This window comes from Nitratireductor arenosus, from assembly GCF_009742725.1.
Taxonomy (GTDB): Bacteria; Pseudomonadota; Alphaproteobacteria; order Rhizobiales; family Rhizobiaceae; genus Mangrovimarina; species Mangrovimarina arenosa.
The window spans coordinates 1-57671 of record NZ_WPHG01000005.1 but is presented as its reverse complement, the minus strand read 5'-3'; the positions used below and the strand labels follow the sequence as shown (position 1 = coordinate 57671).

50 protein-coding genes (1 of these 50 running past the window's edge) are annotated in these 57671 nt (G+C 62.9%); 28 read left to right on the top strand and 22 right to left on the bottom strand.

The annotated features are described in order from the left end of the window. Together GN330_RS19015 and GN330_RS19010 are read left to right on the top strand one after the other, a co-directional pair. Nucleotides 1-856, top strand: the 3' portion of a protein-coding gene (locus tag GN330_RS19015; RefSeq protein ID WP_156714420.1) for a glycosyltransferase family 4 protein. The gene continues 284 nt to the left of window position 1, outside the view; 856 of the gene's 1140 nt are visible here — the last part of the coding sequence; the start codon falls outside the window, past its left edge; it ends in the stop codon at nt 854-856. Then, the gene (locus tag GN330_RS19010; protein WP_156714419.1) at nt 853-1614 is read left to right on the top strand and encodes a polysaccharide deacetylase family protein; all 762 of its coding nucleotides are present in this window, start codon (nt 853-855) and stop codon (nt 1612-1614) included. The genes GN330_RS19015 and GN330_RS19010 overlap by 4 nt, the downstream gene beginning before the upstream one ends. Here the strand turns inward: GN330_RS19010 and GN330_RS19005 are convergent. The 5 genes from GN330_RS19005 to GN330_RS18985 form a co-directional block, all read right to left on the bottom strand. Continuing rightward, nucleotides 1608-2783: an ABC transporter permease gene (locus GN330_RS19005; RefSeq protein ID WP_156714418.1), complete on the bottom strand. Its 1176-nt coding sequence runs from the start codon at nt 2781-2783 to the stop codon at nt 1608-1610. The genes GN330_RS19010 and GN330_RS19005 overlap by 7 nt on opposite strands. Then, nucleotides 2780-3778 carry an ABC transporter permease gene (locus GN330_RS19000; protein WP_156714417.1) on the bottom strand — a complete coding sequence of 333 codons (999 nt, stop codon included), beginning with the start codon at nt 3776-3778 and terminating at the stop codon, nt 2780-2782. Before GN330_RS19000 ends, GN330_RS19005 begins: the two co-directional genes overlap by 4 nt. A 5-nt stretch (nt 3779-3783) precedes the next feature. Further along, nucleotides 3784-5703, bottom strand: a complete 1920-nt coding sequence (locus GN330_RS18995; protein WP_156714415.1) for an ABC transporter substrate-binding protein — start codon at nt 5701-5703, stop codon at nt 3784-3786. Further along, nucleotides 5700-7592 (bottom strand): ABC transporter ATP-binding protein, encoded by a 1893-nt coding sequence (locus tag GN330_RS18990; protein ID WP_343040923.1) that lies wholly within the window; start codon nt 7590-7592, stop codon nt 5700-5702. Before GN330_RS18990 ends, GN330_RS18995 begins: the two co-directional genes overlap by 4 nt. A gap of 155 nt (nt 7593-7747) precedes the next feature. Next, nucleotides 7748-8350, bottom strand: a complete 603-nt coding sequence (locus tag GN330_RS18985; protein WP_156714412.1) for a histidine phosphatase family protein — start codon at nt 8348-8350, stop codon at nt 7748-7750. 70 nt (nt 8351-8420) lie between these two features. Here GN330_RS18985 and GN330_RS18980 point away from each other — a divergent pair, with 70 nt between their 5' ends. Beyond that, on the top strand, nt 8421-10898 hold the full coding sequence (locus GN330_RS18980; RefSeq protein ID WP_156714410.1) for a mechanosensitive ion channel family protein: 2478 nt from the start codon (nt 8421-8423) through the stop codon (nt 10896-10898). 19 nt (nt 10899-10917) lie between these two features. Further along, the gene (locus tag GN330_RS18975; RefSeq protein WP_197435241.1) at nt 10918-11757 is read left to right on the top strand and encodes an FkbM family methyltransferase; all 840 of its coding nucleotides are present in this window, start codon (nt 10918-10920) and stop codon (nt 11755-11757) included. Between the two features lie 23 nt (nt 11758-11780). Here the strand turns inward: GN330_RS18975 and GN330_RS18970 are convergent, their stop codons facing one another. The 5 genes from GN330_RS18970 to GN330_RS18950 all read right to left on the bottom strand — a co-directional run bounded on the left by GN330_RS18970 (nt 11781) and on the right by GN330_RS18950 (nt 20474). Beyond that, nucleotides 11781-13340 carry a carbamoyltransferase C-terminal domain-containing protein gene (locus GN330_RS18970; RefSeq protein WP_156714405.1) on the bottom strand — a complete coding sequence of 520 codons (1560 nt, stop codon included), beginning with the start codon at nt 13338-13340 and terminating at the stop codon, nt 11781-11783. A gap of 121 nt (nt 13341-13461) precedes the next feature. After that, nucleotides 13462-17244, bottom strand: coding sequence for a methionine synthase (gene metH / locus GN330_RS18965; protein ID WP_156714403.1), 3783 nt, complete (start codon nt 17242-17244; stop codon nt 13462-13464). A gap of 126 nt (nt 17245-17370) precedes the next feature. Next, entirely contained in the window at nt 17371-18975 is a 1605-nt protein-coding gene (locus GN330_RS18960; protein ID WP_156714400.1) for a copper resistance CopC/CopD family protein, read from the bottom strand. An 83-nt stretch (nt 18976-19058) separates the two neighbouring features. Beyond that, nucleotides 19059-19589 carry a YcnI family copper-binding membrane protein gene (locus GN330_RS18955; RefSeq protein WP_156714397.1) on the bottom strand — a complete coding sequence of 177 codons (531 nt, stop codon included), beginning with the start codon at nt 19587-19589 and terminating at the stop codon, nt 19059-19061. Nucleotides 19590-19904: 315 nt separating this feature from the next. Further along, nucleotides 19905-20474 (bottom strand): copper chaperone PCu(A)C, encoded by a 570-nt coding sequence (locus tag GN330_RS18950; RefSeq protein ID WP_156714395.1) that lies wholly within the window; start codon nt 20472-20474, stop codon nt 19905-19907. A gap of 146 nt (nt 20475-20620) precedes the next feature. Between GN330_RS18950 and GN330_RS18945 the strand changes: the two genes are divergently transcribed. The 4 genes from GN330_RS18945 (at nt 20621) to GN330_RS18930 (ending at nt 24204) form a co-directional block, all read left to right on the top strand. Then, a complete protein-coding gene (locus GN330_RS18945) occupies nt 20621-20962 on the top strand; it encodes a hypothetical protein (protein WP_156714393.1) in 342 nt (113 codons plus the stop codon). A 203-nt stretch (nt 20963-21165) separates the two neighbouring features. Next, nucleotides 21166-22578 carry an MATE family efflux transporter gene (locus GN330_RS18940; RefSeq protein ID WP_156714391.1) on the top strand — a complete coding sequence of 471 codons (1413 nt, stop codon included), beginning with the start codon at nt 21166-21168 and terminating at the stop codon, nt 22576-22578. Between the two features lie 171 nt (nt 22579-22749). Next, nucleotides 22750-23439 (top strand): helix-turn-helix transcriptional regulator, encoded by a 690-nt coding sequence (locus GN330_RS18935; protein ID WP_156714389.1) that lies wholly within the window; start codon nt 22750-22752, stop codon nt 23437-23439. A gap of 3 nt (nt 23440-23442) precedes the next feature. After that, nucleotides 23443-24204 carry a helix-turn-helix transcriptional regulator gene (locus GN330_RS18930; protein ID WP_156714387.1) on the top strand — a complete coding sequence of 254 codons (762 nt, stop codon included), beginning with the start codon at nt 23443-23445 and terminating at the stop codon, nt 24202-24204. Between the two features lie 18 nt (nt 24205-24222). Here GN330_RS18930 and GN330_RS18925 read toward each other — a convergent pair whose 3' ends face one another. The 6 genes from GN330_RS18925 to motA are packed head-to-tail and all read right to left on the bottom strand — an operon-like array spanning nt 24223 to nt 29174. Beyond that, entirely contained in the window at nt 24223-24657 is a 435-nt protein-coding gene (locus GN330_RS18925) for a hypothetical protein (protein WP_156714385.1), read from the bottom strand. Continuing rightward, nucleotides 24654-25745 carry a flagellar biosynthesis protein FlhB gene (flhB, locus tag GN330_RS18920; protein ID WP_156714383.1) on the bottom strand — a complete coding sequence of 364 codons (1092 nt, stop codon included), beginning with the start codon at nt 25743-25745 and terminating at the stop codon, nt 24654-24656. The genes GN330_RS18925 and flhB overlap by 4 nt, the downstream gene beginning before the upstream one ends. Nucleotides 25746-25803: 58 nt before the next feature. Next, a complete protein-coding gene (locus GN330_RS18915; protein ID WP_246188760.1) occupies nt 25804-26847 on the bottom strand; it encodes a flagellar motor switch protein FliG in 1044 nt (347 codons plus the stop codon). 7 nt (nt 26848-26854) lie between these two features. After that, complete coding sequence (gene fliN / locus GN330_RS18910; RefSeq protein ID WP_156714381.1) at nt 26855-27307, bottom strand: flagellar motor switch protein FliN; 453 nt, start codon at nt 27305-27307, stop codon at nt 26855-26857. 51 nt (nt 27308-27358) lie between these two features. Then, on the bottom strand, nt 27359-28294 hold the full coding sequence (locus GN330_RS18905; protein WP_156714379.1) for a FliM/FliN family flagellar motor switch protein: 936 nt from the start codon (nt 28292-28294) through the stop codon (nt 27359-27361). A gap of 1 nt (nt 28295) precedes the next feature. Next, on the bottom strand, nt 28296-29174 hold the full coding sequence (motA, locus tag GN330_RS18900) for a flagellar motor stator protein MotA (protein WP_156714377.1): 879 nt from the start codon (nt 29172-29174) through the stop codon (nt 28296-28298). A 147-nt stretch (nt 29175-29321) separates the two neighbouring features. Here motA and GN330_RS18895 point away from each other — a divergent pair, with 147 nt between their 5' ends. From GN330_RS18895 to fliP, 14 genes are all read left to right on the top strand, one after another. Then, nucleotides 29322-30098 carry a DUF1217 domain-containing protein gene (locus tag GN330_RS18895; RefSeq protein ID WP_156714375.1) on the top strand — a complete coding sequence of 259 codons (777 nt, stop codon included), beginning with the start codon at nt 29322-29324 and terminating at the stop codon, nt 30096-30098. A 10-nt stretch (nt 30099-30108) separates the two neighbouring features. Then, a complete protein-coding gene (gene flgF / locus GN330_RS18890) occupies nt 30109-30828 on the top strand; it encodes a flagellar basal-body rod protein FlgF (protein ID WP_343040917.1) in 720 nt (239 codons plus the stop codon). Between the two features lie 91 nt (nt 30829-30919). Next, nucleotides 30920-32251, top strand: coding sequence for a flagellar protein export ATPase FliI (fliI, locus tag GN330_RS18885; protein WP_246188766.1), 1332 nt, complete (start codon nt 30920-30922; stop codon nt 32249-32251). Next, complete coding sequence (locus tag GN330_RS18880) at nt 32244-32849, top strand: hypothetical protein (RefSeq protein WP_156714374.1); 606 nt, start codon at nt 32244-32246, stop codon at nt 32847-32849. The genes fliI and GN330_RS18880 overlap by 8 nt, the downstream gene beginning before the upstream one ends. Nucleotides 32850-33025: 176 nt before the next feature. After that, nucleotides 33026-33403: a flagellar basal body rod protein FlgB gene (gene flgB, locus GN330_RS18875; protein ID WP_156714373.1), complete on the top strand. Its 378-nt coding sequence runs from the start codon at nt 33026-33028 to the stop codon at nt 33401-33403. A 5-nt stretch (nt 33404-33408) separates the two neighbouring features. Beyond that, nucleotides 33409-33825: a flagellar basal body rod protein FlgC gene (gene flgC / locus GN330_RS18870; RefSeq protein ID WP_343040952.1), complete on the top strand. Its 417-nt coding sequence runs from the start codon at nt 33409-33411 to the stop codon at nt 33823-33825. Next, nucleotides 33825-34151, top strand: a complete 327-nt coding sequence (gene fliE, locus GN330_RS23860; RefSeq protein ID WP_156714368.1) for a flagellar hook-basal body complex protein FliE — start codon at nt 33825-33827, stop codon at nt 34149-34151. The genes flgC and fliE overlap by 1 nt, the downstream gene beginning before the upstream one ends. Nucleotides 34152-34160: 9 nt before the next feature. After that, entirely contained in the window at nt 34161-34949 is a 789-nt protein-coding gene (gene flgG / locus GN330_RS18860) for a flagellar basal-body rod protein FlgG (protein ID WP_156714366.1), read from the top strand. 4 nt (nt 34950-34953) lie between these two features. Continuing rightward, a complete protein-coding gene (gene flgA / locus GN330_RS18855) occupies nt 34954-35421 on the top strand; it encodes a flagellar basal body P-ring formation chaperone FlgA (protein ID WP_156714364.1) in 468 nt (155 codons plus the stop codon). After that, nucleotides 35418-36614, top strand: coding sequence for a flagellar basal body P-ring protein FlgI (locus tag GN330_RS18850; RefSeq protein ID WP_156714361.1), 1197 nt, complete (start codon nt 35418-35420; stop codon nt 36612-36614). The genes flgA and GN330_RS18850 overlap by 4 nt, the downstream gene beginning before the upstream one ends. A 23-nt stretch (nt 36615-36637) precedes the next feature. Then, on the top strand, nt 36638-37162 hold the full coding sequence (locus GN330_RS18845; protein ID WP_156714359.1) for a MotE family protein: 525 nt from the start codon (nt 36638-36640) through the stop codon (nt 37160-37162). Continuing rightward, nucleotides 37159-37863 (top strand): flagellar basal body L-ring protein FlgH, encoded by a 705-nt coding sequence (gene flgH, locus GN330_RS18840; protein ID WP_156714356.1) that lies wholly within the window; start codon nt 37159-37161, stop codon nt 37861-37863. The genes GN330_RS18845 and flgH overlap by 4 nt, the downstream gene beginning before the upstream one ends. Before the next feature lie 16 nt (nt 37864-37879). Continuing rightward, on the top strand, nt 37880-38422 hold the full coding sequence (locus tag GN330_RS18835) for a flagellar basal body-associated FliL family protein (protein WP_156714354.1): 543 nt from the start codon (nt 37880-37882) through the stop codon (nt 38420-38422). Beyond that, nucleotides 38419-39156, top strand: coding sequence for a flagellar type III secretion system pore protein FliP (gene fliP, locus GN330_RS18830; RefSeq protein ID WP_156714352.1), 738 nt, complete (start codon nt 38419-38421; stop codon nt 39154-39156). The genes GN330_RS18835 and fliP overlap by 4 nt, the downstream gene beginning before the upstream one ends. A 498-nt stretch (nt 39157-39654) precedes the next feature. Here the strand turns inward: fliP and GN330_RS18825 are convergent, their stop codons facing one another. Together GN330_RS18825 and GN330_RS18820 are read right to left on the bottom strand one after the other, a co-directional pair. Continuing rightward, nucleotides 39655-41610, bottom strand: a complete 1956-nt coding sequence (locus tag GN330_RS18825; protein ID WP_343040950.1) for a response regulator receiver domain — start codon at nt 41608-41610, stop codon at nt 39655-39657. After that, nucleotides 41600-44575, bottom strand: coding sequence for an ATP-binding protein (locus GN330_RS18820; protein ID WP_156714347.1), 2976 nt, complete (start codon nt 44573-44575; stop codon nt 41600-41602). Before GN330_RS18820 ends, GN330_RS18825 begins: the two co-directional genes overlap by 11 nt. A gap of 15 nt (nt 44576-44590) precedes the next feature. Here GN330_RS18820 and GN330_RS18815 point away from each other — a divergent pair, with 15 nt between their 5' ends. Continuing rightward, the gene (locus GN330_RS18815) at nt 44591-45016 is read left to right on the top strand and encodes a DNA mismatch endonuclease Vsr (RefSeq protein ID WP_156714345.1); all 426 of its coding nucleotides are present in this window, start codon (nt 44591-44593) and stop codon (nt 45014-45016) included. Here the strand turns inward: GN330_RS18815 and GN330_RS18810 are convergent. Together GN330_RS18810 and GN330_RS18805 are read right to left on the bottom strand one after the other, a co-directional pair. Then, nucleotides 44980-46218: a DNA cytosine methyltransferase gene (locus tag GN330_RS18810; protein WP_156714343.1), complete on the bottom strand. Its 1239-nt coding sequence runs from the start codon at nt 46216-46218 to the stop codon at nt 44980-44982. The two genes, GN330_RS18815 and GN330_RS18810, sit on opposite strands and share 37 nt — an antisense overlap. Further along, a complete protein-coding gene (locus tag GN330_RS18805; protein ID WP_156714341.1) occupies nt 46215-46418 on the bottom strand; it encodes a MerR family transcriptional regulator in 204 nt (67 codons plus the stop codon). Before GN330_RS18805 ends, GN330_RS18810 begins: the two co-directional genes overlap by 4 nt. Before the next feature lie 185 nt (nt 46419-46603). Between GN330_RS18805 and GN330_RS18800 the strand changes: the two genes are divergently transcribed. The 3 genes from GN330_RS18800 to GN330_RS18790 all read left to right on the top strand — a co-directional run bounded on the left by GN330_RS18800 (nt 46604) and on the right by GN330_RS18790 (nt 51578). Beyond that, the gene (locus GN330_RS18800) at nt 46604-50257 is read left to right on the top strand and encodes an ORC-CDC6 family AAA ATPase (RefSeq protein ID WP_156714339.1); all 3654 of its coding nucleotides are present in this window, start codon (nt 46604-46606) and stop codon (nt 50255-50257) included. A 57-nt stretch (nt 50258-50314) separates the two neighbouring features. Further along, nucleotides 50315-50920 carry a restriction endonuclease gene (locus tag GN330_RS18795; RefSeq protein ID WP_197435240.1) on the top strand — a complete coding sequence of 202 codons (606 nt, stop codon included), beginning with the start codon at nt 50315-50317 and terminating at the stop codon, nt 50918-50920. 469 nt (nt 50921-51389) lie between these two features. Beyond that, a complete protein-coding gene (locus GN330_RS18790; RefSeq protein ID WP_156714337.1) occupies nt 51390-51578 on the top strand; it encodes a helix-turn-helix transcriptional regulator in 189 nt (62 codons plus the stop codon). Nucleotides 51579-51816: 238 nt separating this feature from the next. Here the strand turns inward: GN330_RS18790 and GN330_RS18785 are convergent, their stop codons facing one another. Together GN330_RS18785 and GN330_RS18780 are read right to left on the bottom strand one after the other, a co-directional pair. Continuing rightward, entirely contained in the window at nt 51817-54009 is a 2193-nt protein-coding gene (locus GN330_RS18785) for a type IV secretory system conjugative DNA transfer family protein (RefSeq protein WP_156714335.1), read from the bottom strand. Next, nucleotides 54003-54587 (bottom strand): hypothetical protein, encoded by a 585-nt coding sequence (locus tag GN330_RS18780; protein ID WP_156714333.1) that lies wholly within the window; start codon nt 54585-54587, stop codon nt 54003-54005. Before GN330_RS18780 ends, GN330_RS18785 begins: the two co-directional genes overlap by 7 nt. An 83-nt stretch (nt 54588-54670) precedes the next feature. On the opposite strand from GN330_RS18780, the gene GN330_RS18775 reads away from it, so the two are divergent. Then, entirely contained in the window at nt 54671-56329 is a 1659-nt protein-coding gene (locus GN330_RS18775) for a hypothetical protein (protein ID WP_156714331.1), read from the top strand. Nucleotides 56330-56474: 145 nt separating this feature from the next. Further along, nucleotides 56475-57308, top strand: coding sequence for a replication-relaxation family protein (locus tag GN330_RS18770; RefSeq protein WP_156714328.1), 834 nt, complete (start codon nt 56475-56477; stop codon nt 57306-57308). Nucleotides 57309-57671: the final 363 nt, after the last annotated feature.

Sequence of the window (57671 nt, the reverse complement as noted above, 5' to 3'; positions counted from 1 at the left end):
GGCCCCGGACTGGATCGGGCCGGCCGTGTCCCAGGCGTTCGGCATTCCCTACGTGACGGCCGAAGCCTGCCGCACCCGCCAGGCGACCGACGCCGACTGGGCAGAGGCGCGCGCCGCCGTCCAGGCCGCCGTTGCGGGCGCAGCCGCGAATTTCTGCCTGAAACCCTCCGACCGGGCCTATCTGGAGAGTTTTCTCGACGATCCCGGCACGATCGTCCCCCTGGCCCCCTTCATCGACACGACCGCAACGACAACACGAGCCCCGCCGCCCGTCCCCTTCGGCGACGGCGCACCGCTGCTGCTGTCCGTCGGCATGATGCGGCCCGGCGCCAAGATGGCCTCCTACCAAGCTCTTGCCACGATCCTGTCGGGTCTCGCCGCGCGCCCGTGGAACCTCGTCGTCGTTGGCGACGGTCCCGGTCGCGCCGAGGTCGAGGCGATGTTTTCCACCCTGCCGCCCGGCCGCGTTTTTTTCGCCGGCGCGCTGCCCAAAGCCGACGTCTGCGCCTGGATGGGCGCGGCCGACATCTTCGTCTGGCCGGGGCTCGGCGAGGCGTTCGGCATGACCTATCTCGAGGCACAGGCGCTCGCTTTGCCGGTGGCGGCCTACGCCGTTGCCGGCGTCCCGGTCGTGGTGACGCCCACAAGCGGTCTGCTCGCCCCCGAAGACGACGTCGAAGCCTTTCGCGCCAATCTCGCCCGCCTGCTCGACTCGCGCCTGCTCAGGCTGAAAATCGGCGCCGCCGGACGCACGAACGTCGCCGAGCACCATTCGATCGCGGCGGCCGCGCGGCTGTTCAAACACACGCTCGACCCGCTTCTCGAGCGCGCGAAGCAAACGACGCGACAACGATGAACGCGTTCGCCGACCTCGACCGCGAACTGGCGCGCTGGGCCGACGAGGGGCTCGAGCCGCGCCTGTTCTTGCGCGACGACGACGCCACCAATCCCTCCCAGGAACTTGACCGGCTGATCGCGCTTGCCAGGCGCCACCTTGCGCCGGTCCTGCTGGCAATCATTCCGGCCGACGCGACGCCTGCACTCGCCGCGCGCATCGCCACGGAGCCGCTGGTGACGCCCTGCGTCCACGGTTATGCCCATCGCCGCCACACGCCCGACACCGAAAAGGCGGTCGAACTCGGCGGCGACCGCGACGTCGACGAGGTGCTGGCCGAGTTGCGCGCCGGGCGCGCCCGGCTGCAAGACCTGTTCGGTTCCCGGCTCTCCGGCATTCTGGTGCCGCCGTGGAACCGGATCGCGCCGGCGGTCGCCGCGCGGGTGCACGAGGCCGGTTTTTCTGCGCTTTCGACCCATTCCTGGCGCCCGACCGGCACGCGCTTGTCCGAACTCAATACCCATATCGACATCGTCGACTGGCATGGCGGTCGAAAGGGCCGCTCGCTCGACTGGACGATTGCCGAGACGCGCCGCCGGCTCGGCGAGGCGCGCGTGCGTGGCGGCCCGCCGGTCGGCATCCTGTCGCATCATCTCGTCCATGACGAGAGTGCCTGGGCGACGCTCGACGGCCTGCTGTCCTATCTCACCGGCGACAAAGGGCTGGTCCTTCGCCGCGCCGGCGACCTCCTCGCCGCGCAGGCTTCCGCCGGTCAGTGATAGGGGTCGGCGGCGTCGCGCAGGCCGTCGCCGAGGAAGTTGAAGGCCAGGATGACCAGGATCACCGGCACCACGGGCAGGATCAGCCACGGATAGAGCGCGACCACGTTGATGTTTTGCGCTTCGTTGAGCAGCACGCCCCAACTCGTCACCGGCGGACGCAGGCCGAGGCCGAGAAAACTCAGCGCCGTCTCGCCCAAAATCATGGTCGGGATGGTGATGGTGGCCGAGGCGATCAGATGGCTCATGAAGCCGGGAATCAGATGACGGAAAATGACCCGTACGGGGCTCGCTCCCATCAGCTCCGCCGCCACTACGTATTCCTCCTCGCGCAGCGACAGGAGCTTGGAGCGCACGGCGCGCGCCAGCCCGGTCCAGTCGATCAGCCCGAGAATGATGGTGATGCCGAAATAGACCAGGATTGGGCTCCAGGTCACCGGCATGATCGCGGCCAGCGCCAGCCACAGCGGAATGCTCGGCAGGCTCTGCAGCACCTCGATGATGCGCTGCACGATATGGTCGACCCAGCCGCCGTAATAGCCGGCGGCGCCACCGATCGAGATGCCGAGAATGAAACTGACCGTGATGCCGATCAGGCCGATGGTCAGCGAGATGCGTGTGCCGTAGATGATGCGCGAAAGCACGTCGCGTCCGAGCCTGTCGGTGCCGAGCAGGAAGACATTGCCGCCTTCGGCCGGACAGAACAGGTGCGCGTTACTTTCCCAAAGGCCCCAGAAGCGGTAGCGGTCGCCGCGGCAGAAGAAGCGCAATTTCTGAACCTGGGACGTGTCGGCGGTGTATTCGCGCTTCAGCGTCTCCATATTGAGCTCGAACTTGGTCCCGTAGACGAACGGACCGATGAATGCGCCCTCGTGGAACAGATGCACGCTCTGCGGCGGCATGTAGATCGCGTTGACGTTGCGGCTTTCCAGATTATAGGGCGCCAAAAACTCGCTGATCAGGATCGAGGCGTAAAGCAGCGCCAGGAAGATGCCCGATATCACCGCCGCGCGGTGGCGACGGAATTTCCACCACATCAGCCGCAGTTGCGAGGCTAGATAGATACGCTCCTGCGCCGGCGTCAGCTTCTCCACCACATCGGGATCGAAGGCCGTCTGCGAGACGAAATGGTCGAGCCGGGCGCCGTCCGGCGGTAGCGGGGACGTCATCGCCGGCGTCCTTCCTGCAGTCTGATACGTGGATCGAGGACGGCCAGCGCGATGTCGGAGATCAGCACGCCGATCACCGTCAATGTCGCCAGGAACATCAGGAACGAGCCGGCGAGGTACATGTCCTGGCTCTGCAGGGCGCGGATCAAGAGCGGGCCGGTCGTCTCCAGCGACAGCACGATCGCCACTACCTCAGCACCGGAGATCACCGCGGGTAGGATACTGCCGATATCGGCGATGAAGAAGTTGAGCGACATGCGCAGCGGATATTTCAACAGCGCCCGCAGCGGCGGCACGCCCTTGGCGCGGGCGGTGACCACATATTGCTTCTGCAACTCGTCGAGGAGATTGGCGCGCAGCCGGCGGATCATGCCGGCCGTGCCCGCCGTGCCGATGACGATCACCGGGATCACCATGTGCTCGGCCATCGACCGGAATTTCGGCCAGCTCATCGGCTGGTCGATGAAGCGCGCATCCATAAGATGGCCGATCGAGGTGCCGAACCACACATTGGCGAGATAAAGCAGGATCAGCGCCAGCAGGAAATTCGGCGTCGCCAGGCCCAAGAGGCCGATGAAGGTCAGCCCGTAATCGCCCCAGGAATATTGGTGCGTCGCCGAGTAGATGCCGATCGGAAACGCAATCAGCCAGGTGAAGATAATCGTCACCATCGAAACCACGATGGTGAGGTAGAGCCGGTTTCCGACCACGTCGCTGACCGGAAGCTCATATTCGAATGAATAGCCGAAATCGCCCTGCAGCATGCCGCCGACCCAGGTGAGGTAGCGCTCCAGCAGCGGCTTGTCGAAACCGTATTGTTCCTTGAGATATTCGATCTTCTTCGGATCGACCGTCTCGCCCTGCGCCTGCAGCTCGGCGACATAGGTCTCGAAATAATCGCCCGGCGGCAGTTCTATGATCAGGAACACCAGCGCACTGATCAGGAACAGTGTCGGGATCGCGGCCAGCAGTCGGTAGACAATGTAACGCAGCAACCGGCCTAATCCCCTGCCGAAAACCAGAACGTATCGGGCATATAGACGCCGAAATAGGCGACCGGAGCGAAGGCGTAGATGCCCTTGTCGGGCACGTTCTGCAACGTGTTGCGCACCACCACCGGCTGCAATACTCCGTTCACCGTGCCGATCGTGTAGACTTGGTCAGTGTAGATCCCCAGCATCTCATGCCAGATCGCACGGCGCTCCTCGGTGGTCGACGACACCCGCCAGGACTGGAACAATTGGTGCAGGCGCAACGCATTCGGCTCGTCGACCATCTCGCCCGCCTTGCCGCCGGTCTCGACATATTGTCCCCATTGCGGCCAGTTGCCCTGGACGGATGAGACCGGCGCGAGTTCCTCCGGCGGCACGTCGGCGGTGGCCAGGCCGACATTCAGGCCGCTCCACACCGACATCTGCGTGTCGCCGGACAGGAACCGGCGACGCAGATTGTCGAGCTGCATGGCGCGCGGGAAAATCTTGATGCCGATCTTGCCCCAATATTCGCCGACGAGTTGGGTCACGTCGGATTCCTCGGTGCCGCCGGCCAGTTCGACGATCAGTTCGGCCCGGCGGCCGTCCGGCAGCCTACGGATGCCGTCGACACCGCGCTCCAGCCCGATTTCGTCGAGCAGCCGGTTGGCGAGATCGGGATCGTATTGCGCCCAGGCCTGATCGTATTCGGGCCGGAACAGCGGCGATGTGTCGAGCACGGTGTTGGCGGCCGGATGCGCCAGGCCGAAATAGAATTGCTGGTTGATCTCCTCGCGGTGGATCGCGACCGACAGGGCACGGCGAAACCGCACGTCGCGGAAAAGATCGCGCCAGACCGCGTCGTTGACGTTGAGATTGGGCAGATAAGCGACCTGCGAACCGTCGCCGTCGCGCCACAGCTTCACCTCGTAGCCATGTGTCTGGCTCGCCTGTTTGAGGAAGGTGTAGTTGTCGAAGCGCAGATAGCGGGCCTGCAGGTCGCTGTCGCCGCTCCCCGTTTTGGCCGGGATGATGTCGGCCGAGCTGATACCCATGAAGATCTCGTCGATATAGGGCAACTGCCGGCCGGATTTGTCGACCCGGTGATAGTAGGGGTTGCGCTTGAAGATGAAGCGTTCGGCCGGAGGCGGCGTGATGTTGACCCAGGGTTCCAGCGACGGCAGGTCCGGGTTCTCCGGGCGGTAGGCGCGCGCCCGGATCGTGTGCAGCGCCACCCAGTCGCGTACGCCGGCATCGGCGACCTTGGCATCGAGTTCGGCCTTGTCGACATATTTTTGGTGGAACTGCTTCAGATAATGCGCCGGTACGGCGATGTAGTTTGGACTGCCGCCGGCAAGCGAGGGCAGGAACTGCGGATTGGGCTTCGACCAGGTGTAGCGCACCGTGTGCTGGTCGATCACCTCGAACGCCGGCGGCTCCCCGTCGACCAGCATGACCTGCGAGGGTCCAGCCCGCGACAGGTCCTCATCGGTCTCGACATCTTGCCAGGCATAGCGGAAATCCTCGGCGGTAAACGGCGCGCCATCGGACCAGCGATGACCGGGCCGCAGCTTCAAGGTAAAGATGCGGCCCTCCTCGACCTCGAAGCTCTCCAGAATGTCGGGGACGAGCTCCAGCTTTTCATCGAAGCCGACCAGCCGCGCGTAGCCGTAGATCGTCATCATGCGGATGTCCTTGGACTGGGCCATCAGCATGGTCAGCGTGCCGCCGTAACGCCCCTCGCTGCGGCCGAGCGCGGCGAGGTCGATCACCCGCGGCGTCTCCGGCAGCCTTTCGGCCATCGGTGGCAGCGCACCGCTCTCCACCGCCTGCTTGAGTGAAGGCGGCTCCTGCGCCAGGGCAGGCGCACCGACGAGCGCAGACGCGACAAGCAGGCCGGCGAAACAGACCGAAAAGCGGGCGCGTCGGAAAAATCCTGAGGCGGTCATGCTGGTATCCTCTCCCGGAACGGCAGCGAACGGGCAAGCACCCAATGGCCCTCGTCGATCGGCATGAGTGCCAGCGGTTCGCTGTTCGCGCCCGGCTTGAATTCGTCCGGCCAGTCCTGCGCGGGGTCGTGGGTATCGCCGCCGTGATATGAGAAATCGAGCTTGCGATCGAGCCGAATGGTGGGCACGGCGGCAAGCAGGCTTTTTGTATAGGGGTGGACGGGCCGCGCAAACAGGGTCTCGACATCGGCGATCTCGACGATGCGGCCTCGTCGCATCACCGCGATCCGGTCGGCGATGTATTTGACCACCGCCAGATTGTGCGAGATGAAGATCATCGTCAGGCCGAGATCCTTTTGCAGATCCTTCAACAGATTGAGGATCTGCGCCTGCACGGAGACGTCCAGCGCCGAGACCGGTTCGTCGCAGATCAACAGATCGGGCGACAGCGCGAGCGCGCGCGCGATGCCGATGCGCTGGCGCTGGCCTCCGGAAAAGCTGTGCGGATAGCGGTTGAGCTGGCTGGTCTGCAGCCCGACCAGCGCCATCAGTTCCGCCGCGTTGCGGCTGTTCGCCCTGCCGCTCGCGACACCGTGGATTTCCAGCGGCTCACTCAGCGTGTTGAGGATCGTCGAGCGCGGGCTCAGCGAACCGAAAGGGTCCTGGAAGACGATCTGGATACGCCTGCGGAATTCCTTCAGCGCATGCCCTTCAAGGTCCAGTACCTCGCAGGCGTCGGTGCCGTTGTCGAACCGGATCGTGCCGCTGTCGGCGTCGATCGCCCGCATGATCAGCTTGCTGATGGTCGACTTGCCGCAGCCGCTTTCGCCCACGATGCCGAAACACTCGCCCGGCATCACGTCGAAGCTGACATCGTCGACGGCGAGCGTGCGTGTCTTCGTGCCGCCGAACCAGCGTCCCGCCTTGCCGACATAACTCTTCGACAGGTTATGCACGCTCAATAACGGCCCGTCGATGCGGGAAAAGTCGCGGGTCTGGCCTTTCATCGAGCTCGGGATCACCGGCGTGCTGTCGCGCAGGGCGACAAGCTTCTGGTTGCGATCCATCTCCAGGTCCGGCACCGCCTTCATCAGGGCGCGCGTATAGGCGTGGCCCGGCGCGCTGAAGATCGCCTCCAGCGGCCCGGCCTCCACGATCTCGCCGTGATAGATCACCACGACCTCGTCGGCCATGTTGGCGACCACGCCCAGATCGTGGGTGATCAGAAGCAGCGACATGCCGAGCTTGGCCTGCAGCGACTTCAAAAGCCCGAGCACCTGGGCCTGCACCGTGACGTCGAGTGCGGTCGTCGGCTCGTCGGCGATCAGCAGGGCCGGCCGGCAGATCAGCGCCATCGCGATCATGGCGCGCTGGCGCAGCCCCCCCGAAAGCTCCATCGGATACATGTCATAGGCGCGCTCCGGATGCGGAAATCCGACCAGGCGCAACATCTCCTCGGTCGTCGCGCGCGCCTCCTTGCCGGCGATCTCGCGATGCAGGACAAGCGCCTCCTCGACCTGGTGGCCGACCTTGTGCAACGGCGACAGCGATGTCATCGGCTCCTGGAAGACGATGGCGATACGTCCGCCACGCAACGAGCGCATCTCGGCGCCGTTGGCGTCAAGCGCGGCTATGTCGAGTTCATCACCCGACATCAACGGGTCGCGAAACCGGATATGCCCGCCGGTGATGCGGGCCACGCGCGGCAGAATACCCAGAATGGACTGGGCGATGATCGACTTGCCCGACCCGGACTCACCGACGAGCGCAACTGTCTTGCCGGCGGGAATGCGGAAGCTCGCATTCTTCACCACATCCAGGCTGGTGTCCTGGATCGCGATCGAGATGCTGAGGTTCTCGACGCGCAGCAGGTCTTTGTTCGCGCTCACGCCCGATTCCCCCGATCGCGCTGTCTTCGCCGTAGTCGCGGCAGCGTAGACGCGCCCTCGATTTTTGCAATACGTCCCATCGCCGCAATCCTGGCACGACCTTATGACGACGGCATTTTATCCGGCCAGAGCCCGACCCGACAGGTTCGGCGCCGTCACACCACCCGCATCCCACGCCCGTCGAAAAAATGGACTACGCCATGGCCGACGGGATCGCGCAACGCCTCGGCCGGATCGCGGCCAGCGGCGCGCATCATCATGATACGCAGATTGCCGGCATGGGTGACCAAAAGCGACAAGGGCGCCCGATCGAGCTCGTCGATCAGGCCGCGCATGGCGCGATCGATATTGGCGTAGCTTTCGCCGCCGGGCGGGGCGTAGGACCAGCGGTCGGCCTTGCGCCGCCGGCGTTCCTCGGGAAAGCGCGCCTTCACCTCCAGCGTCGTCAAGCCTTCCCAGGCCCCGAAACCCGCCTCCCGCAGCCGCGCATCGGCATGCAGTGCTTCATCGGGCAGGCCGAGTGCGCAACGCACGATCTCGGCCGTCTCGCGGGCGCGGCCGAGCGGTGAGGTCAGGATGCGTTCGGGCGCTGGCAACTCGGGCGATTGCATCAGCTTCGCCGTCAGGCGCGAAGCGCCCGCCAATGCCTGCGCCCGGCCTTCGGCGGAAAGCGGGATGTCGCTATGCCCCTGGAAACGGCCTTGCGCATTCCAGGGCGTCTCGCCATGGCGCATTGCGTAAAACGCGGTTTTGACCATAGTTTACCCTGGTTAAATCCCGCTTTTTTGCATTGAAACTGAACAGATTGGCATTTTCGGCGCAGATTTCATGAAAAACCAATCCCCTTTCGGGCCGATCGTTCAGCAATTGCGGCTCTTGCGTCCGACCCTGTTTGTCCTGACCGTCCTCGTCTTGCAAGCCCTGCTTCATGCCGGCGCGGCGCTGGCACAGACGTCCCAGACGCAAACTGGCGACGGCGCCGCGCTGGAGGCGTTTCTGGAGGCGGCCCGCAAGGACGGCTCAACGGTCATCGTTGTCCAGCCCGGCAGCGACGAGAAGCAGGCCGCCGATCCGCCGATGACGATGGCGTTTTCGAGCAAAAGCCTGCTTGAGGCGCGCGCCAATATGCGCCGCATGATAGGCAATTCGCTGATTTTCCTGGACGATCTGCCGAAATCGCTGAAGGCGGCAAGCCCGGACGGAACCGCCTGGTGGCTCGTCGTCGCGGTGGCAACGACGATCGGTGGCCTGATCGCCGGGCATTATATGTTCCGTCTGGTGACGCGCTGGGGACGCGATCATTTCCGTGCGCTCTACGACGAAAACGAGCAAAAACGCTCCGGCAAGCTGGCCTATCTGCTGGCGCGGGCGGGATGGATGCTGTTGAGCGCCGGGGTGATGTTCGCCACCGCGATCCTGGTGGCGGTGATTTTCGATTCAGGCCATGAACCGACACGCGCGACGATTTTCATCATCGTGTCGACCTATATCGGCTACCGCGTGCTGCGCAGCGTCGTGTTCTGGAATTTCTTCGCGCCGACATCCCCGGCGCATCGCCTCGTCGACCTCACCGACGAGCAGGCGCGGCGCGTGTTCAGGCACTGGGCGATCGCGCTCGCGATCGGCGCGATCATCATCGGACTGTGCCGCTGGATCCAGATCCTGGCGCTGGACGACGGTCCGTCCGGCGCCGCGATGGACACCGTCAACGCCGACGCCCACAGCCTCGCCTTCATTTTCGGCCTGCTGGCCTGCGCGGCCATGCTGGCCCTTCTTGCAGTCGTCCACAGACGGGAATTGCGGACTATCATCCTCGGCAAGGGCGATCACGCTCAAAAACCGGCCTGGCTGAAAACCATGGCTTTTCTCGCCGTGCCGCTGCTGCTTCTATATCTGGCGCTGGCCTGGTTTGTCAGTTCGGTGCGCCTGACGCTCGGTCTGCCGGGCGGTTATGTTCCCGTCCTCGCCCCGATCATCGTCTTCGTGGCCGCGATCTTCGCCTACGCGGTCGCCTCCTATCTGATCGAAATCGTCTACGAGCGGCGGGCGGCCGCGCATCTCAGGCGCGAGGAGATGAAGCTGCAGGCCGAAAAGCAGGCCTGGGAACGCGCGCAGGCCGCCGACGAGATGATGTCGGACATGAGCGAGGACATGCGCGACATGATCGAAGAGGGTAGCGAGATGACCGTCATGCGCACCGCCCAGGAGCCCTCGACGGCCATTCGCCCCTATTTTCCCGCCTTCAAGCCGTTTTTCGAGAACGTCGTCCAGGCCACGATCCTGGTGGTCTCGGCCGGCGAGCTCGCCCGGCTGTGGGGCATCGACATCGGTCGCGAGGGCGGACATCCGCTCGCCGCCGCGCTCGACATCCTGCTCGCCGTCATCGTCGCGGCCTCCGCGTACCGGACCATCAACGGCTATATAGATCACCGGATCGTCGAGGAAGGCGGCACGCTCGACGACCAGCCGAGCAATCCCGGCGAAGGCGACAGCGAGGGCGGCAAGGGCCAGTCGCGGCTCGCCACCCTGTTGCCAATCTTCCGCAACGTGCTGATCTCCGCCATCGTCGCCATCGGCGCGATGGTGGTGCTGGCCAATCTCGGCGTCGACGTCGGCCCGCTCTTCGCCGGCGCCGGCGTCATCGGCATCGCCATCGGCTTCGGCGCGCAAACCCTGATCCGTGACATTTTTTCCGGCGCCTTCTTCCTGATCGACGACGCCTTCCGCAAGGGCGAATATATCGAGATCGACAATGTGAAGGGCGTGGTGGAAAAGATCTCCATGCGCTCGTTCCAATTGCGCCACCATCTCGGCGCCGTCCACACGGTGCCCTTCGGCGAGATCCACCAACTCACCAATTATTCGCGCGACTGGGTGATGATGAAGCTGCCGCTGCGGCTGACCTACGACACCGATGTCGAGAAGGTCCGCAAGCTGATCAAGAAGCTCGGCCAGCAATTGCTCGAGGACGAGGTGGTGGGCCCGCTTTTCCTGCAGCCGCTCAAATCGCAGGGCGTCTACAAGATGGAGGATTCGGCGATGATCGTTCGGGTCAAGTTCATGACCCGGCCCGGCGACCAGTTCGTCACCCGCAAGGTGGTCTATGCCGCGATCCGCGATCTGTTCGAGAAGGAAGGCGTGCGCTTCGCCCATCGCGAGGTTACCGTGCGGCTTGCCGACGGCGAAAAGGCGAGCGAATTGAGCCCGGAGCAGAAGGAGGCGATCGCCGGGTCGGTACGTTCGGCGATCGACGATGAAGAAACCGGTGACAAAAGTGCCGGCAAATCGACCACGCCCGCGCTCTGACCGGCAGGCGCACGACGACATGGCCACGCCCCGCCCGCCGCTCGACACGACGACGCCATTTGGCCGGCGCCGGCCCGGCATCGCGGCGACGGCGGCGTGGCGCCTCGCCACCGCCGGCCTGCTTTCGCCATCGGCGCGGCGTCTGGTGCGCAAGCGTCTTGCCGGCCGCTTTTCCGGCCCGTTCGATGTCCAGGTCGCGGGGCTGAAGCTACGCGCCTATCCGACCGAAAACCGCGACGACCGCGTCCTGCTCGGCCGCGCAACGATGCCGGAGCCGGCCGAACTGGCGCTGATCGCCCCCCGCTTCGGGCCGGGCATGGTGTTCGTCGACATCGGCGCCAATGTCGGCACCTACGCGCTGTTCGTGGCAAAAGCCGCCGGACCGAGCGGGCGTGTGCTTGCCTTCGAACCGCATCCGCGCACCTTCGCCAAGCTCGCCTTCAATGTCGCGGCCAACGACAACGGCGCCATCGTCGCCAGAAACCTCGCGATTGCCGAAACGGCCGGCACGATGACGCTCCATAGCGACGGCGGCGGCAATATCGGCCATGCCTCGCTTCTGGCCGAAGCCGCCGGCACGGTACGCGCCGGACACGAGGTCGCGGTCCGGCCGCTCGCCGCCGAAATCGCCGACCAGGGGCTTACACGGATCGATCTCCTGAAGATCGACGTCGAGGGTTTCGAGGACCGCGCCCTGTTGCCGTTTTTCGACCAGGCCGAACCGTCGCTGTGGCCGGCCGCCATCCTGATCGAGACCGTGCTGTCGAGATTGTGGCGCACGGATTGCCTCGCCGTCCTGGCGCACCGCGGTTATGTCGTGGCCGGCGAGACTGCGGAGAACGTGCTTCTTGCCCGGTAGCGCGCGAGCCGCGTCGCGCCTCGTCAGGCCTTCCGGTAAAACACGTCGCCGACGACAAAGCCGTCCAGCCCGGTGTCGCGGGCATACCGCACCAGATCGCTCATCCGGTTGATGAACCCCTTGCCGGAAAAATTGAGCGAGGTGTTGCACAACACCCCGTAGCCGGTCGCCGCCTTGAACGCCGTCAACAGCGCGTGGATCTGCGGGTTCTGGGCCTGCGTCACCGTCTGGGCGCGCGCCGAGCCGTCGACATGCGTCACCGCCTTCAAAGCGTCGGTGGTCACCGTCTGGAAGAACAGCATATGCGGGCTCGGCCCGTGATGGCCGAAATGGCGGTCGAGTTCCTCTTCCAGAAGGATCGGGGCGATCGGCCTGAACCCCTCGCGCTGCTTGATGGCGTTGAGCCGCGTGTGGGTCTCGGCCGAAAACGGCGCGGCGATCAGCGAGCGGTTGCCGAGCGCGCGTGGCCCGATCTCGTAGCGTCCCTGTACCCAGGCAAAGACCGCCCCCGCCTTCAGCCGCGCGGCGAGTTCACCATCGTCGCGGGCGACGGCCTCGAAACCGGACAGATCGGCCTCGTCATGCACGAAATCCTCGCCGGCATAGGCGTCCCAGGCGATCTTGGCGTTGCCGGTGTAGCGATACTGGGCGTCGGCCGCCGTGCCGATCGCGGAGCCGGAATCGTTGGTACAGGGCTGGACGAAGACGTCGGCAAACAGGCCGGAGCCGATCCAGGCGCTGTTCCAGTCGCAATTGAGCCCGCAGCCGCCCGACACCAGCAGCGGCAGGCCCTCGGTCATCTCGCGGCGCGCAAACGCGGCGAAGCGCTCGAAGACGGCGTTCTGGAACCGGAGGGCGAGATTGCGGAACTCCTGGCTGTCGAGGCCGATATTGAAGAACGGCGTGTCGGTGAAATCGGCCTTACGCAACGGCGCGGCGACCGCGTCCCAGGCGATCAGCCGTTCCATCAGCACGCGCTCCTGCGGCGTTTCCGGCGTGTCGTGTCCGTAACCGGCGATCGCCATCAGCTTGCCGGCGTCCTCGCGCCGCGATTTGCGCGCATCGACCGGCAGTTTCGGATCGGCGAGGCCGTAGAGAAAGCCGTATTTGTGGCCGGGTCCCGACATCGGCGTGCCGAGCCTTCTCACCCCGAGCTTTTCGTCGATCCGGTAAAAGCTGCCGATCACGCCTTCCCAGACCAGCGCATAGCACGGCTGGCCTTGCGCAAAGGGCGACATCGCATAGCTGCCGACAATGTGCGAGCGCTCGTGCGAGGAGGAGAAATAGCGAATATCGCGGCCCTGGAAACGCTGCGGCCGGTCGATGATGCCGGCCTCGGTTTCGCCGAAATAGCCCGCCCCGATCGGATCGGCCATCGGCCGGAAGGAGCGCAGCCAGCCGGATACGGCCAACACGTCGGGTACGTCGTCGGCCAGCGACAGTCCGTGCAGCATCAGTTCCGGCGTGATCGGCCCGTAGCGCGGGCCGGAATCCTTCTCCGCCTCGATCGAGAAGGCGAGCCGCCCGTCCTCCAACAGCGCGACATGGCCGTCATGGCCGGGCTTGTAGGCAAAGATTTTCATGAAGGCTCCGAACTGCGGGAGAACGAGACGGTTGCGGCGAACCAACCCCCTGTCCTTACCCGATCATCGTTCGGCATGAAACCGCTCCCGGCGCTCAAGAGCGCCGGGAGCGTCTGCGAGGCTACTCCGCCGCCTCGACGAACTTCTTGGGCGTATAGTTGAGCACCGGCCCGAGCCAACGCTCCACGGTCGCGACCTCCATGCCCTTGCGGGCGGCATAGTCCTCGACCTGGTCGCGCTCGACCTTGGCGACGCCGAAATAGTAGCTGTCGGGATGCGACAGATAAAGCCCGGACACGGACGAGCCCGGCCACATGGCGAAGCTTTCGGTGAGCTTCACCCCGATCTTCGCCTCGGCGTCGAGCAGCCGGAACAAGGTGGCCTTTTCGGTATGATCGGGCTGGGCCGGATAGCCGGGCGCCGGCCGGATGCCGTCATAGGGCTCGCCGATCAGCTCTTCCGGCGAAAATGTCTCGCCGGCGCCGTAACCCCAGAATTCCCTGCGCACGCGCTCGTGCATGCGCTCGGCGAAGGCCTCGGCGAAGCGATCGGCCAGCGCCTTGACCATGATCGAGGCATAGTCGTCATTGGCCCGCTCGAAACGCTCGGCAATCGCGATCTCCTCGATGCCGGCCGTCACGACGAAGCCGCCGACATAGTCCGGCTTGCCGCTTTCGACCGGTGCGACGAAATCGGCAAGCGCCAGGTTCGGCTTGCCGTCGCGGCGGGTCAGCTGCTGGCGCAGCGTGTAGAACGTCGCCAGTTCCTTGTCGCGGCTGTCGTCGGCAAACACGCGGATGTCGTCGCCGACCGCGTTGGCGGGCCAGAAACCGATCGTCGCCTTGGGCACGAACCATTTTTCGTCGATGATCTTTTTCAGCATTTGCTGGGCGTCGTCGAAGAGTTGGCGCGCGGCCTCGCCCTGCTTTTCGTCCTGCAGGATCTTGGGATAGCGCCCCTTCATCTCCCAGGTCTGGAAGAACGGCGTCCAGTCGATATAACGCGACAGCTCCTCCAGGTCCCAATTGTCGAAGACGCGCGTGCCGGTGAAGGACGGCGCCGGCGGCTCGTAGCCGGCCCAGTCGGGCTTGAACGTGTTGGCGCGCGCCGCCGCCAGCGGCAGCCGGCGCTTTTCAGCCTCGTTGCGCTCGTGCGCGGCCGCCACCTTCTTGTATTCGGCCTGCACGGTCTCGACATAGGAGGCGCGGGTTTCCGGCGACAACAGGCTCGATACCACGCCGACGGCGCGGCTGGCATCGGTGACGTAGACCGCCTGTCCGCGATCATATTGCGGATGGATCTTGACCGCCGTGTGCACGCGGCTGGTCGTGGCGCCGCCGATCAGCAGCGGAACGTCGAAACCTTCGCGCTCCATTTCCGCCGCCACATGCGCCATTTCGTCCAGCGAAGGCGTGATCAGGCCGGACAGGCCGATAATGTCGACCTTTTCCTCGCGCGCGGTCTGCAGGATCTTGGTTGCCGGCACCATGACGCCGAGATCGATGATCTCGTAATTGTTGCAGGCCAAAACGACGCCGACGATGTTCTTGCCGATATCGTGCACGTCGCCCTTGACCGTGGCCAAGAGCACCTTGCCGGCATTCCTACTCTCGTCGCCGCTCTCGCGTTTTTCGGCTTCCATGTAGGGCAACAGATGGGCGACCGCCTGTTTCATGACGCGGGCCGACTTGACCACCTGCGGCAGGAACATCTTGCCGGCGCCGAACAGGTCGCCGACCACGTTCATGCCGGCCATCAGCGGCCCCTCGATGACGTGCAGCGGCCGCTCCGCCTTGACCCTGGCTTCTTCGGTGTCCTCCACCACATATTCGGTGATGCCGTTGACGAGCGCGTGCTCGAGCCGCTTTTCGACCGGCCATTCGCGCCAGGACAGATCCTTTTCCCGCGCCGCCTTGCCGCCGGTACCGCGGAAGCGCTCGGCAAGGTCGAGCAGGCGCTCCGTCGCGCTCCCCTCGCCCTTCGGCGTCCGGTTCAGCACCACGTCTTCGCACGCCTCGCGCAGTTCGGCGTCGATCGTGTCGTAGACGGCGAGCTGGCCGGCATTGACGATGCCCATGTCCATGCCCGCCTGGATGGCGTGGTAGAGGAACACCGCGTGCATCGCCTCGCGCACCGGCTCGTTGCCGCGGAAGGAAAACGACAGGTTGGACACCCCGCCCGACACGTGGACATGCGGCAGCGTCCGGGTGATCTCGCGCGTCGCCTGGATGAAGTCGACGCCGTAATTATCGTGTTCCTCGATGCCGGTGGCGACCGCGAAAATATTCGGGTCGAAAATGATGTCCTGCGGCGGGAAGCCGACCTTTTCGGTCAAAATCTTGTAGGCGCGGGTGCAGATCTCGACCTTGCGCTCTTTGGTGTCAGCCTGACCGGTTTCGTCGAAGGCCATCACCACAACCGCCGCGCCATAGGCCCGGCACAAGCGCGCCTGCTTGAGAAAGGCCTCCTCGCCTTCCTTGAGCGAGATCGAATTGACCACCGCCTTACCCTGCACGCATTTCAGGCCGGCCTCGATCACCTCCCATTTGGAGGAATCGATCATCACCGGCACCCGGGCGATGTCGGGCTCGGAAGCAACCAGATTGAGATAGTCGACGATGACGGCCTTCGAATCGATCAGCCCCTCGTCCATGTTGATGTCGATCACCTGGGCGCCGTTTTCGACCTGGTCGCGGGCGACCTCGAGGGCGGCGGCGTAATCGCCGGCGGTGATCAGCTTGCGGAAGCGCGCCGAGCCGGTGACGTTGGTGCGCTCGCCGATATTGACGAACGGAATGTCGTCGGTCAGCACGAACGGCTCGAGCCCCGAAAGGCGCATGCGCGGTTCGATGTCCGGCAACGTGCGCGGCGCGTGTTTGGACACCGCCTCGGCGATGGCGCGGATATGTTCCGGCGTCGACCCACAGCAGCCGCCGACGACATTGACCAGCCCCTCGCGGGCGAACGCCTCGACCTGTTCGGCCATGAATTCCGGGCTTTCGTCATATTCGCCGAACGCGTTCGGCAGGCCGGCATTGGGATAGGCGCAGGTGAAGGTGTCGGCGACGCTCGAAATCTCGGCCAGATGCGGACGCATCTGCTCGGCGCCGAGCGCGCAGTTGAGCCCGACCGTGAACGGCCTGGCATGGCAGATCGAGTGCCAGAACGCCGTCGGCGTCTGGCCGGACAATGTGCGCCCGGAGAGATCGGTGATCGTGCCCGAAATCATGATCGGCAGCTCGATCTCCTTTTCGGCGAACACTTCCAGCGCGGCGAAGATCGCCGCCTTGGCGTTCAGCGTATCGAAGATCGTCTCGATCAGCACGATGTCGGCACCGCCGTCGATCAGGCCGCGCAGCTGATCGGCATAAGCGATCCGGAGATCGTCGAAGGTGACGGCGCGGAAACCGGGATTGTTGACATCGGGCGAGATCGAGGCCGTGCGGTTGGTCGGTCCGAGCGCGCCGGCGACGAAACGGCGACGACCGTCCTTCTGCTGGGCGCGGATCGCGGCGCGGCGCGCCAGCCGGGCGCCGTCGCGGTTGAGTTCGTAGACCATCGCCTCCATGCCGTAATCGGCCTGGGCGATCAAGGTGGAGGAAAACGTGTTGGTCTCCAGGATGTCGGCGCCGGCAAGCGCGTATTCGAGGTGAATCTCCTCGATCGCCTTGGGCTGCGACAGGATCAGGAGATCGTTGTTGCCCTGCTGGTGGCAGGCGCAGCCGGAGAACTTCTCGCCGCGATAGTCGTCCTCGCCGAAGCCGAGGGCCTGGATGCGCGTTCCCATCGCGCCGTCGAGAACGAGAATGCGTTCGCGCGCCGCCTGATCGAGCGCAGCGCGTATTTCCTTGCCGTCCGGTTTTTCCGCAACCGGGCCGAACAGCTCATCAAGGCTGGAAGCCATAAAATATACTCGCGTGATAGTGTTCCGGAACTCTCTCCATGGTCACATAAGGATATCTTTATGTCAACATGACGTCGCAATCGGATATGGCGTTTGTCGCATTCGTCCAATCAGGGAGCCGGAGCATTATCCGTCGATTTCGACTTCTCCTGAAAGTCTTGCCATCTCGAAATCGCTGATGAGAACGTCGATCCTGACGTTCCAGCGGCCGGCAAGCGGAAGCACGAGATCCTCCACAATCCAGACAGCACCCTCGCCCTCCCTCGCCCGGCGTCTGATCATGGCGATACCGGCCGCCTCATTGGCCATGAACAGAGTTACGTCCTTGACATTGAGTGCGCCCAGATCACCATCGAGCACCGTTATGTCGACGACGACCGGCCCCCGACGTGCCGGGCGAAAGACGACGTCGGCCGCCGCCGTCTCGCCGTGCAGATGAATATGGGCCGACCGGGCATCACCGGCGGCAAGGGCCCTCGGAGGCGGGGTGAAACGCCATGCCGCCACGGACGCAAGGATCGCGATCACGATCACCGTTTCGGCCACAATGGAGCGCACGAGCACACGCGTGGCAAGGCGATCGCCCGCGCTCACCATGGCAGTCAAACGATAGCGGTTGACGATCGCCAGGCCCAGGAGGGTCGCGAACAGCCCCAATTTCACGGCAAGGACATTGCCATAGTCCGTTTCCACCATTGCCGACACGTTTTCGACCTGGACGATGGCGAGAACACCGCCGGCAAGAACGAGACCCGCGAGCGCGAACGGAATGGTCCGCGAAAACCGCGACAACGCCTCACGTGCCTCCACGCGGCCGCGTCGCAATGAAAGGCCGAGGGGGACGAGCGAGCCGATCCAGAAACCGACAGCAACGGCGTGGGTGAAGATCGTGGGACGCATCAGCCATTCCGGTTTGGCCGAACCGGCATGTCCGCTTGCCGACAGCGCGACCCCCGCACCGAGCAGTGCGACGATCGACAGCGTCCGCGCTATTGCCCCGCTCGTGATCCATGCCAGAAGGGCGACCGCGATCGAAACGAGCCCGTAAATCGCGGTACGCCCGAACGAAGTGGATAGTCCAGCGCCCCAGGTCCGTACGTCCGCCAGGCGGACCATATGCTGGCCCAACGCGTCGAGCCCCTGGAACCCGACGCCGGACACCGCACCGGCAATGCCGAGCATCAGGCATATGACAACGAAGCGCCGTCCGTCACTACTCTGTGTCAGCCATCTGGCGGCGAAAACCCCGCCGCAGCCCAAGAGCAAGCCGCAATAGAGCGCTACCTTGCTGGCCCACAGCGCCGCCATCACCGTTGGATCCCCTTCAGCAGCAACTATCGGCTTGGCCGCGCTCGGCGCTCCGATCGAAAAGACGACGGCGCCACCGACCGGGTGCCCGTCTTCCGACACCACACGCCAGGACAATACATGCGTGCCGTCGGAGAGCCCGGCGGGTGCTGTTATCTCCAATGTGCGGTCCCGCAGCCGGGCACCTTCGAGTGCCCGGCGTTCACCCGATGGACCGACGAGTTCGAGCACGAGGGGCGCCACCGGTTCGCTGAAAATGAGGGCGAAACGGCTTGGCGCGCCGGCAAGCACGGCGCCGTCGGCAGGTTCCGTCGCCGTCAGCGAAGCATGGGCGAATGCCGCCTGCGCGAGACAGAGCCACAAGAGCGGGGCCGCCATCGTCACGATGAGCGCACGCAACGCAGCCGAGATGAACGGCCGCATGACTGCTGGTCCAGGCAACGAGAACATCGCGATTTCCGTTATTGGTGGGAACGGGCGGACGCTCTGCGCGCCCGCCCGGTTCTTCAGTGTCCGCCGGTTTTTTCCAGCAGCTTCAAGCCGGGCGCGGGCTTGTCCAGGTCGCGGCCTTCCTCGCCTTCGGCCGGTATCTCGATCCAGCGCTCCGCCGCGCCGTCGGGACATTCCTGCACGACCGGGAAATACAGCACCTCTCCGACCGGAAGATCGGTCGTCAGGAAGGCGCTGAAGACGAATTCGTCATACTCGTCGTCGGCCAGGCTGCCCCCGCTCCAGGTCACCTCGGTTATCCCTTCGCTGATCGGATGACCGTAAAACTCATAGGTTTTGGCATAGGAAGCCCGAACCTTTTCGAGCGTCCACCCCGGTTTGGGCATCGGTTTGGCCGACACCACACCTTCCGGGATTTTGACCCGCACGGTTGTTGTCGGCTTGCCGTCGCAGCCATGAGAAATACGGACCACCGCCTTGTAGCCGCCGCCGACGGCGGCCTCCTGACGTTCGAGCGTCGCGTGGGCGGAAGCACTGGCGACGCCAAAGGACGAGAGCATCGCCGTGGTGAGGATGAGCTTGTTCATCGAATAATCTCCTTTCGGGCCGGCGAACGGCCGACGCGCGGTTGACGCGGGCGATGACGACGCCGCGCCGATCAGGTGAGCGGCACATGCGATCGCAACACCGCGTGGCTTTGGATGAAACACCGGCCCGCAAGGTTCCCTACGGGCCGGATTTGTTTGCAAGAGAGCCCGATGCGCGGACGAGGCGGGCTATCCCGCGCAGCTTTCGTCCAGCACCACGCCCGCATCGGCGTAGCGATGAACCTCGCTCGCAGGCCGGCCCGATCGGGCGCGACAGGCCGTTTCTTCGCTTATCTGGCGAAACCGGCGCCGGCGTCAGTCATTCTTCTTCACGCCGTGGCCTTTATGGCCTTCATGACTGCCGCCCATACCGGTGACCTCGAACATCAGCTCGGCGGCGCCGGCCTTTTCGAAGATCAGCCGGGCAGGAAAGCTTTCGCCCTCGTCCGGCTGGGCGTTGAGCCCGATGAACATGATGTGGAAGGAGCCGGGCTTCAGTTCCACGGTCTCCCCGGCCGGGATCACCAGCCCGTCGGCCAGCGGACGCATGGTCATCACGCCCTTGTCGTCGACCGACATCTCGTGGATCTCGCCACGCTCGGCGATCCCGGTTTCCACCGCGATCAGCCGGTCGTCGGCGCTGCCCTGATTGTGGATGACGACGAACCCGCCCGCCACCTTGGCGCCGGCCGGCGTCGCCCGCGACCAGCCATGATCGACAACGATGTCGCCGATCTTGGCTTCGGACGCCATCAGCGAGAACGCGCTGGCCACGAGCAGCGCGAAAGTGAGAACGGCAAGGCCGAGCCTTTCCTCGACACTTGCGAGAAAGGAAGGTTGAGGACGGAATGAACGCGCGACAACCGCGCTGAAAATGGTCGACATGATGCTCTCCAAGAAAAATCGGGACCGGGGCCTGCCCGGCTGCAAATCCAAAACGGGACCGTAGAAAACGGTCTGGATCAACCCGAAAGCGGAGGCGCGCGCGGCCGGCCCGGTTCGCCGAGACCGCGTATCGTCGGAACGGCGCGGTGGTATGCAGGAACGGAAGTTGCATCGAAGAAAAGGAGGAATGGCGCGGTTTTGTCCGCGACGGCCGCCATGACCGGCACGAACATGGAACACGATGCCAGGCAGCAATTCGGCAGTTGATGACCGCTACCGCCGTTTTCGACCGGACCGCCGACATTGTTGCCGATGCACAGCGGATTGCCGAACGCGTCGAGCGCCAGCGGGGCGGCGTTGACACCGCCGGCAAAACCGGCCAGCGCGGACTGCAGGACAAGAAAGGCGGTCGCAACGACGGCGATCCACGATCGGGTCCGGTGTGGCCGTCCTTGCACGCTGTTTGCCTTTTTCCGTCTCGAACCTGATCATAACAGCACCGCGGATGTGCGGAAATCGCTAAAAGCCGGCCTGCGGCAATTCGGACATCGCCGCGAAACGACCCCGCTGTACCAATCGATTAAGGCGCGCAGTCGCTTGCCTTGCCGCGCCGCCTGTACCAAGAGCCGGATCGACGCACGACGTGGACGTCCGCGAGGACCCGAGCGCGGCTGCGTTTCATGAGGCCACAATGAGCAGATTGGCAGATTGCCCGGCCGCGCCCCCGGCGCCGGCGCGGATATCCGTTTGGCGGCGGGAAATCCGTGCCACGCTGGCGCTCGCCTGGCCGATGGTGATGACCAATCTCGGCCAGAACGCCATGACGGCCACCGATATCATCATGATGGGCCGCCTCGGTCCGATAACTCTGGGCGCCGGCACGCTCGGCTGGTCGCTCTACTTCGCGCCGATGATCTTCGGCCTCGGCCTGATCCTGGCCACCGCGCCGATGATCGCCAGCGAGCTCGGACGCCGCCGCCATTCGGTACGCGACGTGCGCCGCACGGTGCGCCAGGGCATCTGGATCGCGACGCTGGTCGCACTGCCGATCTGGGCATTTCTGTGGTTTGCCGAACCGCTGCTTTTACTTATGGGCCAGCAGAAGGAACTGGCGAGCGAGGCCGGCCGCTACATGATCTGGCTGCAATGGGCACTTTTACCGTTCTTTTGGTACATCGTGCTGCGCTGTTTCATGGCGGCGATGGAGCGGCCGGGCTGGGCGCTGGTGGTGACCTTTTGCGCCGTCGCCTTCAACGTGCTAGCCAATTGGTGCCTGATGTTCGGCAATCTCGGCTTTCCGGCGATGGGCATTGCCGGATCCGGACTGGCAACCACGCTGTCGAGCGTGTTGATGTTTGCCGGCGTAGCCCTGGTCGTGACCATCGACAAGCAATTCCGCCGCTACCGGCTGTTCGGCCGCTTCTGGCGCCCCGACTGGCCACGCTTCGCCGCGCTCGCCCGTATGGGCCTGCCAATCGGGGCAATCGTGCTTTTCGAGGTCTCTATCTTCAATGTAGCGGCCATGCTGATGGGGCTGATCGGCACGACCGCGCTCGCCGCTCATGCCATCGCCATGCAGGTCGCCTCGCTGTCCTTCATGGTGCCGATGGGCATCTCCCAGGCCGTCACGGTACGCGTCGGCCGCGCCTACGGCGCCGGTGACCCCGGCGGCATCGCGCGGGCCGGCTGGGCCTCGTTCGGACTCGGTGTCGGCTTTATGGCGCTGATGGCGCTGGTCATGATCGCCGTGCCCGACCTTCTGATCGGTATCTTCATCGACGCGTCCACGCCCGAAAGCCGGGCCGTCGCTCAACTGGCGGTCAGCTTTCTCGCGTTCGCCGCGCTGTTCCAGATCTTCGACGGCGCTCAGGCCGTGGCTGGCGGCATGCTGCGCGGACTGCACGACACACGCGTTCCCATGCTTTACGCGGCAATCGGCTATTGGGGCGTCGGACTGCCGATCGGCGGAGTGCTCGCCTTTCGCTACGGGTTCGGCGGCACCGGCATCTGGCTCGGGCTTTCGTCCGGCCTGGCCGTCGTGGGGGCGCTATTGCTGGCGCGGTGGCTGGCTCGCGAGCGGCTCGGCCTGATCGGACCGCGATAGCGGCACCGGACGGTGCGCGACCGCGCAGCTCCGCATCGTCTTTGCACAACGAGATTTCGCAGTTGACGCGATTCGCGCTGCGTGGAAATCGTTGGGCATGTCGACTGATTCGCCAACCCCCGCTGCCCGCCCACCCGGCGGGGACGCGCCACCCTACCCCTGCCGGCGGCCATGAACGGCGCGCGGCGAACGCTCTCGCGCGAGACGCTGGCCGCAATACCGGCGGTGACCACCCGCAGCGACCTTTCCGACTGTCTCGGCCGCATTTGCGCCGAAGCGGGCGCCGAGCGGTTTCTTTTGCTGGGTACCTTGCTCGACCACGGCGGCGAGCGCCCGCACATCATCGCGTCGAACTGGATCTACGATACCGTTCATATTCTCGGCCTGGAACCGCTTGCCCGACTGTCGGCCGGCCCGCGCACCTGCGCGATGGGCGAGCCGGCAAGCCCGGTCGGCGACGGCGAGAACGAGGCGCTGCGCCTGCTCGCGCGCCACGGTCACGCCGAAATCTACTGTGTCGGGCTCCACGCCACCGCGCAGCGCTGCAAGGCGCTGTTTTCCTCCGGACGGGTCGGGGCGATCGACCGCCAGATGCTGCCGCAGGCGCAGCTCGCCTGCTGTTACTTGCTGTCGCGGGTTCCGACCGAACTTTTGGGCACGCCGCCGCCGAATTCGCTTTCGGTGCGCGAGCGCGAATGCCTGCGCTGGGTTTCGGAGGGCAAGACCACCGGCGAGGTCGCGATGATCCTCGGCGTCACCGCCAACACCGTCAACAGCTATCTCGCCCATGCGATCCGCAAATACGGCGCCGCCAACCGCGCGATGGCGATCGCGACCGCGATCCGCAGCGGGACCATCTGAACGATGAAACAGCGCACGGCCCAGGACGGCCCGGCCAACCCCGCCAAGGCGAGAGCCGCGGCCGACGGCCTCGACGTCACCCAGGAGAACGTCGCGACCGTGCTCGAGACGGTGCGCAAGGCGCGGCGCCTGGCCGCCAGCGCCGCGGCGTCCTTTTACGGCCTATATGTCGAGACCCGCGACCGCCGCATTCCCGGGCTGGCCACTGCCTTCGACCGGGAGTTCCCGCGCACGTCCGATCTGTCTCGGGCGATATGCGGACCTGCCGGGATGGCCTGGATGGCCACACGCGCCGAAACGCTCGCGCCGGCCTGGTGGTATTGCGAAACCGGCGCGCAGCAATGCCCTGCCTTTCCCCTGGTTTCGCTCGGCCACAAGGTGCCGGCCCTGACGCCCGACCTGCCGGGCTTGGCCTTGCCGGTCTTCGCCGATGGCGGGATCGGGGGATTTTTCATCCTGGCCGGCCGCGACATGGCCGTTGACGACGGCATTGTGTGCGACCTGCACATTCGCGCCTTTTCGCTGTTCCGGTCGGTGGCCAGGCTGCGCCTGTCGCAACTCGACGGCACGCCGCCAATGTCGAAACGCGAGATCGAGTGCCTGACGATGACGGCCGAAGGCAAGACGAGCGAGGATATCGCGGCCGCGCTAGGCCTTTCGGTTCACACGGCCAACCAGTACCTCGCCACCACCACCCATAAGCTCAACGCAATGAGCCGCACCCATGCGGTGGCCAAGGCGCTGCGGCTCGGACTGATCGAATAGGCTTTCGGCCGCGACCGGTCAGATGTCGAGCGGGACCGTGCGTCGGATCTTGGATGCTTCCAGGGCGCTCGCCAGAAAACGCGTGTTTTCCATCGGATCGGGCGACGGATCGTCGAGCGCGACGTAGCCGATCTCCACGCCCGCCTTGAGCGCGGTCATGTTGAGCGTGAAATAGACCGTCGCGCCCTTCGGCCGCAATTGCAGGTCGAGATTGACGGTCGGCTCGCCCGACCAGCCGAGGTCGACGTCGCCACCATGGCCGAAGCGCAGCGTGTCGGGCATGAAATAGAGTTCGGCCGCCGAATCCACGATGTCCGACAGATTGGCGAAATACTCAAGCCGTATATAGGCCACATAGTCGGCGACATCGACCAGGCGCAGCTCCGACACGACCTCGCGGATCGCATCGGCTACGATGATTTCGCGTGCTGAGGTGTGCGGCTGGCGGTTCATGAATGCGACTTGCCTGTCTTCGCGCCGTTGCGGCTGCCGTGGATGATGCGGACCAGTTCCGCGACCGCCTCGTAGAAATGAGACGGGATCATGCTATCGACCGAAACTTGTTTGAAGATGGAACGGGCGAGCGCGACGTCCTCGAAAACCGGCACATTGTGCTCTTCGGCGATCTCGCGGATCTTGAGCGCGATCAGATCCTGGCCCTTGGCGACCACGACCGGCGCCGCGTTTTCCGCGCGCACATAGCGCAGCGCCACCGCGTAGTGGGTCGGGTTGGCGACCACCAAGGTGGCGCGCGGGACCGCCGCCATCATGCGCTGGCGCGCGCGGTCGCGGGCAAGCGAGCGCATCCGCGATTTCAGGATCGGATCGCCCTCGGCCTGCTTGACCTCGTCCTTGACCTCCTGCTTGGTCATGCGCAGTTCTTCCAGCCAGTGATAGCGTGACCACAAAAGGTCGGCCGCGGCGATCAGGACCATGGCGATGGTGACGGTCACCACCAGCTCGACGGCGAGATCCCGGATCACATGGCCGAAGCTCAGCGGATGGGTGACCATGCCCTGCAGCAGCCGCACGTCGACGTCGTGCATGACGAAATACAGGAACACGACCGCAAACAGCACCTTGCCGAGGGATTTCAGGAACTCAACGAAACCCTTGACCCCGAATACCCGTTTCCAGCCGCCGATCAGCGAGATGCGGGAGAATTTCGGCATCACGCGGTTACCGACGAAACGCGGCATGTTTTGAAAAACCGATGCCGCGATGCCGGCCGCCACGAGCAGGAACATCACCACCATGATGGCGCGCGCGATCTCGATGAAGACGGTCTGGTAGAGCGAGATCGCGTCGAGCTCGGTTTCCAGCCGCCATTCCTCCGGCCGCTCGAGAAACGTCGATAGGAAACCGGCCAGCCGGATACCGGTGTCATAGGCGAAGAACAGCAGGAAGATGGCAATAGCGGCGAAGGAGGCCAGGATCGGCAGCTCGCGCGAAAAGGGCTGGTTGCCCTTTTCGATACTGTCACGGATCTTCTTTTCCGTGGCGGGCTCGGTTTTGCTGTCCTTGTCCTGATCGTCGGCCATGGAGGAGCCGTCCTTTCATCGCCATGGCCGCCGCGTAGCGAGCGGCAACACGCCTCGGCTAAGCGGCGACCTGGGTGGATGGCAGCTCGATCTTCCCGTCCTTCGACAAACGGATGGCGGTCGTGGCGATGGCACGCCGGGCCTTCGCGATCTCGGCCGCCGGAAGGCCGTCGACTTCCATCGACAGCTCGGCCTCGATCATGCGACGCGAACGCACGCCGAGCGCCGACAACACCGTTTCCGTCAGTTCCTTGCCGGCGTTGCGCAGCGCCAGGGTGACGATTTCCGGCGACAGGCCGTCGAAAAGCGCAAGCCGCGCCTTCTGACTGAGCAGCGGCAGGTCCTCGAACGAGAACAGTTGCGCGCGGATGGCATGCACGTCCTGCGACCCCGCCGTTTCCATATCGGACAGAATTTCGTCGAGCTGCGCCTTCTCGAGCTCGTTGAGAACGGTAGCGACCCGCGCCTGGCCTTCGCTCGACGACTTCTTCGCGCTGTCGCCGAGAAGCGCTGTCCGCAACTGGTTTTCCACGATGCGCAACGCGCCGGGCTTGACCGTCCCCATCGTGACCATGCGCTTGGCGACTTCGCCGCGCTGTTGCTTGGGCATGGCCAAAAGAACGTTGGCCGTGGTCGTGGAGGACAGTTTCGTCAGCACCAGAGCCGCCGTCTGCGGATGCTCGCGCTCGAGAAAGGCACCGACGCGTTCAGGCTCGAGTTTCTCGATCTGCGGCCAGACCGGCAGCGGCGCCTCACCACCCGTCTCCGCGCCGTGGTTCATGATCGCGCTGACTTCTTCGGGCGAGAGCGACTCGCTCAGAATCTTGTCCATCGTCGCGGCCGAATCCATCAGACCGGCGCCCTCGGCGAACTCGTCCTCGAATTCGGCGATGATCTTTTCCAGTTCGCCCTGCGGGATCGTCTTGAGCATCCGCGCCGCCTCGATCAGCGATTTGAGTTCCTCGTGACTGAAGAACTTCAAAAGCCGGCCGGCAGCCGGCTTGCCCATCGCCACCAGGATCGCCGCCGCCTTTTGCGCCCGCGTCAGGCTCTCGGCCGTGATCCCCTGCGACATGGTCGATGTGTGCGCGTCGAAATCCATGAAACGGTCAGGATGCCTTCGAGTTGCTGATGATTTCCGTCAGCCGGATTCCGAACCGGGACGGGTCGCTCTCCAGAACGGTGATCTCCCCGCGCGCGATCTTGCGGCCGTTGACCACCACGTCGACCGGCTCGCCGATCCGGCGGTCGAGGGCGACCGTGGCGCCTTTGCGCAGCGACATCAGCTCCGAGACCTGCATCTCCGTGCTGCCCAGAACGATCTGCACGTCGACGGGGATCCCCATGATTACGCCGGAGCCGGCCGCTTCGGCAGCGTCGCCGTCCGCCTGACCCAAGGTGAAATCCGGCGCAGCACTTTCCCCGACCGGAAAGTCGGGTATGGCGGCCGGTTCATCCGCCGCTTCCTCGCCTTCATGCAGGACGCCGCGCAATTCGTCGATTGCCCGGTTCAGATCCTCTTCGTCGTCCCCGGTCCCGGCCGGGGCGTTGACCTGGTTCATCGTCCAGCTCCTGGTCCCGCGGCCATGACGGGCCGGGGCAGATCAGGGAAGTTAAAGCCCATCGATCAGTTCCTCTTCGGTGTTCCAGGGGCTTTTGATTCGAACGGTGTAGTTTTGTCCAAGCCGGCCGAACTCGCAAACGAACAGCGTCTTGTCCTTGCTCGCCAGCGTGGCCTGCGCGGTCGCGTTCGGCGCCAACGCGATAGTCTGACCCTGTTTCAGCCGCGCGATCGCGCCCAGGCTCATACGCCCGAGCGGCATTGTCGCCTGAAGCTTGACCTTTGAACGCATCACCTCCTCGCTGAAGCGCGCCGACCAGTCGTCGCCCCGCCCGCCCGGCTGCTCCGGCCCGTCCGCCCCCGGTTCCTCGCGCGGGCGCAACAGGATGCGCTGCGGCATGACCACCACGATGCGCCCGGCCTCAGGCTGGGCCTCGACGAGAAACTCGATCTTCACCGCCGGTCCGTCCCGCAGCGCGATCTTCTGCAACCCCTCGCCGGACTGCACCGGCGGCAGCGGAAAACTGACTTGCAGTGCGCGCTGGCCGAAACCGTTGAAGGCCGTGGCGACCTGCTGGACGACCAACCCCGCGACCTCCCGTTCAAGCGGCGACAGATCGCGATCGATCGCCTGCGGCTCGGCATCGGGCTCCGCGCCGAACAGCGCGTTGATGAACACCGCGATCGCTAGCGGATCGACGCGGATGACCAGGGCGTCGGGCGAATTGGCCGAAGCCGCCACGACCACCGCGTCGTGCGGCCCCGCGTCGCCGATCGCCTGCTTCATCCGCGCCATGTCGGCCTCGCCCAGATCGATCGAGATCGGGTGGCTCATGCCCTCGCCCATCGCCGCGCGCAGCGGCTTCAGCGTGCGTTCGCCCAGATTGCGTGCGCTCTCGATAATGAGGTCCGGCTCTCCGGTGTCGCCGAGCAGGCGTTCGAGGATGTCGTTTCCACCGCGGCCGGGGACGGGAGCGCCATCCGCCATGTCAGGCCGCCTTTTTCACGTCGCCGTGGCCGGAGTTCAGCGTGTGCTGCTCGACGGCGTCGATGGAAGGCCTGTCGTAGGAGGAGATCGTCTTGCGGCCGAACTCGAGCGCGACCTGCGGCAGGGCGCCGTTCATGTAGGCCAGCAATGTCTGCTTGACGATGACATAGAGCCGATTGCGCTTTTCGCGCACGACCTTGATCTTGGCCGCGATCGGCCCGACCACGCCGTAGGACAAGAAGATGCCGAGAAACGTTCCCACCAGCGCGGCGCCGATCAACGCGCCCAGCACTTCGGGCGACTGGTCGAGCGCCCCCATCGCCTTGATGACGCCGAGCACCGCGGCCACGATGCCGATCGCCGGCAGACCGTCGCCGATCGCGACGAGCGCGTGATAGGATTTCAGCTTGTCGTGGCGGATCGTATGGATTTCCTCGTCCATCAGCGCCTCGATCTCGTGCGAGCGGGCATTGCCGATGATGATGAGCCGGCAATAGTCGCAGATGAAATGGGTGAGATCCTGGTTTTTGAGCACCAGCGGATAGGACTGAAAAATCGGCGATTCGTCGGGGCTGTCGATATGGCCTTCCACCTCGCTGCGCGACTTGGTCTTGAGTTCGCGCATCAGGCTGTGCAGGACACCGAGCGTTTCCAGATAATCGTTTTCGTTGGGGACCGCATGCTTGAAGGCCTCGACGATCGCTCGGCCGGCATCCTTGACCGTCGACATCGGATTGCCGATCAGGAAAATGCCGAGTGCCGCGCCGGCGATGATGACAAATTCCCACGGCTGGATGAGCACGTCGATGTGCCCACCCATGGCCATGAAGCCGCCGAGAACGCAGCCAAACGTGACAACCAGACCGACGAGAATGCCCAACGCGGCGCCTCCGCAATTCGCTTGAAGGCCTGATCTAGCGCGGCTTGCTTGTGTGAGGCTTGATCGCGCGCCTTGCCGCGCCGGAAAGGTTCACGCAAGCAATGGCGCCTAGTGTGACACCGGTCGAACCCGCACCGGAGCACCGGCTTGGTCAGCACATTTGCCAGCTACAGCGCAATCACGCGCGACATCGCGCGATCCCTCGAGCGGGTCCAGACGCAGCCGATGGTCCAGCGCGAAAGCGAATATTACCTGGAAAACATCGAGAAGGTGAAGTCGGTCGAGGATTTCATCGGCAACGACCGCCTCTACCGTTACGCCATGAAGGCCTTCGGCCTGGAAGATATGGCCTATGCCAAGGCGTTCATGGTCAAAGTGCTGGAGGGCGGCGTCGACGACAGCGATAGTTTCGCCAATTCGCTCAACGATCTGCGCTATCGCGAATTCGCCGAAGCCTTCAACTTCGCCAGCTTCGGCGAAAACACGACGGTCTTCGATCGGACCCGCCAAGGCACCGTCGACCGTTATCTGCGCCAGACCCTGGAAGAAAACGCCGGCAACCAGAACGAGGGCGTCCGGCTTGCCCTTTATTTCGAGCGCAAAGCGCCCGATATCGAGAGTTTTTATTCCGTCCTTGCTGACAGCGCACTGGCCAAGGTGGTGCGCACCTCGCTCAGCCTGCCCGATTCCTTCGCCCTTCTCGACGTCGACAAGCAGGTCGAGATTTTCGAGCGCACGCTGGACATCGAAGATTTCAAGGATCCCGAGGCCCTGTCGGAATTCCTGACCCGCTTCACGAGCATGTGGGAGATTTCCAACCCGACCGCGGCCAACCTGCCCAACACGGCCATTCTGTTCGGCCAGCCGGCCGAACTGGGAATCTCTACCGACCTGCTTTTGACCATGCAGAAACTGAAATTCTGAGGACGCGCCTGTGCAGACCGGACTTTACGTCGCCCTTTCCTCCCAGGTCGCGCTCGAAAAGCGGCTGCGCACGATCGCCGACAACGTCGCCAATGCCAACACCGTCGGCTTCCGGGCGACGGAAGTGAAATTCGAGGACGTGGTGTCGCAATCCGGCTCGGATTCGGTCGCCTATGTCTCGCCGGGCTCGACGTTCCTGACGGCCACGTCCGGCCCGGTGAAGCAGACCGGCAACCCGCTCGACTTCGCCGTGCGCGGCGACGCCTGGTTCGCCATCGACACGCCTGCCGGCCCGGTGATGACGCGCGACGGCCGCTTCACCATGCTGGAAACCGGCGAACTGGTCTCGACAGAAGGACATCCGGTGCTCGACGCCGGCGGCGCGCCGATCCAGCTCGATCCGTTCGCGGGCGCTCCGACGGCCGGCAGCGACGGCATGCTGCGCCAGAACGGGCAGCCGCTCGGCGCGATCGGCCTGTTCACCTTCGCCCCCGGCGCGGAATTCGCGCGCTACGGCAATTCCGGCGTCATCCCGGCCAGCCCGCCGGAAGCCGTGGTCGACAGTCTCGAGGTCGGTGTGCTCCAGGGTTTCGTCGAGGAATCCAACGTCAATCCGGTCAAGGAAATGACCCGGCTGATCATGGTCCAGCGCGCCTTCGAGAACGCCGCGTCCGCCATCCGCGAGAGCGACAAATCGCTCGACGGCGCCGTCAAGGCGCTCGGCGGCTAAAGCCGTGGAACCGACCGGACCGTTGCAGGAATACGCCGCCGCGTCCGCGCCGGCGCCGTCCCCGGACGCCGGCGGCAGGGGGCTCGACGCGCTGGAAGCGTTGGGGCGCCTCCATCGCGGCCTGGTCGAGGATGACGGCCTCGTACGCCGCGGCGGGCATGTGCGTGAGGTCTCCGCCACCCATTACAGGGTCGGCGGGCTGTCGGCTGCCGCCAGGCTGGGCGACATCGTCGAGCATCGCGGCCGCCACGGGCCGCGAACCGGGGAAGTGGTGCAGATCAGCGCCGACAGCGTACTCGTCGCTCCGTTCGATACGACCTTCGATGCCGGCATCTCCGATCCGGTCTTCTTGCGCGGCCCGTTCCGAATCGGACCCGACACCTCATGGAAGGGGCGCGTCGTGGACGCGCTCGGACGCCCCGTCGACAGCGGCCCGCCGCTCGTGCCCGACACGACCAATCCCGCGGCATCCGTCACACCGCCTGCCCTTTCCCGGCAGCGCGTGGACGCGTCCTTCCGCACCGGGGTCAAGGTCATCGACATCTTCACGCCGCTCTGTTTCGGCCAGCGCATGGGCGTCTTCGCCGGCTCCGGTGTCGGCAAGTCGACGCTGCTCGCCATGCTGGCCGCCGCCGATGCCTTCGACACCGTCGTCATCGCGCTGGTCGGCGAGCGCGGGCGCGAGGTGCGCGAGTTCCTCGAGGACACGATCGGCGCCGAGAGCATGAAAAAGACCGTCTCCGTGGTGGCGACCAGCGACGAAAGCGCGATGATGCGCAAGCGCGCCTCCGGCACCGCCATGTCGGTGGCCGAATATTTCCGCGATCGCGGCGACAAGGTCCTGCTGATCCTGGATTCGGTGACCCGGTTCGCCCACGCCCTGCGCGAGGTCGCGATCGGCGCCGGCGAGCCTCCGGTCGCACGCGGCTACCCCGCCTCCGTCTTCACCGACCTGCCGAAACTGCTCGAGCGCGCCGGCCCGGGCGGCCAAGGCGCCGGCTCGATCACCGCGATCATCTCGGTGTTGGTCGACGGCGACGACCACAACGATCCTGTGGCCGATTCGGTTCGCGGCATCCTCGACGGCCACGCCGTGCTCGAGCGCGCGATCGCCGAACAGGGCCGCTATCCCGCCGTCGACCCGCTGGCCTCCGTGTCGCGCCTCGCCAATCGCGCCTGGAGCGACGGCGAACGCACGCTTGTGACGCGGCTCAAGGCGATGATTTCCCGCTTCGAGGAAACCCGCGACATCCGCATTCTCGGCGCCTACAAACCGGGCGGCGACCCCGACCTCGACAACGCGGTGCGCCAGGTTCCAACGATCTATCAGGCGCTGATGCAATCGCCGCGCGACGGCGCCATCGCGGATCCCTTCACCGAGTTGGCCCGGCATCTCAAGGCCCAGGAGGTAACCGATGGCTAGCTGGCGTATCTTTGGCCGAAAACGCGCAAGGACGGGCGAGCCCGCGCTCGCCGGAATGTCGCCGCCGGCCAAGCCGGCCGGGGCCCGCCCCCGGCGCAAGGGGCGCTACAGCCTGTCCGACGCCATCCTCGCCGGCATCGGCCTCGGCATCGGCGCGGCGAGCTTCACCTTCCCCTGGTACGTTTTCTTCAACCAGGATCAATTCGGGGTGCGCGTCGTCGATTTCGACGCAACCGAGATCGAATCCGACCTGTCCGGTCCGTTCTACACGCCGCGGGTCAACTGGGCGCCGCAGCGCCTCACACAAGAAGAGATCGCCGAACTGCCGCTGGACTTCGCCCCGACCGGCACGGTTATGCCGCACAGGACGGCGCCCGAAACCACCGGAAGCGTGCAGCCCTTCCCGGCCCGCAAACCCGCCTACGCCCTGGTCCACGTCGCCAAGGGGCGCGCGATGATCCAGGACGCGAACGGCTTTTGGGTGGTCGAGCGGGGGTCGATCCTGCCCGACAATTCGCGCGTCATGGCGATCGAGAAGCGTTCCGGGTCCTGGGTCCTGCGCACCAGCAACGACGCCGTCATCGAATTGACGCCATAAGGTCGGAGCCGTTCAGGTTTCGCTCCCCGTTGCAACGGCAGAGCGGATCGCAGCCGCCGCCATCTTCGCGCCGGCGGCGGCCAGCGGATCCATTTCAAGATGAACGGGGCCGCCGCGACCACGCAAGGTCCGCGCAAGACTGTGTTCCTAATCTGGCCCTGACCGAGGGAAAGATCATGCAACCGGTAAGTCTGTTCGATCTCGCCGCGCAGCAGGCGCGCTGGCTGTCCGTGCGCCAGTCGGCCGTGGCGGGCAACATCGCCAACATCAACACGCCCGGTTACCAGGCGATCGACGTCGTTCCGTTCGAGCAGGTCCTCGACAGCGCCAAGCTGGCTTTCGCGCCGACCCGGGTCGGGCACATGCCGCTCGGCGCCGGCCGCGAAACCTTCAACCTGCGCCAGGACGCGATCGAAACCACCTCGCCCTCCGGCAACTCGGTCACCGTCGAGCAGGAACTGGTGAAAGCCGGCGAAGTCCGCCACGCCTTTGAACTGAACACGGCGATCGTGAAATCCTTCCACCGCATGATGATGATGGCGACGAGGGGCTGATGGCGATCGATCCGCTTTCCGCCGCCCTCAAGATCGCCGCGTCGGGTCTCGGCGTGCAGTCCGAGCGCCTGCGCGTGGTGTCGGAGAACCTGGCCAATGCCCAGTCGACCGGCAACACGCCGGGCGCCGACCCCTATCAGCGCAAGACCGTGACTTTCGCCACCGCGCTCGATCGCGACAATGGCGGTTCCTTCGTGCGTGTCCAGTCGGTCGATCTCGACCGCAGCGAATTCCCGATCGAATACCTGCCGAGCCACCAGGCCGCCGACGATGGCGGCTTCGTGAAGATGCCCAACGTCAATCCGATCATCGAGATGGCCGACATGCGCGAGGCGAACCGCTCCTACGAAGCCAACCTCCAGGTGATCAAGCAGGCGCGCCAGCTGATCTCCATGACCATCGATCTTCTGAGGTCGCAGTGATGATCGCCGGGCTGGGACTGATCGACCGTCTCAACCAGACGTCCCTGGGCAACGGGCTGGCGGGCGTCGGACCGGCTGCCCCGCCGGTCGCGCCCTCGATCTTGCCGACCTCTTTCGAGGCGGCGCTGGAGGCGGCAGCGAGCCAGTCCGTCGCCACGCTGGAACGCGCCGAGAGCGTTTCCATGCATGCGTTAAAGGGCGGCGACATCCAGGCGCGCGACGTCGTCGACGCCGTGATGAGCGCCGAGCAGACCCTACAAGCCGCGATCGCGATCCGCGACAAGATCGTGACCGCCTATCTCGAAATCAGCCGCATGGCGATCTGAGGAACAGCGATGAAAGCCCTAGCCATTGCCGCCACCGGCATGAACGCCCAGCAGCTCAACCTGGAAGTGATCGCCAACAATATCGCCAACATCAACACGACCGGTTTCAAACGCGCACGCGCCGAGTTCTCCGACCTTCTCTACCAGGTCGAGCGACTGCAGGGCGTGCCCAACCGGGCCGACCAGAGCATCGTGCCGGAAGGCGCGAGCATCGGCCTCGGCGTCAAGGCGGCGGCGGTCAGGAACGTGCATATGCAGGGCTCGCTCGACAGCACCGGCAACAAGTTCGACCTGGCGCTGACCGGTCCGGGCTGGTTCCAGATCGAGGGCGCCGACGGCCAGACGCTCTACACCCGCGCCGGCGCCTTCAACACCAACGCCAATGGCGAACTGGTCACCGTGGACGGGTTCCGGGTCGTGCCCGACATCGTTTTCCCGGCCGAGACGGTCGAAGTCATCGTCAACAAATCGGGCCAGGTCTTCGCCCGCCTCGACGGCCAGGTCGACCTTCAGGATCTCGGCCAAATCACGCTCGCCACGTTCGCCAACGAGGCCGGCCTCGCGCCGCTCGGCGACAATCTCTTCCAGGAGACCGCCGCTTCCGGCGCCGCCAATGTCGGTGTGCCGGGCGATCCCGGCTTTGCCGCCATCGAACAGGGTTATCTCGAAAATTCCAACGTCGACCCGGTCAAGGAAATCACCGAGCTGATTTCGGCCCAGCGCGCTTACGAGATGAATTCCAAGGTCATCAAGGCGGCTGACGAGATGGCCTCCGTCGTCACCCAGAGCATCCGGTAGCCCGATGTCGCGGCTTCGCATCTCCACACTCGTTCTCTGCGCCGCGCTCACGCTCGCCGCCTTTGCCGAGGCGGCCGTCGCGCAGGAGATGGCGGTGGTGGCGAAGCGCGTCATCTATCCAGGCGAGACCGTCGATGCCGGCGCGCTGACCGAGGTAAAGCTCAGGCGCAGCAACCGTATCCTGACCTCGATCGCGCAATATACCGATCAAGTCACCGGCAAGGTCGCCAAGCGTACCCTGCTGCCGGGCAAGCTTATTCCGATCAATGCCCTGCGCGACGCCTATATGGTAGAGGCCGGCGCGCCGGTCGCGGTCAGCTATGTCCATGGCGGGCTCCAGATCTCCACCATCGGCATCCCGCTCCAACCGGGCGCGATCGGCGACATGGTCAAGGTCAGGAACGCCGATTCCGGCGCAGTGTTTACCGGCATCGTCATGGCGGACGGATCGATCCGGGTCGGCGCGATATGATCATTCGCCTCGCCCTGGCCGTGTGTCTCGGCCTCGTCGCGACGGCGCCGGCCAGTTCGGGCGGCGATCTCAATGACGGCTATGACGGCGCGCAGGCCATTACCGTCTCCGCCAACGGCCAGTCGTCCAACCTGCCGGTGCCGACCGGACCGGCATCGCGCATCAAGGATATCGCCACGCTGCAGACGGCGCGCGACAACCAACTGATCGGCTACGGCCTGGTGATCGGCCTGCAGGGCACCGGCGACGGCCTGCGCAATTCGCCGTTCACCGAGCAGTCGATCCGCGCCATGCTGCGCAATCTCGGCATCGCCATGGAAGACGGGCGCGCGCGGGCCAAAAACGTCGCCGCGGTGATCGTCACCGCCAACCTGCCGGCCTTCGTGCAATCCGGATCGCGCATCGACATCAGCGTATCGTCGCTCGGCGACGCGACCTCGCTCGCCGGCGGTACGCTCGTCATGACGCCGCTGCGCGCGCCCGACGGCGAGATCTACGCCGTCGCCCAGGGGCCCGTCTTCGTCTCCGGTTTCACCGCGCAGGGCGAAGCCGAGACACTGACCAAAGGCGTGCCGACATCGGGCCGCATCCCCAACGGAGCCATCGTCGAACGCCAGGTCGAGGCGCGGTTCAATGACGATCGCGCCCTGACGATGCAGTTGCGCAACCCCGACTTTTCGACCGCGGTCAGGATCACCGACGCGATCAATCTTTATACCACCGGCCGTTTTGGCAAACGCCTGGCCAGCGAGCAGGACGCGCGCACGATCCTGATCAACCGGCCGGGCGGCATCTCGGCGGCGCGTTTCGTCGCTGAAATCGAGAATCTGATCATCCGGACCGATACACCGGCGCGCGTGGTGGTCGACGAGCGCACCGGCACGATCGTAATCGGCCAGGACGTGAAGATATCGCAGGTCGCCGTCAGCTATGGCGCGCTGACCGTGCGCATCACCGAGCAGCCGAAGGTCGTTCAGCCGGCACCGTTCTCGCGCGGCGAAACCGCCGAAGAGCCTTCGACGATCATCGACGCCCAGCAGGACGACGCGCGCGTCGCGTTGCTCGACGGCCCCGACCTGCAGACATTGGTGGCCGGCCTCAACCGTATCGGCGTGAAACCGGACGGCATTATCGCGATCCTCCAAGGCATCAAATCGGCCGGCGCGCTGCAGGCCGAGCTGGTTCTGCAATAGGAGACGGATAGGTGGCGACAAGGATGCGAACCGCGAAACGCGCCCTTCCCAGGGCGCTGGCGCTCGGCCTGCTCGCCGCGCTGTGTTTCGGCGCGGGCGTCTTTGCCATTTCGGATTCCTTCGCCCAGGCGCGCAAGGTCCCCTCGCGCCTGACCGACGAGGTGCGCGAATTCTGCGCCAACATCATCGATGCCGCGCGCGACCGTCGCTACGCCGTGCAGGCCCAGGAACTGGAAAAACTGCGCTCGGAGATCGACGAGCGGATCGTCGCGCTGGAGGCAAAACGGACCGAGTACGAGGCTTGGCTAAAGAAGCGCGACGAGGTCATCAACAGCGCCGAGGACAGCATCGTCAGCATCTATGCCCGCATGCGTCCGGACGCGGCGGCCGCGCGGCTGGAAAAGATGGACGCCATGCTCGCCGCCGCGATCATCCTGAAGCTCAAGGGCCGCCAGGCCGGCGGCATCCTCAACGAGATGGATGTGAAGGCCGCCGCGAAACTCACCGGCATCATCGCCGATGTCGCCAAAGCCGAGGACCCGACATGAAACGCAGCCTGCCGATCCTGGCGACCGGGCTTTTGCTGGCCGGCTGTGCCGGAGAGCTGAACGAAATCGGCCGCGCTCCGAGCCTGTCGCCGGTCGGCTCGGGCCTCGACCCGGCGGCCGGGTCCGTGCAGGCCTATCCCGAAGCGCCGGCCGCGCCGGTCAAGCGTTTCTCACTGTGGGACGACCGCCAGAGCCAGCTCTACGAGGACGCACGCGCCTTGGTGGTCGGCGACATCCTGACCGTGTTCATCTCGATCAACGACAAGGCGACCCTCAACAACGAATCCGACCGCACCCGCACAACCAACCGGACCCTGGGTCTGGCCGGCGGGTTCGAGGCGGAAGGCGTGGGGAAATCCGCCTCCGCCGATCTCGATATCAATTCCCGTTCGACCGCGGCCGGCTCCGGCGCGACGGCACGCTCGGAAAACATCCGTCTGTCTGTCGCCGCCGTCGTCACCGAAGTGTTTCCGAACGGCAATCTGATGATCCGCGGTTCCCAGGAAGTGCGCGTCAATGCCGAACTGCGTATTCTCACCATCGCCGGCATCGTGCGCCCCGCCGACATCAGCGCAAGCAACACCATACCCTACGAGCGCATTGCCGAGGCGCGGATTTCCTATGGCGGCCGCGGCCGGCTGACGGAAGTCCAGCAGCCCCCTTATGGCCATCAGATCCTGGATCTGATCTCACCGTTCTGAGGATTATCAAGGGGCAATGTCACTCGCCAACGCCGAAGACCACACCGAAGCGAAAAAGGGTCCGTCGCTGGTCATCCAGATCGGCGTGATGGCGGCGCTGACCATGCTTGCGGTCGGCGGCGGCTGGGTCGCCGGCATGTATCTGAAGACCGGCTCCGAGACCGAGCCGACGACGCAAAAAGTCTCGGTCGAGCCGGTGATGACGGAGATGCCGGGCGAGACGGAGGCGCATGGCGGCGGGGAAGGAAAGGACGAGGACGGTGAAGCAAAGCCCGTGCCGCGCCTGGTGCCGCTCGAGCCAATCACGACCAATCTGAGCGCACCGGCCGACATCTGGGTGCGGATGGAACTGTCGATGGTGTTCGCCGCGACCCCCGACCCCGAACTGGTTCGCCACATCCATCAGGACATTCTCGCCTATATGCGCACCGTCACCCTTCAGCAGGTCCAGGGCGCGAGCGGTTTCCAGCACCTCAAGACCGACATCGAAGAGCGCGCGAGCATTCGCAGCAACGGCCTCGCTCGGGAACTGGTCATCAGGACCCTCTTGTTCGAATGAAAACGCTTCTCGCCATCGCCGCCGCCCTGCTCGCGCTCACTGCAGCCGCACACGCCCAACAGCTCGATCTCGGCCAGATCGCCGGCCAGGCCGACGGGGCGACGATCGGCTACATCATTCAGGTTTTCGGGCTGCTTACGGTGCTTTCGGTAGCGCCTGGGCTGTTGATCATGGTCACCAGCTTCACCCGCTTCGTGATCGTGTTCGCCATCCTGCGCGCCGGCATCGGGCTGCAGACCACGCCGGCCAACATCATCCTGATCAGCCTCGCCTTGTTCATGACTTTCTACGTCATGACACCGACCTTCGACAGCGCCTGGAACAACGGCGTGCGCCCGCTGGTGAACAACCAGATCGACGAGACGCAGGCCATGCAGCGCATCGCCGACCCGTTCCGCGACTTCATGCTGGCCAATGTCCGCGAGGCCGATTTCAACCTGTTTGCCGACCTCGCGCGCGAGCGCGGCCAGAACGTGGTCGAGGGCGAGCAGGTCGATCTGCGCGTCCTGGTGCCGGCCTTCATGATTTCGGAGATCAGGCGTGGCTTCGAGATCGGTTTCCTGATCGTGCTGCCGTTCCTGGTGATCGATCTGGTGGTCGCTACCGTGACGATGGCGATGGGCATGATGATGCTGCCTCCAACCGTCATATCCCTGCCCTTCAAGATCCTGTTCTTCGTGCTGATCGACGGCTGGAACCTGCTCGTCGGCAGCCTGGTGCGCTCCTTCAACTGACGCCCGCTCGGGTTTTCGCAGCCGACGTCGGACCCGCGACACCCAGGCGCGACAGGCGCCCCGGCAAACTGCCGGTTTTGTGGACACCGGGACAAGGTGGTTGTCGGAACTGGAGAGTTGGAATGCAGCGGCGGAAATTCAGCTTAGAGTGAACCGCCCCGGATTTGCCGGAGGCCGTTTGTTTGAGTCACGCCAACCGCCATGTGTCCAGAACGGACCAAATTGAGATGGTGCCAGGGGCGGAATCTATGTCGACACTTAAGTGATTGAAAGGACATCAATATTAGCAGATGTCGAATATAACTATACCCCCGAATTTACCCACATATCTACACGTACCGATGGTTCGGTTCCGAAAACACAACCACTCGCGACAACGTGATCGCCTTTTGCTACTCTATTCATCCCTCGGGGTTTGTCACCACCGGGGCATCGCGATGCTCCCCCAGGATGCTATAACTTGCCGTCGACTACGGTCGACCATCGAATGTTGGTGCTTCAGGCATCGACAAAATCTACACCCACCCTCGACTGATGTTGTCCGGCGGCCATTAAAAAGCGGGTCGCAAAAGCATTGCGAAGCTGGGAAATGACCATAAACTTCGTCGGCAATGCTCCCTTCGGATCAGCCTGGTCGTCAGCCTGTTGCGGAGGTTCCGCCAGCGGACGCTCAAGCGCCTCGATGGCTACCACTTCCGGTTCAGATCCACTAGCAGGTGCAGGCTCTTGGGCCGCGGCGAGCGCTGTATCCTGCCCCTGGTTGCCTTCGGCCATCACCGCTTCGGCCAATGCCGCAACATCCGGCGCTGCCGGAAAGCCGTGCACTACGGAAGCGGCTCGCAGTCCATCGCCATTCGCAATCCATCCTGAAATGGTGACGGCTTCGCCTTCGCGGTTCACTCTTGTCCCATTCGGGAGAACGAGTGTGGTCAGCGAGGGTTGTCGAATCTTTGCATGAATCGCTCGCAACATCATCACATCGTTGGAAGCGCCAAGTACCACGAACTCGCCCGACGTAAATTTTTCAGGCGGTGTGCCTGTCTTCTCGAGGCGCATTAGTTGAACAAGGATCGGCCCCTCCTCTCGTGGAACAAGATCGCAAGACGGAGATGCACAGAGCCAGAAGCTGTCGCCGGGACCACAAAGCACGGTACCGGTTGTAATGTGCCCACCGCGAAACGCGTCGGAAACCATGAAGGCGTTTACCGAAGGCAGAACCTTCTTGTGCCAGTCGACCTTCTGATCCGCTGGTACATGTGCCAATTCGCGTGCGCGAATGAGGCGGGCGCCCTCTCCTGCAGGCGCTTGGCCGACTGCGTTCGACAATCTTGCACCCAAAAGGTCTATCGCCGTTGAGGAAATACGCTCGTGCGTAGCGAGACGGCGCCGAATGATGTCGACGAAGCGGTCGATAAGGCTTTGCGCCGCGCCTTCGACATCCGACGGTGAGACCGTCCCGCGAGCTGCTTCCTCGCTTTCCAGCAGGTAGAGGCCAAGACCGAGTGCAAGTTCGTCGCTCAGCCAATTCTCATGGTGGGCGACCGCTTCCAGCTCCAGAGCGTTCTGTATCTCGGAGAGGATCAGCCGGTATATATTTGGGCGCCACTCTCGCAGCGCAGCGCCCAGTCGACCCCAGACGTACTTTCCTTCATCGTCTGTGGAACTGGCAGGAAGCTTCGGAACGATAGCGACGAAGCAGCTCCCGCAGTGGACCCACATGGGCTGATCAGCGTCGATCGCGCAACCCACAGGTAGTTCTGCATCGGTCGCGAGCTCGTAGTCATCCATCAATTCTGCGATCCACTGCCTAGCGACGTGATCGGCAAGCGGTTTCACATTCTGAGGTGGTATCTGGGCATCATTCAATGCTTGGCCGAGATTCGCCACCCAAGGCGTTTTCCCGTCGGTCAAATAGGCGCGAAGTCCGGCAGCGTCGATTGTACTGAAGCGCTCGTCGGCGAGAACTTCCTCGGCGTTCTCCAACAGCTCCGCCGAAGGTACAAGCGCACCAGCCGCAGGTTTCACACCCCGCATGGCCGTCGCTACCGTCAATGCGGTCTTCGGCGATGCTTCGGCGGTATAGAGCACCACTAGATTGAAATGCGTCGAGACCGCGAGGTGACGGAGAATCTTCAAAGCCGCCTTCACACCTGCGGCTCCGAGCTGGTAGTCGAGCAGGATCAGGTCGCTCTTCCGCGCCTTGTCGAGAAGATGCAGATCAGCGTTCGAGGGGGCCCGCCAATTGTGAACGTCACAGATGAGCCCTTTGCCTTGCATAAACGCGTAGATGTTCCTTGCGCGCTCGATCTCGGTGAATTCGCCCTCAGCGGCATCTCGCATGCTCAAATAGTCAGGGAACTGATCATCGATGAGTACGGCGGTGCGGATCGCGTCGTCGCGAAAGCTACGTTCGACTGCATCAGCGAAGCGGGCCTCATATGTACTAAGCTCCACTATCAAGCCCCCTGATCTCGATGATGAAGTTTGCGCCAGAGAGAACCTGCGGATCGTCGTCAGTCGCGTATCGTATCGTATGGCGGCCCGCTTCGAGATTTACTCGGGCAAGGTAAAGCCCGACACCCCGGCCGGACGTTCGACGTGTATAAAAAAGCTGAAAGAGCCGGCGGACGTCATCGCGATCAACTCCCGGGCCGCTGTCGCCGACGACGATCTTCCCGTCGGTGAAGTCTAAACGAATTCGGCGATCTTCAGATCGACCCACCCAGTAAATTGAGTTGTTTACGAGGTTAATAAACACCGGGAAGATGCGGGATTTGAGCTCGGTGAAGCTGATAGCGTCGAACGCTTGCGTGCTGTCGAACGTGATGCCGTTGTCGCTGAATATGGGGCGGAAAAATGCCCGGACATAGTCTGCGATAGTCTTACCCGTGATCGTTTCCCTCAGCCGGGCACCCGCTAGCTGTAGCGGCGAGAGGAACCGTAGCTTTTCCGTCAGTGCACGGTGCGCATCGAGCGCTCGTCGGAATTCATCGGTCGACTTTGACGCTTCCGGCAAGCGATCGAGATTGCGACTCACCTCACTGTCGAGCGCCTCAAGTTCGTGACCGATGATCTCAACCGTGATGCCCAACTGGGCGACGGCGTTGAGGTCTCGCACGCGGCGCTCAAGCTCCTCCCGATCTTCATCGATCGTGGTGAGTGCCGTGTCAGCGTCGATGCCTTCACTGATGGTGACGATGTTCCGGGTGATCGGGCGATAGCGGTCGTTGAACTCGACTTCCAGCTCGCGTCTCACGCTTTCCAGAAGACTAAGAAGATCACCAAGGTCCGTCTCTGCGGACATCTTGCGGATCAACGGTGCGGTGGCCCTTTCAAAGCGGCTACGGTCGTCTGCGAGGTTCGAGGTCCATGCCGAAGTAATCGACCGGATGCCTTCACGGATTTCCGCCTGATAGTTGTCGAGCAGCTTATCCAACGCTTCGCGATGCCGGGCTTGCGCGGCCGAAACGATTTCACGAGGCGTAGCAGCCCCAACCCCCGCCTCGAGTCCACGAAGCGTTTCGTCGGAAAGCAAAATTAGATCGCGCGCTTCGTCGAGCGCGTCCCGAAAGGCTCGATAACGGTCTTCCGCATCGCCCAACGTGTTCGGTACGTCAAGCGGAGTGAGCGCGGTCAATTCCTCTCTAGCCTGCTCGACTTCGGCGCGCATAGCGGCGACCGCTTCCTTCGTTCTCTGTTGATTGGGATCGCCCAGTCGGACCGAGATACTCTCAGCGCGCTCGGCAAGCTGCGGCATCCGTTTGGTGGCGTCGTTAAGATACGCTCTGAATTCGTTACGACGTCGCTTGCGGGCTTGGTCCGCAGCCTTCTTGCCCTTCATGTTGCGCTTTTGGGTTTCCGCAATGCGTTCGGCGCGTTCTGGGGCATCCGTTCCGAAGTAGTCTCGTGCCAGCTTGATTAGAAGCGCCTGGACTAGGAGCCGGAGTTCCCGGCTTGCTCGATTCTCAACCAGACCTTCGCGGCCGGCTTTGTCCCGCAAGGCTGGATTTGCGGCGCGGGTGAAGGCCAATCTCCCAAAGCTCCGGCGATGGGCCCAAAAATAACGCCCCGCATGCTTCTGCCGCGTTTCTTCGAGCGAGAAGAAGTCCGCTTCGGCTGAGCCGTAAGGCATGATACGAAGACCGTCACGATAGACTCTTACGCCGCCATAGCGGTCGACAAGCTCGACGAGATCCTTGTGGCGTTGGGCGCTGTGCGTCGAACTCGCCTCGATTTGCTCGAACGTGCCGATTGCGAAAGCGAACGGACCGGGCCGATCTGAGCGGGCCACGGGTAACGGTCGGGGTGGCGGTATGATGCGCTCGCCCAATTCTTCGCCGAACGCCTTTACCGTTCCGCGAAAGATACCAACTTCGTCGAACGCGCCCTCAACGCTGTGTTCGAGCTCTTGGAAGTCCTTGAGGTCAAACACGTCCGAGGATGCAAGGATCCGCCGGGGCACGTCGCCCCGATAGGCCAAAACCTCATATTCGAAGGCAACGGGCGAAGGCGACAGCGTATCCGTAAAGCCAGTCAAAATATCCTTCAGACGATCCTTGACCTTCTTTGCTTCCTCGTCGTCGTGCGCGGAGTTGAGCCATACCGATAATTCGTGGTGAGCACCTAACAGAAAGAGCGCGGTCCCGTGCTTCGCTAGGTCGGCAAATACCGGCCACTCCTCAAGATGACGTTGGGAAACCGGCATTGATCGCCAGAATTCCAGGACTGAACCGGCGGTCGTTTGACCATAGCTCTCGGACTCAGTGTCCGCATACCGCTGCCACTCGGGTTTCAAAGAGAATGCGCCCGAAGCATCGCGTTTCCCGAGATTGGCAATGACAACGTCTGCCATGGATTGGAGGCCGTCGACGATGGCCGCCCAATCCTCGAAGGTTCGCACCGGCAGCGTTATCTGATCGAGCGACAGGAACGGATTCTCGAAGAGTCGCCAATCGACGAGAACCGCTGAAATCGGACCGTCAGCCTGCTGCGAAAGCACCAAAGTGGCTGGCGCGAGGAAGGCGGCGGATAAGCGCCCAATTCCCTTCTCACCTTGTCGTTCGCGGCGCGGTCCGACGAAATCGACAGGCGGTGCGGTCGAGGGACCGTCGATCTTGGATTCGGTGCCGATCACCAACCACTTTTCGATGAAGTCCTCGGCCGACATGCCAATGCCGTCATCGAAGATCGCAGCGATTACGGGGGTTCCGTCGAAGATGTTGAGCGATACCTGCGTCGCGTAGGCATCCCATGCATTCTTCCACAACTCGCTGACGGCGGTCGGTGCGTCGGCGATCTGGCCACGTCCCAGGTGGTCAATCGTACGGGCGCGCGTACGGAACGGCACGTTGTTGGAAGCGAGCGAGATAGATCTCGTATCCACCTTGTTGTTTTCGGACATGGAGGAATCGTCACTCATTGCTATATTTGCGTGATGGCGGATCGCCTAACAGGGGAACAGCGCTCGCGCGTAATGGCGCGCATCGGACAGAAAAATACGGCGCCCGAACTATTCGTGCGTCGCGCTCTGCACGCCGCCGGTCTTCGCTTTCGCCTTCATCGTCGGGACTTGCCTGGATCGCCCGATCTCGCTCTTCCCAAACACCGAATGGTCGTGCTCGTTCATGGATGCTTCTGGCATGGGCACGATTGCCGCCGTGGGATGCGGCCTCAGTCAAACGTCGAATTTTGGGCACCGAAGCTCGAGCGTAATATGGAGCGTGATAGGCAGGTTCGAAGCAAGCTGGAAGCTCTCGGCTGGCGGGTCGTGATCGTATGGGAATGCGCCCTCGACGAAGGCGTGCAATCGATCCTGTCGCAGGTTTACGCATCGGCTGGAGCTATCGAGCCAGAGAGATAGCGGGAAAAGTATTCGGCGAGCCGGGGTGGCACCGCGTTACCGATCATTCGAGCCACCGGCTCAATCATGTCTGTCGGGTAGAAGACATAGTCTTGCGGGAACGATTGCAAAATTGCCGCTTCGCGCAAGGAAATGCCGCGTATCTGCCTCGTATCGAAATGCCCGAAGCGACCGTTCGAGATGCTGTGGCATTTGGTTGTAATCGTCGGCGATGGTCTGTCGGGGTCCATACGCGTGTACACGTCGGTGAAGCACCGGACATTGAGCTTTGCGTTCACTTTCCGGTGGCACGCAAGCGAAAGGTCCCCGTGCGGCGTGGCATCGAGATAGGCATTCGACTGACCGGGCTTCGCGGCTGCGAGCCGCTTCAGATTGAGGCCGCTCAACGAACGCGTTTTGTGATTGGGTATCGACGAATGCTGAACGCCAGCCGCGAGCGCCGGCAAATGTCCGATCGCCGATCTCACCGTTTGAACGGCCGCTTGAGCATCCGCCTTCGGTACGACGAGATCAGCGTCGACTTTATCCGAAACTAGGAATTCCGCGCGCGCCATCTCCCTGGGTACTGCGATCAGGATCGATCGTTTACGGTATTGGGGCACGCCGAAGCTGGACGTACAAATGACGTTGCTGCCGGTAGCATAACCAAGTTCTCTAAGCTCGCGACGGAAATCCTCCCAGACTCCTCCGTATTTCGGATCACCGATGCCTTGGACGTTTTCAGACAGAATCATTTCGGGCCGAAAATGTGCAACGAACTTTGTCGCCTCCCTCAACAGGTTGCTGTCGCGCTCCCGGCCCATCCTTCGAGCTTCGCTTAATTCTTTCCTGGAGAGCTTCGTGAACGGTTGGCAGGGCGCGCAAATCGCGAACATCAGAGGAGCATTCGGAGCTTCGCGACGATACTTGCTGATCAGCTCCTCCAACTCCTCGAACAACTCCTTCTGTTCTCCCTCCGGATAGGCATCCGTTGCCGGAAAGATGTCGCGCCGGATAAACCGAGGCGACGCGAAATCGACCGTGATGTTCGGATTGTTCTCGACGTAGGTCTCCTTGCAGCGACTGTCCTTATCAACCCCGGCGATAACATAGCCGCCCGCGTCGATGAGACCGCGGGTGGTGCCGCCGGCGCCGCAGAAGAAATCCACTGCAAGGAAGGCTGGACGCTGGCGCCGCGCCGCGCTGAACGACGGGGCCGTCATGCTTTCTTTGCCGGTTTGGTGGACTCCGCGCGCGCCTTGATCTGCGCTACCTCATCCGGCGAAAAAACGCGCCATCCGTTTCGGTCACGCTGGCGAGCGTCGTCAACTTTCCCGTCTTTGATCCATCGAAGCAGCGTCGGCTTCGAGATTCCGGCAGCCGCTGCAGCCTCGGCAATATAGAGATCACCGTCACTACTCATAGGCTCACCGTCCCCCTTGACCCTGCTTGACTATACTCAACCATAGTCAAGGTCAACCTTCGGCTATTCGTTGTCCACATGGGTGGAGGTGCGGCGAGCGGTGGACGACGCCATAACCGACGCGATAGCGTTGGAAGACGAAGAGCGTACATCGCTCAAGTTTAATGGCGCACTGGAGAGCGATCGTGTCGGAGATCGGAAAATTCTGTTGCTTCACCTGTCCCGATCATGATCAACGCGAGAAGCGGCTCGACGAGGTGTGTCCCCTATGCGGTCGGGAGTACGGCTTCCCCTTAGAGTGGACGCCTGCCGCGATCGGTGAGTTTGACGTTGAACGTCCGCTGGGTCGTGGCTTCTATGCCGCGACCTTCGTTGCGAAGCCACGGACCGGTCTCAATCGCGCACATAGAGTTCTAAAGGTAAGCCCCATCGAGCTCTATCGAAAGTTCGAGAAGGATTTCGCAAAAGAAACTGAACTTCACGCCGAAGTTGCCGACGGCGCGGATCACGTCGTTGCAGTCGAACAAATGTTCGACTGCGACATCGCCTTCGGTGACATCAAGCTGCGTTGTCATGTTGCTGTACTTCAATTCGTTGAGGGCGATACGTTGGCGAAGTATCTATCCGGTGAACGCCCACTTTCAGCGGCGCAAGCAGCACAGATCGCATGCGACCTCTTCAGGATGAAGGAAGAGTTCGAGAGACTAAAGGTCCATCACAATGACCTGCACGCAGCTAATATCATCCTTCAGGACCTCCCTATGGGACGCAGACGGGCAGACGCGATCGAACCAGCGGTCCGCGCCGTCGCAATCGATCTCGGTTCCGTTGCAGGAGATCGCCGCTCGGGCGGTATTCATCTGGGCGATCTGCACTGGATCGGTCGTCACATTCACGCGATGGCCGACCGTCTGCTGTCGGACGGGGATACAGCTCCCGATCTGGATAAACGCATCGGACTCAAGCTTCACGGCATCGCACAGGGACTCGCCGCGGCGACGGAGCACCAACGCACTCCCTCCGCCGACGACGTCATCGTGGGGATCCGCGAGCAATATCATCGCACCGCCGAGTCGTGGCGTCCCTGGCGCAATCAGACCGTGCTGCGTACGTTTGCAGAGTCCTACAATGCGCAGACCCTCGATGCTTGGTACGTGCCACAGCTTATCGTCGACCCTGAGGGTGCATGGCTCAAGAAGGTGAGTGCGCCTGGACCGCTGGTCATGACGGGAATGCGGGGTTGCGGAAAAACAATGCTTCTCCATTCGCTGCAGTTTCACGCCCGCGCAGCGGTATTGCCAAAGGAGACAGATGAGGACGCGCTGCGCCGGGTGACGGACGATGGATATGTCGGACTCTTTGTATCAGCACAGCGCCTTATCCCGGTTGACCCACGCGCTGATCGGCCCTCGACCGAAGAACTATTCGCCCGGCTTCTCGTCGCGTATGCAGCGCAGGGAGCGCGTGCTATGGCGCATCTCCAAGATCTCGACGGCGGGGCGATCCCCTTCGATGCGAGCGTCGGATTGATTCGGGCGGTTACTGAACTGCTGACACCCCGTCCGGTAATCGAGTCTGTTGCGAACGTAGAGCAACTGGAGCGCGCGATGAGCGACCTGCTCGTCCGAGTCAGCCGCAGCGACTCCGGCCTGCGCCTAGCCACAAATCCCAACACCGCCTTCCCGCATCTTGCCGAAGCCCTGCGACGAGCGGCGCCAATCTGGAACGATGCACAGGTTCTGTTCCTTTTGGACGATGTGTCGACGCGCTACCTTGATCCCGACCGGGTCGAGGATCTCCTTTCCGCCCTTCTGTTCCAACACGCGCATTGCGCGTTCAAGCTGACTTCGGAAGCGCAGACCATCTTTCTCAATTTAAAGTCGCCTGGCAGGGTCCATCCAGCAGCGGCCGGCCGTGACTTCAATACATTCGATCTGGGAGCTGAGGTTCAGACACGCCTCAAGGATCGCAGCGGCAAGACATTCGTTACAAAGATTCTTGATGCGCGGGCGCGCCTTTTCCCAGGCCACCCCAGCCAGAGTTCGATGAATGTGCTAGGCGACGTCGATCTTGAGTCAATTGCACGCGTGATCGCTGAAACGCAGACGCGATCGCGAGAACGCAAGCGGCTGTATCATGGCCTACGCGCTCTTGCTGGCGTGTGTGTAGGCGATATCGGAGCCGTCATTCAAATATACCAGGAGATCCTGACGGGTAGCCGATCGGGCTTACCCGTTCCGCCCGAACGACAGCATGAAGTGTTCCAAGATTTTTGCGCCCGACATCTTTACAGCCTCGATCGGCGGGGCAGCGATCTTAAGACGGTGGCGCTGCAGTTTGCAGAAGCATCACACCAACTCCTCATGGAGTCCGGCAAAGGCAAGCCGACCGGGCGCATTCGACAATATACGTCACTCTATGTCCGTGTAACCTCCGGCGAATTGCAAACACAGATGAACCGACTTCGTGATTTAGTAGATGCGGGAGTCTTCGTATTCACCGGTGGGACGGCACGGACGAAGACGCATGATTCGGATCCGGTACAACAATTCAAGCTTACCTTCCGTAAGATTTACGGACTAGCAAATTTCATTGGACTGTCTGACCGCGATCGCTTCGAGCTTTCGGGGGAAGATCTTGAGCGCTGGCTTGCAGAACCGGAGGCAGGTCGCGAAGTCCTGCTGCGCAACCTGTCGACCGGGGAGTACTTGGAGGATGAGGAAGGACTTGCGGAAGCGGAATCGGAGGACGAGCCGCGTCGGTTCGAACCTGCCCCACGTGCTACAGGCATTCAGATGGACCTTCTCGCGCAACTCAGTCCGGATCCACGGGACAGTAGCGATGAAGGTCTGCCGATGGTGTTTCCACCCGCGCCTTCAGTTGACGAGCTGAAGGCCCACGCTCTTGATGATATCGCGGTCGACGATCTCGTAGTGGGGTTGGGCTTCGAGGAGCGCACCCTCGCGTCGATTTTGCGGTTGTTGCCGCGGATCAAAGCCCACCGCGTCCTCGCGGTGCGCTACGAGAACGACGGGCATGCCGACGAGATGCGCGATGCCATACGAGAGCACGGCATTCCGCTCGAAGAAGTCTCCTACGACTCGCTGATGGACGGAATGCCCCCGCAACTTTGCGGCCGAGCGATGATCGACATCACCGGATTGGCCAAGCCCGCGCTATTCTCCTTCGTCCGAGCTGGGCTCCGCAGCAGCGACGAGCTTTTCGTTGCCCATACCAGCGCAGCCCAATACTATCCACTTGAAGCCGACCTGAAGACCATATTGGACGCATATAGTGCGTCCGATCACCATCTTCTGCTAACTGCGCTACGCGATGTGCTGACGGGTGAGACTGGTCCCTACCAGTCGGTACCGCTGCTTGCTGCGGAGTCGGATGGAACACGGCTGCGTGCGCTGTCCGCCTTTGCCTCGCCTCGGCACGAACGGCTTCTCCATCTCACCTCTGCACGAGAGTACGACGCGGTCCAAGTCATTACGGACGTTGCGGAAACCTCACGGGCTCGCGTTGGCGGCATCGCAGCTCGGGTCGCACTTGAGGATACGCCGGGTGGTGTCGTCGCATCGGCGGATGCAGGCGACCTCTCTGAGTTGGCTGGAATCCTGTTTCGCCAACATGAGGGTTGGTTTGTGCGCGGAGGACTCGACTACGAGATCGGGCTGACAGGAAATAAGATGCAGGCGACTGCGGCAGCCATTGTCTCCGCGGCCCTGCCGGTCAGCCAAGTTTGGTATGTGAAGCCACAAGCCTTCGATCAACCGCGTTATACGAGGGGTGTCGGTACTTCACGTTACTTTCGAGTGAGTCGTCAAAACCGATAAGTCGGGTTGCGACGTATCGGCCCTTGCTCCGCAATCCGTATTCGGTAGACGATCACGATGGAAGACATGTTGGAGGACTGGAAACGCTACGAGCGCCTGGTCGCGCGGTTGTTGGCCGATCAGTTGTCGACGGGCTTTTGTGTGCCCCCCAACGCTTCGGTCCTTGGGGGCATCACGGGCATCAAGCGACAGATCGACGTTTTAATCGAAGCGCGACATGACACCGACAACAGTCGACGGATTATCGTCGACGCAAAGCGGCGGAAGCGCAAGATCGATGTAAAGGACGTAGAGTCCTTCCGAGGGATGATGGAAGACGTAGGAGCTACCCATGGCTATCTGGTTTGCCCCCACGGCCATACGGCAGCGGCGGAGAAGCGCGCCCAAAGGGCAGCGGCCATCCGCTTATTGCCCCTCGATCGTCTTGAGGATTTTGATCCGAGGACCTGGCCACGCTGTTCTCGTCCCGGCTGCAAGAACGGACGTGTCTTCTGGGATGGCTATCCGGAGGTCTCTCTGGGTTTTGTGGCGCCTGACGGTACTCCGAAGCGCCTCGCGTTCGTCCATAGCGTCGGGAAATGTGACCAGTGTAGAGTGTTTCATGCGTCCTGCGCCACATGCCATCAGATTCTCTGTGTCCCGAGGACGACGAAACCGACATAGGCCATAAGTGCGCTTGCCGCCTGCCGTGGTTCTGGCTGGCTTCGATCGAAGAAGATGAACGAGGCGCGCAGTCTGCCGAACTTCATCTCGTTTTGGGTCTGGGCGATGTTAAGACCGTGAACCGACGATCTTTATCAACGGCGTGATGGCGCAACTTGAGCTTGGGAAATGCCGAAAAAAATCTGACGCACCATGCAGTTCGACAGCTTCGCGCGAGGTGCGGCGAGATGTTCGATCCGACTGTGACGCGACCCTAACTTCCGGCCTGGTCTTCAGCGATGTCTGCTTTCAGGCAGTGGCAGAGCTGGTGTCTGCGGCTTAAATGGGGGCGCAAAGCTGTCCTTGATCCACGGGAAAGAAATGCTTCCGCTCGCGGAGTTGTTATCCATCAAAAATTCAATACACTCCTCGGACCCTAGGGCTTCAACCCCGGGGCATCGCGATGCTCCTCAACATGAGGAGTATCGTGATGAGATTGTTGAGCAAGCGGCAGGTGAAGGAGTTGGTCCTGTACTCTCCCCAACACATTGCGCGCCTGGAAGCTGCAGGCCAATTCCCCAAGCGGGTACGGCTGGGCAACAACCGGGTCGGATGGGTCGAGGCAGAAGTGCTGGAGTGGCTTCAGGAACGCATCGACGCTCGTGGTCAACAGCACTGACTCTCCTTTTGTGAGAGCGAAGAGAACCGGTGGCAACACCGGTTCTCTTTCTTCTTGACCACTCTGCGATGGGGATACGCTGGGGGATACGGTATCCCCCAGCGGCGGGCGGTTTGCCAGCTGAACTTATCTGCTCAAACCGGCTCATTGCAGCGCATGCGGAACGCCGGATTGCAGCAGGAATCATAAAATGGCAGCGATTTCGATTGCGCGGGCTGGTGGTCGCCGTCGCTGGACGCTACCAGGCGGATTCGTCGTCCGGTTTCTCGATATCACCAGGAGGGTGTGGCCTGTTGGACTTGGTCTTTGAGTTCGCACTTGGCGCTGCTTCAGCCCGTTCCCAGGGAGTCGTTCCTCCTTCTTCGCCTATGTCCTCGCCGCTGTCTTCCCCTTGCGCTCCGGCGTCCTCGTGGTCCTCGGATTTGCTTTGGTACCGGCTCAGTTCCGAATAATGTACGGCATAGTTCGCGCGCATCTTGTCGCGAAGCGCGTCCTGCTCATCCGGGGACATGCGGGGCATTTCCTCCAGGGTACCGAGTGGAAATCGCAGCGGAATCGCGGCGCGCGTCATGCCGCGTACATGGGCGGCAAAGGCGCCTTTCGGCTGAGCTTCGATCAGCGCCGGATCACAATTGACCATCTGGGCGGCAGCCCGCGCATCCTTGCCGGTAAAGCCGCCAGCGAACTTTATCGCGGTGTTGGCCGAGAACGCATCCTGGAGTTTTGAGTCCAGCTGACCGAGATATTGGTGTGCGAGCACCATGCCGATCTTGAATTTACGCGCCTGGCTCAGAATGATCCCGACATTGCGATCGAAATAATCGGCGGCCTCGTCGATATAGACCATGGTGGGCATGCGCTGGCTTTCCGGCAGTGTCGCACGTTCCTGGGCGGCTTGGGCGATCATGGCAATGAAGAAGCGCCCGAAAATTTCGGTACCGCTCTCCTTCAACAGGTCCTTCGCAGTGTTGATCAGGATGACCTTGCCCGCGTTCATTTCGGCGAAGAGATCGAGCTTCGACCGCGGATGAGAGAACATCCGTTCGAAGGTCTGGTTTTCGAGAATGCCCCACAATCTGCGCAACACCTGCTGACGCGTCTGGGCGAATTCTTTCGACGGAAACTCGGTCTCAAAAAAATGCCGGGCGGTGCCTTCCAGGCGCGCAATGTGTTCGGCGAAGCGGATTTCGCTGCCTTTCTCCATCAGTTCGCGCAGGGTGTGAATGGTCGCGTCGGGGATGTGCAGCATGAGCCGCGTAACATAGCGAAAGATCACGCTCTGCTTTTGCGTCATCTCCGCGGACAAAAGCGTGCCCAGCACAAAATCGTAGAGTTCCAGGATCGAGTTGGTCAGGCGCTCGCGCTCCAAGAGCGGATAGGATTGGAGACGCGCTTGGCCGACGTCGAACAGGTTGAGCGAGACCGGCCACTCAATGTCCGTCGGGTCGACAATGCAAACCCTATCATGCAGCGGTTCACCCGGAGCAAACGCCTTCAGGCCAGCAATGTTGGAGATCAAGTCCCCCTGGCTGTCTATGACGATGACCGAACGCTCTCCGGACGCGACGGCGTCAAGATCCTTGGCTATCAGGTATTGCAAGGTTTGCGTCTTGCCGTGACCGGACCCGGCGATGATGTGGTGATGCTCGAACCGGATCGATTGGGGGATGGTGAACATCTCCTCGCCGGCGAACAGTTCAAGCAGCGGCGTTCCGGACAGGTAGGTGACGACCAAATCCTCCGGTGTCTTGGCATCAAACTTGGAGGGCATACGGAGAGGTCTGGAAAAGCCGTCTATATCGCGCGGGTCACCGCCCGATGCGGCAACGAAATTCGCCTCAAGGCGCTTGCGAAGTCGGGGAAACAGGCCGAGATGCTCAATTTCTTCAACGTGAGCGGCGACCGCGATCCGCTCCACGACTTCGCCCAATGAGGCGATGCGATCGATCCGCGGCGTCACTACGTTGATCCCGTTACCGACGTCATCAGCGCCTACCTTGCCGAGATTGTCATAGAGCGCGCCGAAGCATCCCTGCACCAATGAGGTGATGGCGTCCTCGACAGCCGGAAACCGCTCCAGCAACGCCTTCTGGGCATTGAGTTCGTCTTTCAGCTCCCAATATTGCGCGGTCGTCCTGGTCTCGCCGAAATCTACATCCGGTAGCCGGAACATCCCCTCATATGCGATGAGCTGCGCCGTGAAGTGGCGCAGTTCGTCTCGCCGCTCGTCGGGAAGGTGCAAGACGTTGCCAACATCGCCGGCAACACGCGCGCAAAGGTCGTTCAACTGCCTATCCGTCTTGACCCCGTTGGCCTGGAGCAGGTGGTCGATGCGGCCGTGAAGATGCACCACTTCGGCATGATCACCCTGACGGAAGAACCCGTAGACAAAGCGGTGGAGCCGAGCGCCGAGGTGCTTGGTCGCTACCATCCTCTTGCGAAGCCTCTAAGCATGATGCGGCGCGAGGTTTCCGGATCAAGCGGCGGCACGTCGGTCGTCTGCGCGCCGCCCCAATGCTTGGCGCTCTCCATGACAGCGCGCAGATAGGCGACCATCTGCTTCAGGCGTTCCTCGCGTATCGAAATATCGACGATCGACTTGCAGCGGAAATTTCGGCCGTAGAGCAAATCCTTGACGTATACGGTTTCGCGAAACCGATCGTAGAACAGCCAGCCGGCGAACGCGCCCGTCGCCAGGGCGATCGGCGTGCCGACCGCGCGACCGAAAAATCCCGCCCAAACGAAGAAGGCCGGAACGACGGTTATCACACCGATGATGACCGACCACTTCATCAGCCCTTCGATCTCTTCGGTGATCAACTTCGCCTGGTCAAAGTCATAGCGATCGATGATTGCCTGTTCATCACCCTCAAGTTCGACCTTGCCCCAAAGCTTGAAGCGAACGGACCGAAACAATCCCGGCGTCTGCTCGTGACGCATCAAAATCTTCATGCGTGGCGTCCCTGTCCCCGATGAGAGAATTGAGACCAGGTTCGATGCATGGGTCAAGTTGCTTCTGAAGATGATCTCCCCGCTTGTGATCGTCGATTCATCCGTTTTCTATGCGGAAGTTCTTCGCTAGGCTGGCGATCGTGAAGAGATTATTTGCTCCCCTGTTGCTCAGCATGGCCATCGCCTGGCCTGCCAAAGCCGAAAGCTTCATCGAGAGACTTGGTCGCACCATTGATCAGGTCGGCAAGGATTTGCAGCAAGAGTTGGAAACGCGTGTCTTGCGCGGAAACCGCGCGGCCGGAGACGCCACGCGATTGCGCCAGGGCGTCTGTCTGGCGGTTCGGGGCGGCGAGGTGCTGTTTCGCAACAAATGCACCGCCGAGAAAAGCTGCAACGGACCTCAGGACTGCAAGATAGCCTATCGCTGGCCGCCGCGTGACCTGATGGAAGCCCGCTGGGGAGAAGGCAAGCCGCTGACCTTTATCGGCGCGGCGGCAAAGCAAGTTGCCTACGAAGGGCAGCCGTGCCTTTCCATTCGCAACGGCACGACCATCTTCTGTTTCATTGACGACGATCGTGCTGTCGCGCCCCTTTTGCCTGCGCCATCGCTGCCGGGCGGAAATGACGTCGCTGAGGCTCCGGAAACCAGGGTCAGCGACACTCCGGAAAAGGACGAGTCCGCTCAGAAGGCCGAGCCTGACGAAGACGGTTCACTGCGTCATCAAGCTGAGCGCGAACGGACGCAAGCCGACCATGACGCAGAGAGAAAGTCGCAAGCCGCCGAACAAACGAGACGCGAAGCCGAGGCCAATCTCATCGCCGAACTGACTGACGATGCCGACATCGACTGGTTCTTCAAGGACAAGACGCTGGCCACGCTGGCACCCGTTGACGCCGTCCGAGCCTGCCGCGACTTCTTCCTATCGCGCATTATCGCGGTCGCGCGGCAAGCGCCCGCTGACGCGGTCGAAGCCATGCACGACCGATGTGGCAGAAAAGCCGAGAGTTACGGGTGGCGCATCGTCAAGCAGGAAGCCGCGCGTCTAGCTGACCCGTTTCTGAAAGCGCCGGCCACGCTTCAGGGCCTACAACAGCACAACTGGTTCAAACTGAATCCGTCAAATCGAGACGCCTTCACGCCGCTGCAACAAACGCGCTTGGGAATCGAATTCGACCATGCCGTCCGCACCCATCGCGACAACGCCGTCAACGATGCGGTCGAAACGATCAGGAAAGTTTACAAATCAGCCGCGCCCTTGACCGAATCGGCCGACGCGGCCTTGGCGCTGTGCAACCTCAATGGCAGTCCGCCTGAAGTTCTGATTCAGACCTGCAAGCAGCTCCGTGAGTCGCTCAGAGAACGCATCAAGACGGCTCGGTGTCGCCGCGCGATTGACCAATCGGGGGCCACACGGGGCATGCTCGACATGGCCGTCGAGGCATCCGGTTCGCGCTACGAAACGTGGGCGCTGCGCCGCGTTATATGCGTCGGCGTCGGCAACCATCCCGACTATCGGATTACGGTTGGCAATGGGCTCATTCCCTGGCTCACGGCACCATCGCTGCAGGTCTTCAACGGCAACTCCAACAAGCTGCTTGATGTCGAACTCCGGGTTTCGACGCCGCGTGACGGGCGATCGTTTGGCCAATTGCTCCTTGATATCGCGACCGGCGAGAACGAGCGCGAGGTGCCGGAAAAGCTGGTGGTTGAAAAAGTTCGCTTTGCGGCCCGTGGCATCACCTGGCGCGACGACAGCGCGATCATCGGCTGCGTCCTCGGTTTCATTAAGTGCCAGTGATTTTCTTGCCCTGACCATAGCGTTCCGCCGCGGATTGTCCCGCACCATTACGAACCATAGCAAACGGTGACGCGCGGCTCCGCTTCCGCCAAGCTTGTCTCGGGGCTCGTACAAGAAGACGAGCGAGAGTCGAGGCGAAGGACAGATGGACACAACCACAAGACAAGACGCGCTTGGACGCCGCTGCCGCTTTTCCCGCACGCCCCTTGGCAAGCGGTTGGTGCTTGGGCCGCGCGATACCGTGATCCTGCGTTGGCTCTATCGCTACCGCTATTTGCGCGTAGATCACTTGCTGGCGCTGATCCGGCCGAGGTCGGAAAAGCGCTTTGTGGAGCGCCTCGGCGACCTGTTCCACGAAACCGGCTACCTCAATCGGCCCGCACTCTTGGCGCCGCACTTCGATGCCCGATCAACGCCGATGCTCTACGAAATCAGTCAGAGCGGCGTAGCCTATCTGGAAGGTCATGATGCATTGCCGCCGCGTGCCGTCACCTTTTCGCGCCGGTCGCCCCGCGCATACAATCCGCAAATACTGCACACGATGATGATCATCGACACCCTTTTGGCCATTGAACTCGCGACGAGGCAAACGCCCAGCCAGCGGTTCGTCCCGGTCGACGAAATCCTGGCGCGTGCCCCAGCCACGACGCGACGTGCCCCGAATCCGCTATCGATCCCGGTGACCGTCTTGCCGGATCGCAACCATCCGGTCATCCGCACCCGCATGGAGACACATCTCATTCCGGACGCTCTTTACGGCGTAGAGCACCGAGCTGGAGGCGAGAAGCGCTACCGGTTCTTCGCGTTGGAATGCGAGCGGACGAGCCCAATTTCGCGATCAACGGCCAAGGCATCGAGCCGGGCCCTCAAGGAAGCGACCTACGATGCGCTGATCCGCTCCGGCGCGTTCACGCAGCACTGGGGCATACCGAACCTTGCGCTGCAGTTCTGTTCGCGGTCCAAGCTGGGTCCCCGTTGAGAGCATCCCATCCGGTCAAAGAAAACGCCGCGCACAGTTACCACATGATGCGCGGCGCTCTGCATTCATTGAACCAAAGGAGAAAAAGGCAATGAATTGATGGGAGCGTACCGGCAAGCGTGATCTTCTTCAACCTCCTTTCCGCCTACGCTACGAACCGAACGCACTCAGGCTGGCGGGACGGCACTTCGAGTTCCAACTCGAAAGGATGGAGTGAGACGATTCGGAAGTCGGCCGCTCCTAGGTCACGTACCCATAAACAGGATTCCTTTTGGCGCGCGCTTCTGATTCAGTGACCTCCTTGCATGGAGGTTTTCGATGGCCCGATTCGATCTCACGGATTTCGAGTGGTCTGTGATCCAG

Excerpts from the sequence above, each read along its gene's own strand:
- GN330_RS18980 (WP_156714410.1), top strand. The coding sequence starts at position 8,421 with ATGAAAAACCAATCCCCTTTCGGGCCGATCGTTCAGCAATTGCGGCTC.
- fliE (WP_156714368.1), top strand. The coding sequence starts at position 33,825 with ATGATCGCCGGGCTGGGACTGATCGACCGTCTCAACCAGACGTCCCTG.
- GN330_RS18770 (WP_156714328.1), top strand. The coding sequence starts at position 56,475 with ATGGACACAACCACAAGACAAGACGCGCTTGGACGCCGCTGCCGCTTT.
- GN330_RS19005 (WP_156714418.1), bottom strand. The coding sequence starts at position 2,783 with ATGACGTCCCCGCTACCGCCGGACGGCGCCCGGCTCGACCATTTCGTC.
- GN330_RS18925 (WP_156714385.1), bottom strand. The coding sequence starts at position 24,657 with ATGAACCGCCAGCCGCACACCTCAGCACGCGAAATCATCGTAGCCGAT.
- GN330_RS18955 (WP_156714397.1), bottom strand. The coding sequence starts at position 19,589 with ATGAACAAGCTCATCCTCACCACGGCGATGCTCTCGTCCTTTGGCGTC.
- GN330_RS18995 (WP_156714415.1), bottom strand. The coding sequence starts at position 5,703 with ATGACCGCCTCAGGATTTTTCCGACGCGCCCGCTTTTCGGTCTGTTTC.
- flgH (WP_156714356.1), top strand. The coding sequence starts at position 37,159 with ATGAAACGCAGCCTGCCGATCCTGGCGACCGGGCTTTTGCTGGCCGGC.
- GN330_RS18950 (WP_156714395.1), bottom strand. The coding sequence starts at position 20,474 with ATGTCGACCATTTTCAGCGCGGTTGTCGCGCGTTCATTCCGTCCTCAA.
- flgG (WP_156714366.1), top strand. The coding sequence starts at position 34,161 with ATGAAAGCCCTAGCCATTGCCGCCACCGGCATGAACGCCCAGCAGCTC.
- GN330_RS19010 (WP_156714419.1), top strand. The coding sequence starts at position 853 with ATGAACGCGTTCGCCGACCTCGACCGCGAACTGGCGCGCTGGGCCGAC.
- flgB (WP_156714373.1), top strand. The coding sequence starts at position 33,026 with ATGCAACCGGTAAGTCTGTTCGATCTCGCCGCGCAGCAGGCGCGCTGG.
- GN330_RS18785 (WP_156714335.1), bottom strand. The coding sequence starts at position 54,009 with ATGGTAGCGACCAAGCACCTCGGCGCTCGGCTCCACCGCTTTGTCTAC.
- metH (WP_156714403.1), bottom strand. The coding sequence starts at position 17,244 with ATGGCTTCCAGCCTTGATGAGCTGTTCGGCCCGGTTGCGGAAAAACCG.
- GN330_RS18835 (WP_156714354.1), top strand. The coding sequence starts at position 37,880 with ATGTCACTCGCCAACGCCGAAGACCACACCGAAGCGAAAAAGGGTCCG.
- GN330_RS18930 (WP_156714387.1), top strand. The coding sequence starts at position 23,443 with ATGAAACAGCGCACGGCCCAGGACGGCCCGGCCAACCCCGCCAAGGCG.
- GN330_RS18975 (WP_197435241.1), top strand. The coding sequence starts at position 10,918 with ATGGCCACGCCCCGCCCGCCGCTCGACACGACGACGCCATTTGGCCGG.
- fliP (WP_156714352.1), top strand. The coding sequence starts at position 38,419 with ATGAAAACGCTTCTCGCCATCGCCGCCGCCCTGCTCGCGCTCACTGCA.
- GN330_RS18845 (WP_156714359.1), top strand. The coding sequence starts at position 36,638 with ATGCGAACCGCGAAACGCGCCCTTCCCAGGGCGCTGGCGCTCGGCCTG.
- GN330_RS18915 (WP_246188760.1), bottom strand. The coding sequence starts at position 26,847 with ATGGATTTCGACGCGCACACATCGACCATGTCGCAGGGGATCACGGCC.
- GN330_RS18880 (WP_156714374.1), top strand. The coding sequence starts at position 32,244 with ATGGCTAGCTGGCGTATCTTTGGCCGAAAACGCGCAAGGACGGGCGAG.
- GN330_RS18820 (WP_156714347.1), bottom strand. The coding sequence starts at position 44,575 with ATGAGTGACGATTCCTCCATGTCCGAAAACAACAAGGTGGATACGAGA.
- GN330_RS18985 (WP_156714412.1), bottom strand. The coding sequence starts at position 8,350 with ATGGTCAAAACCGCGTTTTACGCAATGCGCCATGGCGAGACGCCCTGG.
- GN330_RS18970 (WP_156714405.1), bottom strand. The coding sequence starts at position 13,340 with ATGAAAATCTTTGCCTACAAGCCCGGCCATGACGGCCATGTCGCGCTG.
- GN330_RS18790 (WP_156714337.1), top strand. The coding sequence starts at position 51,390 with ATGAGATTGTTGAGCAAGCGGCAGGTGAAGGAGTTGGTCCTGTACTCT.
- flgA (WP_156714364.1), top strand. The coding sequence starts at position 34,954 with ATGTCGCGGCTTCGCATCTCCACACTCGTTCTCTGCGCCGCGCTCACG.
- GN330_RS18850 (WP_156714361.1), top strand. The coding sequence starts at position 35,418 with ATGATCATTCGCCTCGCCCTGGCCGTGTGTCTCGGCCTCGTCGCGACG.
- GN330_RS18940 (WP_156714391.1), top strand. The coding sequence starts at position 21,166 with ATGAGCAGATTGGCAGATTGCCCGGCCGCGCCCCCGGCGCCGGCGCGG.
- GN330_RS18805 (WP_156714341.1), bottom strand. The coding sequence starts at position 46,418 with ATGAGTAGTGACGGTGATCTCTATATTGCCGAGGCTGCAGCGGCTGCC.
- GN330_RS18795 (WP_197435240.1), top strand. The coding sequence starts at position 50,315 with ATGGAAGACATGTTGGAGGACTGGAAACGCTACGAGCGCCTGGTCGCG.
- GN330_RS18935 (WP_156714389.1), top strand. The coding sequence starts at position 22,750 with ATGAACGGCGCGCGGCGAACGCTCTCGCGCGAGACGCTGGCCGCAATA.
- flhB (WP_156714383.1), bottom strand. The coding sequence starts at position 25,745 with ATGGCCGACGATCAGGACAAGGACAGCAAAACCGAGCCCGCCACGGAA.
- GN330_RS18815 (WP_156714345.1), top strand. The coding sequence starts at position 44,591 with ATGGCGGATCGCCTAACAGGGGAACAGCGCTCGCGCGTAATGGCGCGC.
- GN330_RS18810 (WP_156714343.1), bottom strand. The coding sequence starts at position 46,218 with ATGACGGCCCCGTCGTTCAGCGCGGCGCGGCGCCAGCGTCCAGCCTTC.
- GN330_RS18960 (WP_156714400.1), bottom strand. The coding sequence starts at position 18,975 with ATGCGGCCGTTCATCTCGGCTGCGTTGCGTGCGCTCATCGTGACGATG.
- GN330_RS18905 (WP_156714379.1), bottom strand. The coding sequence starts at position 28,294 with ATGGCGGATGGCGCTCCCGTCCCCGGCCGCGGTGGAAACGACATCCTC.
- fliN (WP_156714381.1), bottom strand. The coding sequence starts at position 27,307 with ATGAACCAGGTCAACGCCCCGGCCGGGACCGGGGACGACGAAGAGGAT.